This is a genomic window from Bradyrhizobium sp. JHI2711, assembly GCF_056156565.1.
Map to the genome: position 1 here is coordinate 337,691 of NZ_JBPZPT010000002.1, position 55,184 is coordinate 392,874.

At 64.5% G+C, this 55,184-nt stretch carries 55 protein-coding genes and 1 tRNA gene (2 of these 56 running past the window's edge); 30 read left to right on the forward strand and 26 right to left on the reverse strand.

Going from position 1 to position 55,184, the window contains the following annotated elements; genetic code table 11:
• The 7 genes from ACTEK7_RS14120 to ACTEK7_RS14150 all read left to right on the forward strand — a co-directional run.
• A protein-coding gene (locus ACTEK7_RS14120; RefSeq protein ID WP_225148230.1) for a hydrolase crosses the window boundary here: on the forward strand, positions 1–525 show its end. 849 nt of this gene lie to the left of the window's left edge; 525 of the gene's 1,374 nt are visible here — the last part of the coding sequence; its start codon lies beyond the left edge, outside the window; it ends in the stop codon at positions 523–525.
• Positions 526–560: 35 nt separating this feature from the next.
• The gene (locus ACTEK7_RS14125; protein ID WP_225148231.1) at positions 561–1,931 is read left to right on the forward strand and encodes a cytochrome P450; all 1,371 of its coding nucleotides are present in this window, start codon (positions 561–563) and stop codon (positions 1,929–1,931) included.
• A 50-nt stretch (positions 1,932–1,981) separates the two neighbouring features.
• On the forward strand, positions 1,982–3,391 hold the full coding sequence (locus ACTEK7_RS14130; protein ID WP_225148232.1) for an adenylate/guanylate cyclase domain-containing protein: 1,410 nt from the start codon (positions 1,982–1,984) through the stop codon (positions 3,389–3,391).
• 178 nt (positions 3,392–3,569) lie between these two features.
• Positions 3,570–4,091: a tellurite resistance TerB family protein gene (locus ACTEK7_RS14135; protein WP_225148233.1), complete on the forward strand. Its 522-nt coding sequence runs from the start codon at positions 3,570–3,572 to the stop codon at positions 4,089–4,091.
• A gap of 188 nt (positions 4,092–4,279) precedes the next feature.
• The gene (locus ACTEK7_RS14140) at positions 4,280–5,059 is read left to right on the forward strand and encodes an SDR family NAD(P)-dependent oxidoreductase (protein WP_225148234.1); all 780 of its coding nucleotides are present in this window, start codon (positions 4,280–4,282) and stop codon (positions 5,057–5,059) included.
• Positions 5,060–5,188: 129 nt separating this feature from the next.
• Entirely contained in the window at positions 5,189–5,983 is a 795-nt protein-coding gene (locus ACTEK7_RS14145) for a glutamine amidotransferase (RefSeq protein ID WP_109142003.1), read from the forward strand.
• Positions 5,984–6,133: 150 nt separating this feature from the next.
• Positions 6,134–6,946 carry an enoyl-CoA hydratase gene (locus tag ACTEK7_RS14150; RefSeq protein WP_036002884.1) on the forward strand — a complete coding sequence of 271 codons (813 nt, stop codon included), beginning with the start codon at positions 6,134–6,136 and terminating at the stop codon, positions 6,944–6,946.
• A 122-nt stretch (positions 6,947–7,068) separates the two neighbouring features.
• On the opposite strand, the gene ACTEK7_RS14155 is transcribed toward ACTEK7_RS14150, so the two are convergent.
• A tRNA-Ala gene (locus tag ACTEK7_RS14155) sits at positions 7,069–7,144 on the reverse strand.
• 204 nt (positions 7,145–7,348) lie between these two features.
• On the opposite strand from ACTEK7_RS14155, the gene ACTEK7_RS14160 reads away from it, so the two are divergent.
• From ACTEK7_RS14160 to folD, 3 genes are read left to right on the forward strand one after another with little or no spacing between them, the layout of a single operon-like run.
• Entirely contained in the window at positions 7,349–7,639 is a 291-nt protein-coding gene (locus ACTEK7_RS14160; RefSeq protein WP_036002872.1) for a YggT family protein, read from the forward strand.
• Positions 7,640–7,654: 15 nt separating this feature from the next.
• Positions 7,655–8,020, forward strand: coding sequence for a DUF167 domain-containing protein (locus tag ACTEK7_RS14165; RefSeq protein ID WP_051056859.1), 366 nt, complete (start codon positions 7,655–7,657; stop codon positions 8,018–8,020).
• A gap of 10 nt (positions 8,021–8,030) precedes the next feature.
• On the forward strand, positions 8,031–8,915 hold the full coding sequence (gene folD / locus ACTEK7_RS14170; protein ID WP_036002869.1) for a bifunctional methylenetetrahydrofolate dehydrogenase/methenyltetrahydrofolate cyclohydrolase FolD: 885 nt from the start codon (positions 8,031–8,033) through the stop codon (positions 8,913–8,915).
• A gap of 106 nt (positions 8,916–9,021) precedes the next feature.
• Here the strand turns inward: folD and ppa are convergent, their stop codons facing one another.
• Together ppa and ACTEK7_RS14180 are read right to left on the reverse strand one after the other, a co-directional pair.
• A complete protein-coding gene (gene ppa, locus ACTEK7_RS14175) occupies positions 9,022–9,558 on the reverse strand; it encodes an inorganic diphosphatase (protein ID WP_036002867.1) in 537 nt (178 codons plus the stop codon).
• Between the two features lie 179 nt (positions 9,559–9,737).
• The gene (locus ACTEK7_RS14180) at positions 9,738–10,247 is read right to left on the reverse strand and encodes a GNAT family N-acetyltransferase (protein WP_024338772.1); all 510 of its coding nucleotides are present in this window, start codon (positions 10,245–10,247) and stop codon (positions 9,738–9,740) included.
• 273 nt (positions 10,248–10,520) lie between these two features.
• Here ACTEK7_RS14180 and ACTEK7_RS14185 point away from each other — a divergent pair, with 273 nt between their 5' ends.
• From ACTEK7_RS14185 to ACTEK7_RS14200, 4 genes are read left to right on the forward strand one after another with little or no spacing between them, the layout of a single operon-like run.
• On the forward strand, positions 10,521–11,420 hold the full coding sequence (locus ACTEK7_RS14185) for an alpha/beta hydrolase family protein (protein WP_225142340.1): 900 nt from the start codon (positions 10,521–10,523) through the stop codon (positions 11,418–11,420).
• A complete protein-coding gene (locus ACTEK7_RS14190) occupies positions 11,417–11,884 on the forward strand; it encodes a DUF2269 family protein (RefSeq protein WP_057025834.1) in 468 nt (155 codons plus the stop codon). Before ACTEK7_RS14185 ends, ACTEK7_RS14190 begins: the two co-directional genes overlap by 4 nt.
• A gap of 8 nt (positions 11,885–11,892) precedes the next feature.
• Positions 11,893–13,212, forward strand: a complete 1,320-nt coding sequence (locus ACTEK7_RS14195; protein ID WP_036002855.1) for an SDR family oxidoreductase — start codon at positions 11,893–11,895, stop codon at positions 13,210–13,212.
• A 60-nt stretch (positions 13,213–13,272) separates the two neighbouring features.
• Positions 13,273–13,680 carry a thiol-disulfide oxidoreductase DCC family protein gene (locus tag ACTEK7_RS14200; protein ID WP_036024199.1) on the forward strand — a complete coding sequence of 136 codons (408 nt, stop codon included), beginning with the start codon at positions 13,273–13,275 and terminating at the stop codon, positions 13,678–13,680.
• 22 nt (positions 13,681–13,702) lie between these two features.
• Here ACTEK7_RS14200 and ACTEK7_RS14205 read toward each other — a convergent pair whose 3' ends face one another.
• Positions 13,703–14,950 carry a flavin monoamine oxidase family protein gene (locus tag ACTEK7_RS14205; protein ID WP_225148235.1) on the reverse strand — a complete coding sequence of 416 codons (1,248 nt, stop codon included), beginning with the start codon at positions 14,948–14,950 and terminating at the stop codon, positions 13,703–13,705.
• A gap of 214 nt (positions 14,951–15,164) precedes the next feature.
• On the opposite strand from ACTEK7_RS14205, the gene ACTEK7_RS14210 reads away from it, so the two are divergent.
• Complete coding sequence (locus ACTEK7_RS14210; RefSeq protein ID WP_225148236.1) at positions 15,165–17,027, forward strand: exosortase/archaeosortase family protein; 1,863 nt, start codon at positions 15,165–15,167, stop codon at positions 17,025–17,027.
• Positions 17,028–17,030: 3 nt separating this feature from the next.
• Here the strand turns inward: ACTEK7_RS14210 and typA are convergent, their stop codons facing one another.
• The 5 genes from typA to ACTEK7_RS14235 all read right to left on the reverse strand — a co-directional run bounded on the left by typA (position 17,031) and on the right by ACTEK7_RS14235 (position 22,379).
• The gene (gene typA, locus ACTEK7_RS14215) at positions 17,031–18,857 is read right to left on the reverse strand and encodes a translational GTPase TypA (RefSeq protein WP_036002847.1); all 1,827 of its coding nucleotides are present in this window, start codon (positions 18,855–18,857) and stop codon (positions 17,031–17,033) included.
• A 239-nt stretch (positions 18,858–19,096) separates the two neighbouring features.
• Complete coding sequence (locus ACTEK7_RS14220) at positions 19,097–19,384, reverse strand: hypothetical protein (protein ID WP_074447589.1); 288 nt, start codon at positions 19,382–19,384, stop codon at positions 19,097–19,099.
• A complete protein-coding gene (locus tag ACTEK7_RS14225) occupies positions 19,381–20,826 on the reverse strand; it encodes a radical SAM protein (protein ID WP_225148237.1) in 1,446 nt (481 codons plus the stop codon). The genes ACTEK7_RS14220 and ACTEK7_RS14225 overlap by 4 nt, the downstream gene beginning before the upstream one ends.
• Complete coding sequence (locus ACTEK7_RS14230) at positions 20,823–21,539, reverse strand: prolipoprotein diacylglyceryl transferase family protein (protein WP_225127910.1); 717 nt, start codon at positions 21,537–21,539, stop codon at positions 20,823–20,825. The genes ACTEK7_RS14225 and ACTEK7_RS14230 overlap by 4 nt, the downstream gene beginning before the upstream one ends.
• A 75-nt stretch (positions 21,540–21,614) precedes the next feature.
• The gene (locus tag ACTEK7_RS14235) at positions 21,615–22,379 is read right to left on the reverse strand and encodes a Crp/Fnr family transcriptional regulator (RefSeq protein ID WP_036002835.1); all 765 of its coding nucleotides are present in this window, start codon (positions 22,377–22,379) and stop codon (positions 21,615–21,617) included.
• A 178-nt stretch (positions 22,380–22,557) separates the two neighbouring features.
• Here ACTEK7_RS14235 and ACTEK7_RS14240 point away from each other — a divergent pair, with 178 nt between their 5' ends.
• The gene (locus ACTEK7_RS14240; protein WP_225148238.1) at positions 22,558–22,938 is read left to right on the forward strand and encodes a response regulator; all 381 of its coding nucleotides are present in this window, start codon (positions 22,558–22,560) and stop codon (positions 22,936–22,938) included.
• Positions 22,939–22,941: 3 nt separating this feature from the next.
• Here ACTEK7_RS14240 and ACTEK7_RS14245 read toward each other — a convergent pair whose 3' ends face one another.
• From ACTEK7_RS14245 to ACTEK7_RS14255, 3 genes are all read right to left on the reverse strand, one after another.
• Positions 22,942–23,565 (reverse strand): hypothetical protein, encoded by a 624-nt coding sequence (locus ACTEK7_RS14245; RefSeq protein ID WP_225148239.1) that lies wholly within the window; start codon positions 23,563–23,565, stop codon positions 22,942–22,944.
• A 199-nt stretch (positions 23,566–23,764) separates the two neighbouring features.
• Positions 23,765–25,306, reverse strand: a complete 1,542-nt coding sequence (locus ACTEK7_RS14250) for an alkaline phosphatase D family protein (RefSeq protein WP_225148240.1) — start codon at positions 25,304–25,306, stop codon at positions 23,765–23,767.
• A 186-nt stretch (positions 25,307–25,492) separates the two neighbouring features.
• Positions 25,493–26,938 (reverse strand): TAXI family TRAP transporter solute-binding subunit, encoded by a 1,446-nt coding sequence (locus ACTEK7_RS14255; protein ID WP_225148241.1) that lies wholly within the window; start codon positions 26,936–26,938, stop codon positions 25,493–25,495.
• Between the two features lie 152 nt (positions 26,939–27,090).
• On the opposite strand from ACTEK7_RS14255, the gene ACTEK7_RS14260 reads away from it, so the two are divergent.
• Together ACTEK7_RS14260 and ACTEK7_RS14265 are read left to right on the forward strand one after the other, a co-directional pair.
• Positions 27,091–27,381, forward strand: a complete 291-nt coding sequence (locus ACTEK7_RS14260; RefSeq protein WP_036002826.1) for a 4a-hydroxytetrahydrobiopterin dehydratase — start codon at positions 27,091–27,093, stop codon at positions 27,379–27,381.
• Positions 27,382–27,495: 114 nt separating this feature from the next.
• Positions 27,496–27,882 (forward strand): YkvA family protein, encoded by a 387-nt coding sequence (locus ACTEK7_RS14265; protein WP_036038785.1) that lies wholly within the window; start codon positions 27,496–27,498, stop codon positions 27,880–27,882.
• A 173-nt stretch (positions 27,883–28,055) separates the two neighbouring features.
• Here the strand turns inward: ACTEK7_RS14265 and ACTEK7_RS14270 are convergent, their stop codons facing one another.
• A complete protein-coding gene (locus tag ACTEK7_RS14270; protein ID WP_036002812.1) occupies positions 28,056–29,030 on the reverse strand; it encodes an NADPH:quinone oxidoreductase family protein in 975 nt (324 codons plus the stop codon).
• A gap of 253 nt (positions 29,031–29,283) precedes the next feature.
• Here ACTEK7_RS14270 and ACTEK7_RS14275 point away from each other — a divergent pair, with 253 nt between their 5' ends.
• The 7 genes from ACTEK7_RS14275 to ACTEK7_RS14305 all read left to right on the forward strand — a co-directional run bounded on the left by ACTEK7_RS14275 (position 29,284) and on the right by ACTEK7_RS14305 (position 37,091).
• Positions 29,284–30,123: an SDR family oxidoreductase gene (locus ACTEK7_RS14275; protein WP_225148242.1), complete on the forward strand. Its 840-nt coding sequence runs from the start codon at positions 29,284–29,286 to the stop codon at positions 30,121–30,123.
• A 116-nt stretch (positions 30,124–30,239) separates the two neighbouring features.
• A complete protein-coding gene (locus tag ACTEK7_RS14280; protein ID WP_036002810.1) occupies positions 30,240–30,908 on the forward strand; it encodes an invasion associated locus B family protein in 669 nt (222 codons plus the stop codon).
• 187 nt (positions 30,909–31,095) lie between these two features.
• Positions 31,096–32,298, forward strand: a complete 1,203-nt coding sequence (gene rlmN / locus ACTEK7_RS14285) for a dual-specificity RNA methyltransferase RlmN (RefSeq protein ID WP_036024187.1) — start codon at positions 31,096–31,098, stop codon at positions 32,296–32,298.
• A gap of 163 nt (positions 32,299–32,461) precedes the next feature.
• Positions 32,462–32,956: a hypothetical protein gene (locus tag ACTEK7_RS14290; protein WP_036038777.1), complete on the forward strand. Its 495-nt coding sequence runs from the start codon at positions 32,462–32,464 to the stop codon at positions 32,954–32,956.
• A 57-nt stretch (positions 32,957–33,013) separates the two neighbouring features.
• Positions 33,014–33,790 (forward strand): phosphatase PAP2 family protein, encoded by a 777-nt coding sequence (locus tag ACTEK7_RS14295; RefSeq protein WP_225148243.1) that lies wholly within the window; start codon positions 33,014–33,016, stop codon positions 33,788–33,790.
• A 91-nt stretch (positions 33,791–33,881) separates the two neighbouring features.
• Positions 33,882–35,219 (forward strand): argininosuccinate synthase, encoded by a 1,338-nt coding sequence (gene argG, locus ACTEK7_RS14300; RefSeq protein WP_225148244.1) that lies wholly within the window; start codon positions 33,882–33,884, stop codon positions 35,217–35,219.
• 114 nt (positions 35,220–35,333) lie between these two features.
• Complete coding sequence (locus ACTEK7_RS14305; RefSeq protein WP_225148245.1) at positions 35,334–37,091, forward strand: alkaline phosphatase; 1,758 nt, start codon at positions 35,334–35,336, stop codon at positions 37,089–37,091.
• Positions 37,092–37,183: 92 nt separating this feature from the next.
• Here the strand turns inward: ACTEK7_RS14305 and ACTEK7_RS14310 are convergent, their stop codons facing one another.
• Complete coding sequence (locus ACTEK7_RS14310; protein WP_036002793.1) at positions 37,184–37,804, reverse strand: TetR/AcrR family transcriptional regulator; 621 nt, start codon at positions 37,802–37,804, stop codon at positions 37,184–37,186.
• Positions 37,805–38,034: 230 nt separating this feature from the next.
• Between ACTEK7_RS14310 and ACTEK7_RS14315 the strand changes: the two genes are divergently transcribed.
• Complete coding sequence (locus ACTEK7_RS14315; protein WP_225148246.1) at positions 38,035–38,991, forward strand: homocysteine S-methyltransferase family protein; 957 nt, start codon at positions 38,035–38,037, stop codon at positions 38,989–38,991.
• A 50-nt stretch (positions 38,992–39,041) separates the two neighbouring features.
• Here the strand turns inward: ACTEK7_RS14315 and ACTEK7_RS14320 are convergent, their stop codons facing one another.
• From ACTEK7_RS14320 to ACTEK7_RS14375, 12 genes are all read right to left on the reverse strand, one after another.
• Entirely contained in the window at positions 39,042–39,977 is a 936-nt protein-coding gene (locus tag ACTEK7_RS14320; RefSeq protein ID WP_036002818.1) for an OmpA family protein, read from the reverse strand.
• A gap of 23 nt (positions 39,978–40,000) precedes the next feature.
• Complete coding sequence (locus ACTEK7_RS14325; RefSeq protein ID WP_474808776.1) at positions 40,001–40,312, reverse strand: hypothetical protein; 312 nt, start codon at positions 40,310–40,312, stop codon at positions 40,001–40,003.
• Positions 40,313–40,496: 184 nt separating this feature from the next.
• Positions 40,497–40,739 (reverse strand): hypothetical protein, encoded by a 243-nt coding sequence (locus tag ACTEK7_RS14330; protein ID WP_036002774.1) that lies wholly within the window; start codon positions 40,737–40,739, stop codon positions 40,497–40,499.
• Between the two features lie 82 nt (positions 40,740–40,821).
• The gene (locus ACTEK7_RS14335) at positions 40,822–41,208 is read right to left on the reverse strand and encodes a VOC family protein (protein ID WP_036002763.1); all 387 of its coding nucleotides are present in this window, start codon (positions 41,206–41,208) and stop codon (positions 40,822–40,824) included.
• A gap of 24 nt (positions 41,209–41,232) precedes the next feature.
• A complete protein-coding gene (locus ACTEK7_RS14340; RefSeq protein ID WP_225148723.1) occupies positions 41,233–42,057 on the reverse strand; it encodes an FkbM family methyltransferase in 825 nt (274 codons plus the stop codon).
• Between the two features lie 164 nt (positions 42,058–42,221).
• Positions 42,222–44,168 (reverse strand): ABC transporter ATP-binding protein/permease, encoded by a 1,947-nt coding sequence (locus ACTEK7_RS14345; protein ID WP_225144791.1) that lies wholly within the window; start codon positions 44,166–44,168, stop codon positions 42,222–42,224.
• A gap of 54 nt (positions 44,169–44,222) precedes the next feature.
• Positions 44,223–46,367 (reverse strand): hybrid sensor histidine kinase/response regulator, encoded by a 2,145-nt coding sequence (locus ACTEK7_RS14350; protein WP_225148722.1) that lies wholly within the window; start codon positions 46,365–46,367, stop codon positions 44,223–44,225.
• A 186-nt stretch (positions 46,368–46,553) separates the two neighbouring features.
• Positions 46,554–47,336: a succinate dehydrogenase iron-sulfur subunit gene (locus tag ACTEK7_RS14355; protein ID WP_036002750.1), complete on the reverse strand. Its 783-nt coding sequence runs from the start codon at positions 47,334–47,336 to the stop codon at positions 46,554–46,556.
• Positions 47,337–47,378: 42 nt separating this feature from the next.
• Positions 47,379–49,214 carry a succinate dehydrogenase flavoprotein subunit gene (gene sdhA, locus ACTEK7_RS14360; RefSeq protein WP_036002747.1) on the reverse strand — a complete coding sequence of 612 codons (1,836 nt, stop codon included), beginning with the start codon at positions 49,212–49,214 and terminating at the stop codon, positions 47,379–47,381.
• Positions 49,215–49,217: 3 nt separating this feature from the next.
• Positions 49,218–49,634 (reverse strand): succinate dehydrogenase, hydrophobic membrane anchor protein, encoded by a 417-nt coding sequence (gene sdhD / locus ACTEK7_RS14365; RefSeq protein WP_036002745.1) that lies wholly within the window; start codon positions 49,632–49,634, stop codon positions 49,218–49,220.
• The gene (gene sdhC / locus ACTEK7_RS14370; RefSeq protein ID WP_036024159.1) at positions 49,631–50,029 is read right to left on the reverse strand and encodes a succinate dehydrogenase, cytochrome b556 subunit; all 399 of its coding nucleotides are present in this window, start codon (positions 50,027–50,029) and stop codon (positions 49,631–49,633) included. Before sdhC ends, sdhD begins: the two co-directional genes overlap by 4 nt.
• A 505-nt stretch (positions 50,030–50,534) precedes the next feature.
• Positions 50,535–52,064 carry a malonate--CoA ligase gene (locus tag ACTEK7_RS14375; RefSeq protein WP_225148721.1) on the reverse strand — a complete coding sequence of 510 codons (1,530 nt, stop codon included), beginning with the start codon at positions 52,062–52,064 and terminating at the stop codon, positions 50,535–50,537.
• An 86-nt stretch (positions 52,065–52,150) separates the two neighbouring features.
• On the opposite strand from ACTEK7_RS14375, the gene ACTEK7_RS14380 reads away from it, so the two are divergent.
• The 4 genes from ACTEK7_RS14380 to ACTEK7_RS14395 all read left to right on the forward strand — a co-directional run.
• Entirely contained in the window at positions 52,151–52,912 is a 762-nt protein-coding gene (locus ACTEK7_RS14380) for an SDR family oxidoreductase (RefSeq protein ID WP_036002739.1), read from the forward strand.
• 305 nt (positions 52,913–53,217) lie between these two features.
• Positions 53,218–53,772, forward strand: coding sequence for a fasciclin domain-containing protein (locus ACTEK7_RS14385; RefSeq protein ID WP_225143283.1), 555 nt, complete (start codon positions 53,218–53,220; stop codon positions 53,770–53,772).
• A gap of 182 nt (positions 53,773–53,954) precedes the next feature.
• Positions 53,955–54,584, forward strand: coding sequence for a cytochrome b/b6 domain-containing protein (locus ACTEK7_RS14390; protein ID WP_036002769.1), 630 nt, complete (start codon positions 53,955–53,957; stop codon positions 54,582–54,584).
• A 10-nt stretch (positions 54,585–54,594) separates the two neighbouring features.
• A protein-coding gene (locus ACTEK7_RS14395; protein ID WP_036024153.1) for a molybdopterin-binding protein crosses the window boundary here: on the forward strand, positions 54,595–55,184 show its 5' portion. 193 nt of this gene lie beyond the right edge of the window; the window shows 590 of its 783 coding nt (coding positions 1–590); its start codon is at positions 54,595–54,597; its stop codon lies beyond the right edge, outside the window.

Below are 55,184 nucleotides of genomic sequence, written 5' to 3' on the forward strand. Positions count from 1 at the left end.
GGCGTGCCGACCAATCGTCCGGTCGCGGGTGCAATCGTCGATGTCTTCCGTGTCGATCCTGATACCGGGGAGCGCAAAGACGGTGCGCTGTACAGCTCGACAACAGGCTCAGATGGCCGTTGGGGGCCGGCGCAGGTCGATCCCGCCTGGTCGCTCGAATTCGTGCTGACCTCGCCGGATGCGCCGACGACGCACATCTACCGCTCGCCCTTCCCGCGCTCGTCCGAAGTCGTGCATCTGCGGCCCGCGCGCCCGCTCGGGCCGGCCGACAAGGACGCCGGCGCCGTCGTGATCATGTCGCGTCCCCGCGGCTATTTCGGCCTGCCGCGCGACGTGGTGTTGCTCGACGGCAAGGAGCCGGCCGACGTCAAGCCGGGCGTGCCCACGGATGCGGCAGCCACCCTGCGGCTTCCGGCCAGCGAGGTTGGCCGTAACATCGTTGCCCAATTCGGCGAAGAACGGATTGTGGCACGCGCCTGGCCTGCGTCCGAGAACCGGATTGCTATCGCCGAGCTGACTTACTAGCTATTTACCTGCGTCTCATCTTGCGGGAGAGAGCCATGAATATCGCCAGCGTGCGTCGGCCCATCACCCCTCCGGCTCCCCCGCGGGCGCCCGACGATATGTCGTTCTTCGGCCGGCTCGCGGTCATCAGGCAGAATATGATCGCGACCTGGGGTCAACGCGCCTACGAGGAAGAGGTCATTTCTGGCCGCTTCTTCTTCCGCAATAGCTTCATCCTGAACCAGCCGGACGCGATCCGGCACGTGCTGCTCAGCAATTACGAGAACTACACGCGCACGCCGGCCGGCATCCGCATGCTGCGCCCCGTGCTCGGCGACGGCCTTCTGATTGCGGAAGGTCATTCCTGGACGTTTCAGCGCCGCACGCTCGCCCCGGCCTTCACGCCGCGCGCGACCGCAAACCTCGTTCCGCACATGACGGCCGTGCTCGACGAAACCATCGCCAAGCTGGACGCGCAAACCGGTGAGCCGGTCGACCTGCGCGCGATCATGCAGCGCATGACGCTCGAGATCGCCGGTCGCACGATGTTCTCGTTCGGCATGGACCAGCACGGCGCAACCCTGCGCAACTTCATCATGGAATATGCCGCGCGGTTGGGGCGTCCGTACTTCCTCGACATGGTGCTGCCGGTGTCCTGGCCGAGCCCGATGGATTTTGCCCGCGCCCGTTTCCGCAAGCGCTGGACCGAGTTCGTGGCCATGCTGATCGCCGAGCGGCGTAAGGCGGGCAAGAAGGACGGTGCGCCGCCGCGCGATTTGTTCGATCTCATGGACGAGGCACGCGATCCCGAGACGGGCCAGGGCTTCTCCGACGAGCAGCTGGTCGACGAGGTCGCGACCATGATTCTCGCCGGTCATGAGACCACGGCGACGGCGCTGTTCTGGGCGCTCTACCTGCTCGCGCTCGATCGCGATACGCAGGAGGAGGTGGCGTCCGAGACCCGCGGCGAGCATCTCGACAGCATGGCCGACATCGATCGCCAGAAATTCACCCGCGCGGTGATCGACGAAACCATGCGGCTCTATCCGCCGGCCTTCCTGGTCGCGCGTGCCGCGCGCGATAGGGACAATGCGGCGGGCGTCGAGATCGGCAAGGGCGATATCATCATGATCGCGCCCTGGCTCTTGCACCGGCACGAGAAGCTGTGGGATCAGCCGAACGCTTTCATTCCAAAGCGCTTCATGTCACAGGAGGCGCCGGACCGTTTTGCTTACCTGCCATTCGGTGCAGGTCCGCGCGTCTGCATCGGCGCACCGTTTGCCCAAGCCGAATCCGTGCTGGCGCTGGCGCGGCTGATCGGAGCGTACCGAATCGAGCTTGCCGACCCCGCGACCCCCGTAATTCCGCTCGGCGTCGTCACCACCCAGCCGGACCATTCACCCCTGTTCCGCATCACGCGTCGGTGACAGGCTCGCGTCTGGCCGCTGGCGTGATCCAGCCTACATAGAGTTTCGCCATGAGCGACATCCAGGCCCAATTCTCCGTTCTGAAGCAGACCGCCGATCCCGTTGTGGTGGAGGCCATCGCGCAGCTGATCGCCAACGGTCATGATCGCGATCTCAACCGGATCAATGCGCTGGATTTTGCCGACCGGACCGGGCTCGACCAGGAGAAGGTCATTTCCGGCTTCCTGCACGCCTCGCGGCTCGGCCTGTTCGACATGAGCTGGAACGTGCTGTGTCCCGGCTGCGGAGGCGTGCTGGGCGCGCACGCCACACTGAAGTCGTTGAAGCACGACGACTACAATTGCGCGCTCTGCGCCGCCGGATACGAGGCCTCCGTCGACGAGATGGTCGAAGTGGCCTTCACCGTCAGCCCGCGGGTCCGCCGCATCGGTGCTCATGATCCCGACACGTTGCCGATCTGGGAGTATGTGCGGCAGATGTTCTGGAGCTCAGGCGTCGACATCAACGACGAATCCTTTTCCCGCCTGATCAACCAGGTAACGCTCGAAGCCCTCGAATTGCCCGCCGGCGAGAAGGCGATCCTCTCACTCAATCTGCCGAGCCAGTTCATCATCGTGTTCGAGCCGGTCACCCATTCCGCCCATTTCCTGGACGTTCAGGGTGAGCCGACCAGCGAGCGTCAGCAGCTGTCGATCATGTTCAACAAGCTGGAGGCGCCGACGGGGACCACCGTGATGCGCCCCGGACCGTTGCGTCTCATGCTCGAGAACCAATCGGACAGTCGCGTATTGCCCTCGGTCTGGATTGCCGACCACGCGTTGCACGAGATGATCGGCAAGCGCAAGCCGATCCTGACCGCCAAGCGCATGCTGTCCAACCAGACGTTCCGCGACGTCTTCAAGGCCGACAACCTCAATGTCGACCAGCGACTGAAGATCACGTCCCTGACGTTCCTGTTCACCGACCTGAAGGGTTCGACGGCGCTGTATGAGCGGGTCGGCGACCTCAATGCCTTCGATCTCGTGCGGGCGCATTTTCGCGCGCTGCTGGAGATCATCGCCGCCGAGAAGGGTGCGGTCGTGAAGACGATCGGCGATGCCGTGATGGCGACCTTCGTCAGGCCCGAGCACGCCATCACCGCGGGACTGCGCATGCGCGCGGCGATGGACGAATTGAACAAGCAGCGCGGCGCCAACGACCTCATTCTCAAGATCGGGATCCACGAAGGCCCCTGCCTCGCAGTCATGCTCAACGAGCGGCAGGATTATTTCGGCCAGACCGTCAACATCGCCGCCCGCGTGCAGAGCCTGTCGACCGCGCAGGAGATCCACATCACCGGCCCGGTGCTGGACGCTCCCGCAGTCGCCGAGGTGCTCAAGCAGCGCGCCATCAAGCCGATCCAGAAGCAGGCCGCGCTCCGTGGCATCGCCGACAAGATGGTGGTGTACGAGATACCGTGAGGCATCATTCGTCATTCCGGGTTCGATGCTGGCGCATCGCCCCGGAATGACGGTGAACAGATTGCCGAAACGTAATACGCGCGCGGAACTGACGCACGTTGCGCCGGTTGGGTTTCCTGCTCATATAGTGGTGGTAACGGCCGCGCTCCTTGCGGCGTCATCGATCTCGGTAGGACCCATGCTCGACGGCTTGCGCCAATTCATCGCCGACATTGTCGGTCCCCAAGCCCAGGACCGCGCATTCGGCGACAGCGATTATCGGCTGGCCGCGACCGCGCTGCTGGTCCATGTGGTCTCGCTGGACGGCCAGCCGAGCGCGGCCGAGCAGCGCAAGCTGCACAGCCTGATCGAAAACCATTTCGGGCTCGACCGCGGCACCGCCGACCGTCTCATCGCCGACGCCACCCAGGTCGAGGGCGAGGCCGTCGACCTCTATCACTTCACCAGCGTCATCATGCGCTCGCTCGACGAAGCGGGTCGCAAGCGGATCGTGCAGATGATGTGGGAGCTGGTCTATGCTGACGGAGAGGTCAGCGAGTTCGAGGACAATGTGGTCTGGCGCGCGTCCGACCTGCTCGGCATCTCCCAGCGTGACCGGATCGAGCTGAAGCACGCCATTGCGGAGCGTGCCGGTGGCCAGGTCAAGGATCGCGCCGTCGGACCGGTCCCCGGCGGATTGCCTGGCCTGCGAGCCACATGACGAAACTTTAATATAAGCCCGGCGGTCCCCCGCTTCTGCGGATTCGACTGCAAATACCGGTCTTTCCTGCTTCCACTGTCGCTCTCACAAGCAGCCATGCTGCCAGCGCCGCTTGCCTGGCGCGCACGGCTTATGCTCTCGTTCTGGTATTGCCGGGACCACAGACTTCAATTCAAGAGACTTCGATCGTGAATGAGCGGGTAACGTTGATCACCGGTGCCTCGGCGGGCATCGGGATGGAGCTGGCGCGTGTGTTTGCCACCAATGGACATCGCCTCGCATTGACGGCGAGACGGGTGGATCGGCTCGAAGCGCTCGCGAACGAGATCGCCGCCAAGGGTGGCAAGAAGCCGATCGTGATCGCCTGCGATCTCGAGGACCCGCATGCCGGTGAGAGGATCGCCGCGGAACTTGCCGCCGAAGGCGTCGAGCTCGATCATCTCGTCAACAATGCCGGCTTCGGCGTATTCGGCGATGCCATCGAGCGCGATCGCGTCGCGCAGCTCGGTATCGTCGATGTCAACGTCCGCGCCCTGACGGATCTGTCGCTGCGCTTCGCCGATCAGCTCATCCGGAACAAGGGCGGTCTTCTCAATGTCGGCTCGGTCGCAGGCTTCCTGCCCGGCCCCGGCATGGCCGTGTACTACGCGTCCAAGGCCTATGTGATCTCCTTCACCGAAGCATTGCGGGCGGAGCTCGCTCCCCGCGGCGTCCGCGTCACCGTGCTTTGCCCGGGCCCGGTGCCCACGGAATTCCAGGCCCGCGCCGGCGTTGGATCGCAACATGATACGGCCATGCTGAACGTCTCTGCCGCCGAAGTCGCGCGGGAGGCGTATCGCGGCCTGATGGCCAACAAACGGGCAGTGCTGCCCGGCCTCGGCAACAAGATTGTGCCGTTCGCGCTGCGCTTCTTCCCGCGCGGCTTCATCCTGGCGGCCACTAGCCGGTTCCAGCGGCAGCGGCGCTGAACGCCGCCGCCCGCGTCCGTAGTGGCCCGGAGCTTGCTTCCAGACGTGCGCGTGTGTGCGCAGACTCACACGATGTTAACCATCGCTTAGCTATGCTGGCGGTCTGAACCGATAGCACTCGCAGAGGCCATGTCGTTCCGGACGGACAGGTTTGGTGGCGCAGAGGTGGTCGCCTTCCCACAGAGGGCGGCGAGCGTCGCCGCCGCTGAAACCCGGCTGCCGGTTCTGATCGTCCTGCATCAGGAATGCTCGACACCCGGCCGCGTCGGCAATGCGTTGCGCGCGCTCGGCCACCGCCTCGACATCCGCCGTCCTCGCTTCGGCGATCCCCTGCCCGAGACGCTCGATCAGCATGCCGGGGCCGTGATCTTCGGCGGGCCGATGAGCGCCAATGATTCCGACGACTACATTCGCCGTGAGATCGACTGGATCGAAATTCCGCTCCGCGAGCAGCGCCCGTTGCTCGGCATCTGCTTAGGGGCGCAGATGCTGGCGATGCAGCTCGGGGCCCGTGTCGCGCCGCATGCGCAGGCGCTGACGCAGATCGGGTACTACCCGATCAGGCCGACCGCCGCGGGCCGCGCGCTCTGCCCGCACTGGCCGGCGCAGGTCTATCACTGGCATCGCGAGGGCTTTGAGCTGCCTGGAGGCGCCGACTTACTCGCCGAAGGCGATGATTTCCCGGTGCAGGCGTTCCGCACGGGCAATGCTTTCGGCGTGCAGTTCCACCCCGATGTGACCTATGCGATGATGTGCCGCTGGACCACGCGCGGCTATGACGGATTCAGCGCGCCCGGTGCACGGCAGCGGCATCATCATTTCGCGGATCGCGCCGTCTACGATGTCGCCGAACGCGCCTGGCTCGATCATTTCCTCGACGGCTGGTTGGAGCGCCGGCCGATGCTGGCGCAAGCCGCCGAGTGATCGCGGCTTCGCGCAAGTCCTTGGCGCAAGTCCTTGGCGCAAGTCCTTGGCGCAGGTCCTTGGCGCAAGTCCTTCTCCCATCCCGGGGTATGCTAGGCTCGCTTCTAACGAGCGCGTGCGAACGCGTGCCGGCAAACAAGGGAGAGCGTCATGGCCTACGAACACATTCTCTATGAGGTGAGCGACAAGATCGCGACCATCACGCTCAACCGCCCCGATCGCATGAATGCATGGACGCCGGTCATGGAGCGCGACGTGCGCAACGCGATGGAGGCATCGAGCGCCGACGACAATGTCCGCGTCATCGTCCTCACCGGCGCGGGCCGCGCCTTCTGCGCCGGCGCCGACATGGATGCGCTGAAGGGCCTCGATCCCAACGACGTCAGGCGCGCCTCGAACCTGCCGCCGTTCGACATGAATCGCCGGCCAGACTGGCAGACGCGGTACGGCTATTATCCTTCCATCAAGAAGCCTGTGATCGCCATGCTGAACGGCGCGACGGCAGGCATTGGACTGGTGCATGCACTCTATTGCGACCTTCGCTTTGCCGCCGACAACACCGTGTTCACCACCGCCTTCGCGCGGCGCGGCCTGATCGCCGAGCACGGCATCAGCTGGATGCTGCCGCGCATCGTCGGCCACGCCAATGCGCTGGATCTGCTGCTCTCGGCGCGGCGCGTGTCGAGCGAGGAGGCACTGCGGATCGGGCTGGTCAACCGGCTCTGTCCGCCGGAGAAGCTGCGTGAAGAGACGTATACTTACGCGCGCGATCTCGCCGATTTCGTCTCGCCGAGCGCGATGGCCGTGATCAAGCGCCAGCTCTACGAGGTGCCGTTCCAGACGCTGGCCGAGGCGACGATCGAGGCCAACAGGGAGATGATGGTGGCGCTGAACGGGAGTGATTTCAGGGAGGGCGTGGCGAGCTTCATGGAGAAGCGGCCGCCAAGGTTTACGGGGAGGTAGGGGGAGTTCACGGAGAGGGTCCGCCGTCGCCCTTCGGGCTATGGCGGGACAGCCTTCGCTCACTTCGCTACGAGAGAGCACGGCTGGCTTGCCTAGCCGTAGCTCGCGAAGCGAGCGAAGGCTGGTGGAGCCAGGCGGGATCGAACCGCCGACCTCGTCATTGCGAACGACGCGCTCTCCCAGCTGAGCTATGGCCCCTTTGCTGGCCGCTCTGGTGAACGCGGCCGACAACCGGGCGCCATTTAAGTCCCCGCCAAGGTCAAGTCAAGGACGGGCGTAACCCGGTTTTAGCTCTCAGGGTGCCGACTTCCCTTGTTTGGGCCTGACGGAACCGATATCTAGCAAACGGGGCGTCAATCCCGACCGAGCCAGAGTTTCCAAAAGCCAGAGGCCTCATAAGCCATGCGTGCCGTTCTCGACATCGTCATCATCGTGCTCGACCTCTACGTCTGGCTGCTGATCGCCTCCGCGATCCTGTCCTGGCTGATCGCCTTCAACGTGGTGAACACGCGTAACCAGTTCGTGTCGGCGGTGGCGGAGTTCCTCTACCGGATCACCGAGCCTCTGCTGGCGCCGATTCGCAATTTCCTGCCCAGCCTCGGCGGTCTCGACATCTCGCCGATCATCCTGATCCTGATCATCATGTTCATCGAGCGGGTGATCCTGTACTACATCTACCCGAACGTGGTCTAAGCGGGCGGGAGCGCCTTGGTTGCCAACAAGGAGCCTTGTTGTCAGGAGCCTTGCCCTAAGGACCCTTGGCGCTACTCGGCCGCAGGAATCAGCATCGCGCTGCGGGTGACGCCGCGCGGCGGCCGCGACGACATCGACGGGATCGAGCAGCTTTCGGATGGCCGCAGCGTGCTCAAGGTGCGGGTGCGCGCCATTGCCGATGGCGGCGAGGCCAACAAGGCCGTGCTGGCGCTGCTGGCGAAATCGCTCGGCGTGCCCAAGAGCAATGTAAAATTGCTATCCGGAGCCACGTCGCGGCTGAAGCAGATCGCGGTCGACGGCGATCCGGCGCGTCTCGGCGAAACCCTGCGCCAGCTCACATCGGCCAAACCGACAGATTGAGAGAACGGACATGACCGCTGATATCATCGATGGAAAAGTCATTGCGGCGGAGCTCCGTGGCCGCGTCGCCGAGGAGGTCGCCCGCGTCAAGCGCGAGCACAATCTGGTGCCGGGCCTTGCAGTGGTCCTGGTCGGCAACGACCCCGCCAGCGAAGTCTATGTCCGTTCAAAACACACCCAGACCCAGGCCGCGGGCATGGCCTCGTTCGAGCACAAGCTGCCGGCCGACGTCTCCCAGGCAGACCTGCTTGCGCTGGTGGCAAAGCTCAACCGCGATCCCGCCGTGCACGGCATTCTCGTGCAATTGCCGTTGCCGAAGGGGCTGAACACCGAAGCGGTCATCAACGCCATCGACCCCGCCAAGGATGTCGACGGGCTGCATCCGAACAATGCCGGCCGGCTCGCCGGCGGCTTCGAGGCGCTGTCGCCCTGCACCCCGCTCGGCTGCATCATCCTGACCAAAAGCGTGCACGCCTCGCTCGAAGGCATGAACGCCATCGTCATCGGCCGCTCCAACCTGGTCGGCCGCCCGCTCGTGCAATTGCTGCTGAACGAGAACGCCACGGTGACGATCGCGCATTCGCGCTCGCGCGACCTGCCTGGCCTCGTGAAGAAAGCGGATCTTGTCTATGCGGCGGTGGGCCGGCCAGAGATGGTGCGCGGCGACTGGCTGAAGCCGGGTGCGACCGTGATCGATGTGGGCATCAATCGCATCCCGAAGGAGGACGGCAAGACGCGCCTCGTCGGCGATGTCGCCTATCAGGAAGCGCTTGCCGTTGCCGGCGCGATCACGCCGGTGCCGGGCGGTGTCGGCCAGATGACGGTGGCGTGCCTGTTGGTGAACACGCTCCGCGCGGCCTGCGCGATCGCCGGCCTGCCGAAGCCGGCGGTGTAGTTGAGCGTCATTCCGAGGCGGCTCGCAGAGCCAAACCCGGAATCTCGCGCCCCGACCTCTGGATTCCGGGTTCGCGCTGACGCGTGCCCCGGAATGACCGTGCGGATCAGCCCTTCTTCTTCTTCTCGCGCTCGATGCCTTCTTGGATCAGCTGGTGCGCTTCCTCCGGGCCGCCCCAGCGCAGGATCTTCACCCACTTGCCTTTTTCGAGATCCTTGTAGTGCTCGAAGAAGTGCTGGATCTGCTGCAGCGTGATGTCAGGCAAATCGGAATACGACTTCACCTTGTCGTAGCGCTGCGTCAGCTTGGACGACGGCACCGCCAGGATCTTCTCGTCGCCGCCGGCTTCGTCCTCCATGAACAGCACCCCGACCGGACGCACGCTCATGACGGCGCCGGGGATGATGGCGCGGGTGTTGATGATCAGCACGTCGCAGGGGTCACCGTCATCCGACAGCGTATGCGGGATGAAGCCGTAATTGCCGGGGTAACGCATCGGCGTGTAGAGGAAGCGGTCGACCACCAGCGTGCCGGCCTCCTTGTCCATCTCGTACTTGATCGGTTCGCCGCCCACGGGGACCTCGATGATGACATTGACGTCGTGGGGGACGTTCTTTCCGATCGAGACCGCATCGATACGCATTCAAGGCTCCGTTGTTGCCGAGGATAAATCGCGCCCGGCAGCGATTTTGGCGCTGTCATACGCGGGCTTGGCCCGCTGATCCATCGCGTTTTTGTGAAATAATGAATCCGGCGATCACCGGCGCAAGCGGCCTGCGGTATCGACGGATGGGAACGCTGCCCGGCTAGGGTTTCAGCAGCTCAATTGGTCCAAGCGAAGGCAACCTTGTCGAGCGCCTTCGGTCCGAAACGCTCCGACGAGCGCGCCACCATGCGACCACCCAGGGCGCGGTAGAACTCGGTAGCGGGATCGTTGTCCGAGAGCGCCCACACCACCATGCTCTTCAGCCCGCTCTGCATCAGGTCGCGGCGGGCGGCGGCAAACAGGCGGCGGCCGAAGCCGAGGCCCTGAAACTCGGGCCGCAGATAAAGCTCGTAGATCTCGCCGTCGAAATGCAGGCTGCGGGCCCGGTTGCGGCCGTAATTGGCATAGCCGGCGATCTTGTCACCGAACACCAGCACGCTGACACGGCTGCCCTTGCGGATCGCGCTGTCCCACCACTGCGGACCGCGGCGGTTGATCAGCTTCTCCAGCTCGGCGCCGGGAATGATGCCCTGATAGGCCGAACGCCAGGCTTCGTCATGGGTCGACGCCACCGCAGTTGCATCTGCGGCTTTGGCCGGCCGGACCTCGATCAGGGTTGTGCTCATGGACGCGATCAAACCAAGTCGCCGCGCCGGCGGCAAGACCTATCGTTAATTATCGGTTAACCTGTGGACTTTCTGCATCAGTATTTCAACCGAGTTGTGCCGAAAAAAGACAGGACGGCAACTCCGAGGGCACCTGCGTGCGTGCCGTCGGTGCAAAACTCCTGTTGCTTGCGGCAACGAAGGAACGGCAATGGGCACCGCAGAAAGTCCGCTCATTGTGATTCGTTCCTACTAGTGTGCCTGTCGCTGTTCTTGTTCGCCCTCGGCAAATTCATGCGGCTCCTCAATACCATCGCGCTCCTGCCTCTGCTGGCCTTGCTGACCGCGCCGCCTCTGTCCGCAGAGGTCAGGTTCGGTCCATCGGGAGAGGAGGGCGAACCGTTTCGTCGGCAGGAATGGCGCGTGCCAACGCCGGATACCGATCTTGCTGCGCATGCCCTGCTGTTTCGCCCCTCGGGCCCAGGTCCGTTCCGGCTCGCGGTGATCGCACACGCCTCGACGCAGAACACGCTACGTCGGGTGCAAATGCCGCAGCCGGAATACCGCCCGCTCGCCGGCTATCTCGTCGCGCGCGGCTTTGCCGTGCTGGTGCCGGAGCGGCCAGGCCATGGTGCCACCGGCGGCCGCTACCTCGAGGATCAGGGCGGCTGCGGCGAGCCCGACTACACGCGCTCGGGCCGCGCAACGGCCGACGCAATCAAACTGGCGCTGGTCCAGCTGCAAAAGCAGGATTTCATCCGCAAGGATGGCGCGATCGTGATCGGCCATTCCGCCGGCGGGTGGGGTGCGCTGGCGCTCGCCGGTGCCGATCCGAAGGTGATCTCCGCCATCACCGTGTTTGCACCGGGACGCGGCGGCCATGCCAATGATGAGCCGAACCGAATCTGCGCGCCGCACACCCTGCTCGCCGCCGCAGCGGAATTCGGCAAGACCGCGCGCATTCCCGTCACCTGGCTCGTTGCGCCCAATGACAGCTATTTCGCGCCGGCATTCTCGCAGAAACTCGTCGATGCGTTTCGCGGCACGGGCGGCAAGGCTGAGTTTCGCCCGCTGCCGGCCGTCGACAGCGAAGGCCATTGGATGATCGAAACCGAAGCCGGCGTCAAAGCCGCCAGCGGCGAGCTCGCGCGGGCGCTGAACCCGCCCAAGCCTATGGCGACCAAGAAGCCATGACGCTGTATTTCCTGTTCAAATTTGTACACGTCCTCGGCGCCATCGTCATTCTCGGCACCGGGACCGGCATCGCCTTCTTCATGCTGATGGCGCATCGCACGCAGGACCCGGAGTTCATCGCCCGCACCGCTTCAGTCGTGGTCATCGCGGATGCGATCTTCACGCTGTCGGCCGTGATCCTCCAGCCGGTCAGCGGCGGCGTGCTGATGATGCTGTCGGCGACCTCGATCACGGAGCGCTGGCTGCTGGCCTCACTCGCGCTCTACGCGATTGCCGGCTTGTTCTGGGTGCCGGTCGTGTTCATGCAGATCGAAATGCGCGACCTCGCGCGCAAGGCTGCTGCGCAGCGCAGTGCGCTCCCACAGCGCTATTTCGTGCTATTCCGCCGCTGGTTCGCGTTCGGCTTCCCCGGCTTCGGCGCGACGATGGCCATCCTGTGGCTGATGATCGCGAAACCGTTTTGAGAGAAGCGATGAGTGAGCGAACCGTTTTGGTGCTCGGCGCCTCCGGCCTGATCGGCCGCTTCGTCACCGACGATCTGCGCACGCGGGGCTTTCGCGTCGTCGGCGTGGCGCGGAGCCTGTCGCCGGCGCAGAGGATGAGCGCGCTGGACATCGAGCTGCCGATCCTCATCCTCGACACGGCCGCGCTGACGCGTCTCCTCAGCGAGCACGCGGTAGACGTCGTCGTGAACTGTCTCGGCGTGCTCCAGGATGGCCCCGGCAGCAACACGAGCGCGGTGCATCGCGATTTCGTCGCGCGACTGCTTCGGGCGATCGGCGGCAGCGGCCGCGCAATCCGGCTGGTGCACATCTCGATCCCCGGCTCCGCGGAGGCGGACCGCACCGCCTTCGCTACGACCAAACGCGAGGCCGAGCGCCTGATCGGGGCTAGCGGCATTCCTCATGCCATCCTGCGGCCCGGCTTCGTGGTCGCACCGTCAGCCTATGGCGGTAGCGCCATGCTCCGCGCGCTTGCAGCCTTTCCGATCGATTTGCCGGCCAAGGACATGGCAACGCCATTTCAGCCCGTGGCGATCGAGGATATTACGGCGACCATCGCCTGGCTCGCCGCGCGCGACATCGACGATGCCTCGTTGAGGGCGGTGAGCTGGGACCTGATGCAGGCCGAACCGATCACCATGGCCGGCGTCATCAAGCCGTTTCGCCATGCGTTCGGCACGGACGGCTGGCCGCGCATCGCGATGCCCCGCTTCCTGCTCGATCTCGGCGTGAAACTCGGCGATGTCGCCTGCTATCTCGGCTGGACGCCGCCGATGCGCTCGACCGCCATTGCCGAGCTGCGTCGCGGCGTGACTGGCGATCCGTCAGCGTGGAGCGCCGCGACGGGTATCGCGCCGAAGCATCTGGCTGAGGCGATCGGACGCCATCCTGCCAGCATCCAGGACAAATGGTTCGCGCGCCTGTTCCTGGTCAAGGCGCTGATTTTCGCAAGCCTGGTCGCGTTCTGGGTCGTCTCCGGTTTCATCGCCTTGTTCGTGTCCTACGGTGCCGCCGCCGGCATTTTGACCGCGCACAACTTTCCGCCCGCGCTGGTTGATCCCATCACCATCGGCACCAGCCTGATGGACATGAGCATCGGTGTCTTGATCGCCTTCCGCCGAACGGCTGCGATCGGCTTGGTCGCGGGTATTTTCGCTTCGCTCGGCTATATGCTGGGCGCGGCGATCCTGACGCCCGACCTCTGGATCGAGCCGCTTGGCGCGCTGGTGAAGACCGGGCCGGCGATCGTCTTGATGGTCGTCGCGCTCCTGATGCTGGATAACCGATAGCGTTTTCGAGCGAAGTGGATTCCGGTTCGCGTGAAGAAAACGCGTCAAAAAGAGAGTCTGATGCCCAAATGGCCTGAGGACGACGTCATTCTGTTCGACGGCGTCTGCATCTTCTGCTCACGCTGGGTCCGCTTCGTCGCCAAGCGCGACACGGCGAGGCAGTTTCGGTTCACGCCGATCCAGTCGGATTATGGCGCCCGGCTCGCGCGCACGTTCGGCATCGACCCCGATGATCCCGACACCAACGCGGTTGTCCACGGCGGCGAGGTGTTCATGAAGTCGGATGCTGTGCTGACGGTGCTGTCGCAACTCCCAGGCTGGCGCTGGGTGCGCGCATTATTCGTGTTGCCGAAGCCGCTGCGGGATGCGGTCTACAGCCTCGTCGCGCGCAACCGCTATCGCATCTTCGGAAAGTATGACGCCTGCTTCGTGCCAGATGCGGATTTGCGAGCGCGAGTGATCGAGTAGCCCGCAATGACGGAGCTTGCAGCTAAGGCTTGCCCAGAGCCGCCAGCACTTCCTTCGCCGCCCGCTCGCCGCTGTCCCGTGCACCATGCGCGGTCGTGAAGAAGGTCGGCGACGTCGCCTCGCCCGCGAAGAACAGACGTGCATCCACCGGCGCAGCCAGCACGGCACGGTCGCCGGCATGGCCGGGCAGCGCATGCGAATACGACCCCCGCGCAAAGGGATCGCGGGCCCAACGCGATTCATACAGCGGCTTCAGCTTGCGGCGGATATCGTTGCCGAGAAAACCCGCGATCTCGCTGATGGCTTGGGCGGCGATGGCACCGTCGCCGGCATCTTCCAGCGCGCGGGCAAAGCTGCCGCCGAAAAAGCCCTCGATGCAGGGCTGGCCGAACGGGCGGATGTGATAGGTGCCCATCTCCGTGCGCATGGTGGCGCCGCGTAGATTGCCTTCTGTCGGAAAGGTCTCGGCGTCATCGAGGGCCAGCGTCACCTTATCGTCGACGCCGAGCGGCAGGCCCGCCGCTGCGTTCACCTTTGCGGGGAGCGGCGGCGAGAAGCGGATGGCTTCTTCCGCGATGAGATTGGTCGGCACGGTGACGATCGCCTTGTCCGCGGTCAGCGCGCCCCGCGACGTCTCGATGTGGACGCGTTTGTCCGAATGATCGATCAGCGCGACATTGCAATTCAGCGCCACCGGGCAGGGCGCACCATAGGCCGCAATCAGCGCGCCATAGCCGCGGCGGACGCGCCAATTGAAGTTGGTGTCCTCATAGGCTTCCCAGTCCAGCGTCGACATATCTTTCAGCTCGCAGCCGTTGATATAGGTCGAGATCGCGTCGATCATCGGATTCCAGCGATTACCGGGCTCCAAATGCGAGCTCGCGGCCTCGTCCTTACCTGTTTGCGCCGCTTCCCACAGACGCTCATAGAACGCGTCCATTGCGCGCATGAAATCGTCGCGCTCGCTTTCCGGAAAGGCATTGCCGTAGGCCCGCTCGCGCCAGGGCGGCAGGTCCTTGTTGAGCTCGAAACCGAGCTGTCGCGCGATCGGCACGAAAGAGTTCTTGTCGGCCGAATGCAGCCAGCCGCAGCCGACGTCGAACGTCACCTCGGGTGAGGCCTGCACCGTCCAGGCCCGGCCGCCGAGCCGGTCACGCGCCTCCAGCACGATCACCGAGAGGCGGGAGCCATGCAGCGCATGCGCTGCGCCGAGGCCGGCGGCACCGGCGCCGATGATCGCGACGTCGACGGAGGAGGGGAGGGAGGTCATGGGCGGGCTCTAGCACGTTCGCGAAGAGTGCTGAAGCCGGGCCGGCGCATACCTTCCGCAGCGCACGCGGATTCCGGATGCCACCTTGTCTCCGGTTGCGCGACTTTTGTGACGAAGATCGCTAAGTCATCGGATCCGAACCGCCTTGTTTTTCGTGCCAAGGTTGTATTCAAATTTCGCATTCTCTTCAATCCATTCTTCGAGGAATTTCCCCATGCCGAACATCGACCCGGGTGTAGAGCACAAGCGAACCGCAATTCTGGTAGTTCACGGTATCGGCAGCCAGCGCGCGCTGGAAACTGTACGCGGCGTCATCCGCGGCGTTTGGCACAACGAAGGCAATCCCGACGACAAAGCCAACAAGCTCTGGACGCATCCGGAGAAGAGCGGCGTCGACATCGATCTGACGGTGATGACGACCAGCGAGGTGCCGGGATCGGCGGACAAGCGCGTGGCCGATTTTCACGAGCTCTACTGGGCTCATCTCATGAGCGAAACCAAGGCGGTCGCCGTGCTGCTCTGGCTCTACGAGTTGTGCCGCAAGGGGCCGGTCATGAGAACCGGACTCAATGCGCTCTGGTGGACCGCGTCCATCTTTCTGTGCCTGATGAACCTCTCGTTTGCCGTGCTGGCAATCAGGGGCGTGTTGCTGTTCTCGCAAACCAGCGCGCAAAATATCCTGATTGCGCCCTTGCTTCTAATTCTATGCAGTCTTGTGTTCGGCCTTTGCGTCGCACTCAAATGGCAGGCTCTTCGTCTCGTCCCGTGGCTGGCTGCCTTCTGCGTCGCGGGTTTCGCCGCTGGCCTCGGCTATCTTTGGCTTGAGGGTACTTTCCCCGGCGGAAACGGATTCCTCGACGGCGCCGAGATCTTGACGCTGATTGGTCTTCCGACCTTGTATGCGTTGCTGACGACGTACCTTGTGATGGGACAGCAAGGATTGCGCGCGTTCTGGCGTACACTCGCGGTCTCGCTACTCATGTCCCTTGCCTTCATCTGGGCCGATCAGTACTGGTACGACAGATCACTGGCCGAAACGGTGCTCAAGGCTTGGCCCTGGGGATTGAATTCGCCCTGGAGCGCTCCGATCGCATTTGGTGTGATCGGCATCTATCTCGCCGCCAACGGTGCGTTCCTCCAGCCCTATCTCGGCGATGCCGCGCGTTATTTCCGCGGCTCACCGGCCAATGTCGCCGTTCGTCGGGCCATCCGGAAAGAGGCCGTAGACACGCTGGCGCGTCTGCATGAAAGCGGCCGATACGACCGCATTGTCGTTGTCGCTCACAGCCTAGGCACTGTCGTCGCCTACGATATGCTGCGGGCCTATTTCAGCAGGATTTGCGACGAGTTGCCGCCTGTCACGTTGCTCGGCCAGGAGTTTTTGGACGTCGATGGTGCGCCGTGGCAGCCCGAGAAAGTGGCCACCCATGAGGAGAAAGTGGAGCTTCGCCGCAAGGCACGGCAGTTGATCGCAAACATCGCCGACGTGACCGTCAGGCGGCCTGTCGAACAGCGGGAGTTCAAGAGCTGGCTGGTGACCGACTTCGTCACGCTCGGAAGCGCACTATCCCACGCTTATTTCTTGATGTGCGAAGAGGCAAAGGATCCCGATACCGCCGAGAAGGATGGACACGAGAGATTGCGCGCAGATTTCAGGCGTCGTGTCGAAGAGCGCGAGTTTCCGACCTGTCCGCCGAAGCGGCTCCAGCAGGATGGCTTGTTGGCCTTCGACAATCCGAGGAAGAAGATTCGGCAGATCCACCACGGTGCGCTGTTCGGGTTAACGCGCTGGACCAATATCTATTTCCCGATCGAACAGATCTTCTGGGGCGACGTGATCGGTGGACCGTTAGCCCCGATCTTCGGCCGGCACATCGTTGACCTCCCGGTCTCGACGAGATTGGCCGGCGGTGCGGACTTCTTCACCCACACCGCCTATTGGAATGTCGACCGGAAACCCGATACCTGGAAGGCACCGCATCTTGCGGCTCTGCGGGACGCGATCAATCTCTCCGACGAGACAACGACGATCGGCTTCATCAGTCGCGGCGAGAATGCGCCGGGCGAACCCGGGTAACTCCTACGCCACCGCTTCCTTGGCCTTTTCCGCGCGCTTGCGCTCGTTCGGGTCGAGGTGCTTCTTGCGCAGGCGGATCGACTTCGGGGTGACCTCGACGAGCTCGTCGTCCTCGATATAGGCGAGCGCCTTTTCCAGCGTCATGCGGATCGGCGGGGTCAGGCGCACCGCCTCGTCCTTCGAGGTGGTGCGGATGTTGGTGAGCTGCTTGCCCTTGAGCACGTTGATCTCGAGATCGTTGTCGCGGGTGTGCTCGCCGACGATCATGCCGCGATAGACCTTCCAGCCCGGCTCGATCATCATCGGGCCGCGGTCTTCCAGCTTGAACATGGCGTAAGCCACTGCTTCGCCCTGATCGTTGGAGATCAAGACGCCGTTGCGGCGGCCCTGGATCTCGCCCTTGTACGGGGCATAGCCGTGAAACAGGCGGTTCATGATCGCGGTGCCGCGGGTGTCCGTGAGCAATTCGCCCTGGTAGCCGATCAGGCCGCGGGTCGGCGCGTAGAACACCAGGCGCTGGCGGTTGCCGCCGGACGGCTTCATCTCGATCAGCTCGGACTTGCGCTCGCTCATCTTCTGCACGACGACGCCGGAATGCTCCTCGTCGACGTCGATCACGACCTCCTCGATCGGCTCCATGGTTGCGCCGGTCGCTTCGTCCTTCTGGTAGACGACGCGCGGACGCGACACCGAGAGCTCGAAGCCCTCGCGGCGCATGGTCTCGATCAGGATCGCGAGCTGGAGTTCGCCGCGGCCCGACACTTCCATCGCGTCCTTGTCGGCGGATTCGACGACGCGCAGCGCGACGTTGCCCTCGGCTTCGCGCAGGAGACGGTCGCGGATCATGCGGCTCGTCACCTTGTCGCCTTCGGTGCCGGCGAGCGGGGAGTTGTTGACGATGAACGACATCGACACGGTCGGCGGATCGATCGGCTGCGCCGGCAGCGGCACCTCGACGGTCGGGTCGCAGAAGGTGTCGGCGACGGTGCCCTTGGTGAGGCCCGCGATCGCGACGATGTCGCCGGCTTCGGCTTCATCGAGCGGGGTGCGCTCGAGGCCGCGGAATGCCAGGATCTTGGTGATGCGCCCGGACTCGACCAGCTTGCCGTCGGCGTTCAGCACCTTGACCTGCTGGTTCGGCTTCAGCGTGCCGGAAGAGATGCGGCCGGTGATGATGCGGCCGAGATAGGGGTTGGCTTCGAGGATGGTGCCGATCATGCGGAACGGACCTTCCTCGACCTTCGGCGGGGCGACGTGGCGCAGGATCAGGTCGAACAGCGGCTCCATGCCCTTGTCCTGCGGACCTTCGGGGCTATCCGCCATCCAGCCCTGCTTGGCCGACCCGTAGAGGATCGGGAAATCGAGCTGCTCCTCGCTGGCATCGAGCGCCGCGAACAGGTCGAACACCTCGTTGATGACTTCGGTCGGGCGCGCGTCGGGGCGGTCGACCTTGTTGATGACGACGATCGGCTTGAGGCCGACCTTGAGCGCCTTGGAGACCACGAATTTGGTCTGCGGCAGCGGGCCTTCGGCGGCGTCGACCAGCACCAGGGCGCCGTCCACCATGTTGAGGATGCGCTCGACCTCACCGCCGAAATCGGCGTGGCCGGGGGTGTCGACGATGTTGACGCGGGTGTCCTTCCACTGCACCGAGGCCGCCTTGGCCAGGATGGTGATGCCGCGCTCGCGCTCCAGATCGTTGGAATCCATGGCGCGATCGGTCACCTTCTGGTTCTCGCGGAACGTGCCGGACTGCTGCAGGAGTTTGTCGACCAGGGTCGTCTTGCCGTGGTCGACGTGGGCGATGATGGCGACGTTACGAAGATTCATGAGTGAGCTTCTTTGCGGTCGAACAATGGGTTAAGCGCGATCTCGCCGGTCGGACCGGGACCTCTTCTCGAAACAACGCTGGAAGACTGGAAACGGGGCGCTTTCCGCCCAAAAAGGAAGCCCGGCCATATCAGACCGGGCGCCCTGCGCGTTGCGGCGCAATATATGCAAAAACGGCCAAAAAACAATGTGTTCTTTGACCGTTGGTTGACTGAATTTTGTCCGGGAATCCCCGGGGCTTAGGGCTGGGTCGGGGGGTGAGCGGGGACCCTGCGCCCCTTGATGGCCGCCCAGATCATGGCGACCCCGCCGATGCCCACGACCAGTCCCAGAAGGACGAACGGCGCGATGTCGCCAGTGATCTTGCCGTCCTCGAACATCGACACTCCGCCGAACAGGAGTGCGCAGAGACCTGGCAGCAGCATGAAGATCCCGGCGATCGCCATCAGCGCGGTGAGGCAACCGCTGCGAGCTGGGCCGGGCGTTGGTGCGGGTGGCGGTAGAACCGGCGGTGGCGTGTCGCTCATCGTGGTGCCTCCTCGGTTTGCCTCGCCTCGTGATAGGTTTGCCCCTCGAGCCCGGCGCGAATCCGGGAGATGGCGCCATTCCGATAGAACAGATTGTAGGTGTCGAACGGGATGATCGCCCCCTGCTCGGTCACGAAATGGATGCAGCTGCGCTTGACGTTGCCGACGCAGAAATTGAAGCGGTCGAGAAACTGCACGATGGTGACGCGGAAGACGTTTTCGTAGGTGAGGCCGTCCGGCACCTGAAAGCTCGGCAGGCAGCACAACAATTCGCAGACGCGCTCGGACGTGTTGAGGGGCCCTGACGAGAGCGAGAACAGGTCGATGAACTTTTCCCGCAGCATCGGATACTTTTCCGGGCTGATCGTGTTTGGCATCACCGCAACCAGCTGCTCTTGCGGAATCAACGAGGTCAGCGGCAGCACCTTCTCGCCGTTGCGCAGGCCATAGCCGATCGAGATGCTCTCGGGGTTGCAGGGCAGCGGGATCATGTCCTTGTCGCCGAACACGCCGGTTTCGATCACGCGCTTGCGGATCTCCGACAGCATGATGCGGTCGGTATTCTTGTCGAAGCTCTCGTTGCGGCCGGCATCCTGGACCGGCTGCAATGTCACCCCGCGCACGCACGTCCAGGTCAGCGCGTGGCGCACGATGTCGCCGATCTCGGAATCGTTGACGCCGCGCTTGATGGTCGCGACCAGCGTGGTCGAGATGCCGTAATGCTCGAGATTTTCCAGCGCCTGCTGGCGGATTTTCCGTAAGTCCGCGCCGCGCAGGTTGATCAGCGCATCGCGATGCAGCGAATCGAACTGGAGATAGATCTCCAGCCCGCGCCTATTTTCGGCGAGCCGCGCCACGAAATCCTTTTCGCGGGCGATGCGCAGGCCGTTGGTGTTGATCATGACGTGGCGGATCGGCCGGGCGCGCACCGCGTCCAGGATCGCGAAGAAGTCGGGATGCAGCGTTGGCTCGCCACCGGAAATCTGCACGAGATCGGGCTCGCCCTCGCTCGCGACCAGCGCGTCGAGCATCTTCTCCACCGTCGCGAGCGGCGTGAATTTGGTTCGTGCCGGCGAGGACTCCGCAAAGCAGACCGGGCAGGTGAGGTTGCAATGCTCGGTGATCTCGATCAGCGCCAGGCAGGAATGCTGCTCGTGGTCGGGACAGAGACCGCAATCATAGGGGCAGCCGAATTGGGTTCGTTCCTGGAATTGCAGCGGCCGGTCGCCCGGCTTGATGAAATCCTTGCACAGCCGCCAATAGGCGGCATCGGTCGACACCAACGTCGATTGCACGCCGTGCTCCCTGCAACGCTTTTCGTACCAGACCTCGTTGCCGAGAATCTGGATCTTGGTCGGAACCAGCTTCAGGCAGGTCTCGCAAAGAGATTGGGTCTGGCCCCAGAAGATGTAGGGGCGCGACTTACGCAACGGCGCGTTCATGCAAGTGACTCGTTTTGTAAGCGTCTCGCTTGGGGTGCCGTCGCGAGCATGAATGCGGCGTAGAGCAGGACGGACAGCGACAGTAGGTGAAACAGGGTCAGGGGCCCGACCAGCGTGCCATAGGGCTTGAGGAATTCCCATAGGAAGCGCTGCATTCCGTAATAGGCGAGCACCAGGTAGAAACCATTGGTGATCGTGAACGCGTTCCGGTTCAAGACCGCCACCACATAGGCGAGCGCGAACAGGGCCATGGCCGCGCTCTCGTAGAGCTGCACGGGATGGCGGCGAACGCCGTCGCCGAAATCATGGCCGAAGGGCAGCGCCGTCGGCGTGCCATAGGTGAAATCGTCGAGCCCTGCGAAGTAACAGCCGATCCGGCCGATCGCGATGCCGAGCGCCAGCGGCAGCGCGAAGCGCGCGCCGGTTCGCACCGTGACGCCTGCGGACCATTTGTAGAGCTCGATCGCCACGATGCCGCCCGCCAGCCCGCCCTCGACCGAGCGCGCAATGCCGCTTTGCCCGGACAGCCACAGATTGGCGGAGCCGAACAGATAGGCGCCAAGGCCTGCGCCAAACACCAGCGTGGCGATATAGGGCAGCGCGAAGGATTGCGAGGGAAACTGCAAGCCCCGTCGCGACAGCCAAAAGACGGCGGTAGCCGCCGCCAGCCAGGCCAGGATGTCGAAGAGAGTGTGAAGGAAAGCCCCGCTCATGCGGGGCCAGTATAGCACGACCGCGGTTAGAGCGGCGCGCCGCGCATTATAGCGCCACAAGAGAGAAGGAAGAAGCTACCCCGCCTCCCGCTCCTCGGTCGGATAGACCCCGCGCAGCACCTCCTCGAAATGCATCTTCACCGCATCGTTGCACAGGCAGGCGCGCAGCCTCAGGCCGTCGCGGTTGCGGACGAGGATCGAGCCGCGCCGCGTGTCGAGCACGCCTTCGGCCTTGAACGACTGAAGCACGCGGCTGGCATAGGAGCGGCCAACGCCGAGCAAAGTCGCGAGCTGTTCGTGGGTCAGCGGCACACTGGTCTCGTCGCCGGTCCGCTCCATCGCCGCCAGGATCCATTTGGCGGTGCGCTGCTCGATCGAATGGATCGCGTTGCAGGCGGTCGACTGGAAGATCTGGGCCAGCATGCAATCGGCATAGCGGGCAAAGACGTTGCGCAATGATGCCGAGCGCAGCTTGGCCGCTTCCAGCTTGGCAACGTGAATGCGCGCAAACGGTCCGCCGAATTTGACGCAGATCCGGGTATAGGCCGGCAGAAACCCCTCGCTGACGATGCCGCCCACCGCGCCTTCGCGGCCGACCAGAATGGTTTCGACGTCGCGGCCATCCTCGTTGGGGACGAGGAAAGTCGCGAGCGACGGGCCGCAGGGGAAGTGGACCACCTGCACGTCATCGCCGGGATTGTAGAGCAAGTGCCCGGCTGCAGAGTCCTCGACGGTCACGTGCGGCGCCACGAGGCCGTAGTCGACCTGACTCAAACGCCGCAGCAGATTGTTGGCCGGCCGGCTCTCGACCTCGGTGATCTTGCCGATACGCGCATCCATTCTGAACTCCCACCCTTCCTCCCACCTTAGCGAGTTCCATCCGTTTCCTGTGTGCACAAGTGGACAGACCAGAGAACGATGATGTGGTGAGTTTCGTTCCGGGAACCCCCCGATGCGCTGCGCGCAGGCATCGTGTCGCGGCAGTCCTGATCCAAAAACCCCAAACCAAGATGCGATCATGGTACCTGCACACTCCAATGGCACAGGCTGGCCGGCCGATGTTCTGATCGTCGAGGACGATCCGATCATCGCGATCGATTTCGAGGATCGCCTGCTCGGATTTGGTGTGGCCGCCGTGCGGACCGTGGGTTCGGTGACGCAGGCGTTGAACGCCATTGCGAAACGGAGACCCGATTTCGCGCTGCTCGATGTCGAGCTGATCCGCGAGACAAGCTTTGCGATCGCCGAGCGGCTGATCGCGCTAAAGGTTCCGTTCGTGTTCGTCACCGGCTACGGCGCAGAGGCGCGCATTCCGCCCGAATTGGCGGGCCGGCCCCGGCTGCAGAAGCCGTGCTCGAGCGAGGCGCTGGAGGCGGCGCTGCAGGCACGGGACACCTGATCGCTACTTGCCGGAGCGAATGCAGAGCTCGGCGAGGTCGGTCTCGACGCCCTTGAAGAAGGTGTGCGGAAACGGCGCCGGCGATGAGGCCTTCCTGATCGCCGCACTCTGCGCAATCGCCTCTTGATCGGACAATTGCAGGAAACGTTTCAGCGCCTTCGAGCGACTCTTCCTGGCGAACGTCTCCAACCGCTCTTCCGTTGCATCGGTCGGATTGAGACGGAGCAGAGCTTCGTTGCCTGTCTGCAATGGATAGACCCCTCCAAGTTTCACGCGGGCGATCACGTTGTAGCGGTCGAAATGCTCGAAGATCAAATCCAGGATCTTCGCCTGACGTATCGGCTCTTCCATCGCGAGATAGCGCTTCACATCCGGATTGCTCTTCAGGCTTTCCAATTCGGCTGCGCCGGCAAATGGATTGTCGGAGATCTGCCGGTCGATGAACGCCGATGCGCCTTCCAACATGCGTGTGCCCCATCTGATGACGATATCGCGGCCGCGCGGTTCGAGCTGGTCGGCAGCCAACCCCTTATCCGTCAGACATGCCGGGTCGGCGCTTGCGCGCAGTGACTTGCCGAGCTCGGCGGTCAGCGCCTTGCCGTAAGGCGAAGCGAGGGCCTCGCGCACCAGCGTCGCTCTGTCCTGGGTTTGCGCGCATGTGGGGGATGCTGCGCTCAGCAGCAGCGCGATAACGATCGTTGGGCGGCTGAACGGCACGGTATCAACTCGAACATGGCTCGGACGGCATCACGCCCTCGAAAATGCGCTGGCGCTCGCAATTGTCGTCCGGGCCGGCCGGAGGGTTTATCCGGCTTCGAATTGGCCGTCACGCAAGCTTCGGATCGAGCGTGGTCGACCACAGCGCGACGTCGGCGCGATCGCGCAGGGTCACCGTCATCCGGCCGGACGCGCCGTCGATCTTGACGTGACCAAAGAACTGCATGCCCGCGGACGGCGGCAGATTCTGGCTGTCCTTGCCCGGCGCCTTGACGAAGCGCACCTCGGGACCAAAGGTATTGTCGAGCGCGTTCGGGCCGAACGTGCCCGCGTGCAGCGGGCCCGAGACGAACTCCCAGAACGGCTCGAACTCCTGAAATTGCGCCTTGTTCGGATCGTAATAATGCGCGGCGGCGTAGTGCACGTCCGCTGTCAGCCAGATCGTGTTGCTGATCGGCGCCATCTTGATGAAGCGCAGGATGTCGGCGATCTCGAACTCGCGGCCACGCACCGGGCCGTCGCCCTGCGCAACGGCTTCCGAGCCGCCCTTCGGCGTGTCGGAAACGATCAGGCTGATCGGCATGTCCGATGCGATCACCTTCCATGTCGTGCGCGAATTCAGCAGGCCGCGCTTGAGCCAGGCGATCTGCTCCGGGCCGAGGAAATAGCTGGCGGGGCCATAGGCGGTTTCGAGATTGGCGCCGTTCGGTGCGCGATAGCTGCGCTCGTCGAGCACGAATACGTCGAGATGCGGGCCGTAGGAGATCTGGCGATAGACGCGGCCGGGTTCAGTGATGCTCTCCCGCATCGGGTACATCTCGTGGAAGGCCCGGCCCGCGCGGGCTGCGAGCAGTGAGATGTCGCGCACCTTGTAGGCGGCCGGCAAGTCTTTCGACAGCGACCAGTTGTTGGTGACCTCGTGGTCGTCCCACTGCACGAAGACCGGCACCTCGGCATTGAAGGCGCGGAGATTGTCGTCGGTGAGATTGTATTTGTACGCGGCGCGAAACTCGTCCAGCGTCTCGGCGACCTTGGCCTTCTCCGGGATGGTCAGATTCTTCCAGATCTTGCCGTCGGCGAGCTTCACCTCGGATTGGATGGGACCGTCGGCATAGATCGTGTCGCCCGAGTGCAGGAAGAAATCCGGCCGGTGCTTGCGCATGGTCGAGAAGGTGACCATGCCGCCGTCGTCGGAATTGATGCCCCAGCCCTGCCCTGCGACGTCGCCGCCCCAGACGAAGCTGACGTCGCGGCGGTCGGCCGGCGCGGTGCGGAAGCGGCCGGTCACCGCCTCGCCCTCGATCGCGGTGTGGGAGAGATCGCGGAAGCGGACGCGGTAGAAGATGTCCTGGCCGGCCGGAAGATTCTCGACCAGCATCTTTGCGGTGAAGTCGCTTTCGGGCAGCGCCGCGATCGGCGGCAATGCGCGGGCGTCCCTAAAGGACTCGCTCGTGGCGACCTCGACCAGCATCTGCGATGGACGGTCGGCGCGCGCCCACACCACGCCGCCATCGACGGTGATGTCGCCCGCTTGCACGCCGTGGGTGACCGCCGGCCGATCAGCCGCGCGCGAAAGATACGGCATCGCCATTGTGCCGAGCGCACCGGCGCTGCTGGCGAGGAAGCGGCGGCGGGAGAATGTGATGGTCATGAGGCTCCGACCCCGGGGCTTGCGGGCGAGTCCGTCATTCCGGGGCGCGCGTAGCGCCGACCCGGAATCCATGTCTCCCCGCGAATGCTGCGCAATGGATTCCGGGTTCGATGCTTCGCATCGCCCCGGAATGACGTTGGGAGCTATATTGAGACAATGTGACGCAGCAATAACGCGCGCGGGCGCTCACGCGTTGCCGGCGGCCCGGAACTGCGCGCTAGCACGTTGCAGGTTCGGCGGCAGGCTGAACAGCACAGCCTTGCGGTCGGCGACGGCGGCGTGGAATTGGTCGAGTGCGATGTTGAAGGCGGTGAGCGCGGCTTCCTCGATCGCGCCGTGATCGAAGCAGCGCAGCGTGTCGCGCAGGATCTCGTCGGCCTCGGTCTGCATCTGGTCCAGCTCTTCGGTCGTCTCGCACTTGCGTGCCGCGGCGATCATGTCGAGCAGGCGTTCGCGCTGGTGATTGTTGTTGTCGCGCTCGTCCTTCTTCAGATAACCGGCGAACCAGGCGCCGACCGAGCCCATGGCCGAGAGCGCCATCAGGCTCCACCAGATATAGTCACTGTATTTGTCGAGGAAGGTCTTCTCCTCGCCATCGACGAAGGCGGCCGCACCCGGATGCACCGGGATCACTGCATCCTTGTCGGTGTCGGGCGTCTCGATCTTCGCCGCCAGCGGGAATTCCGTCACCAGTTGCTGGCGCACGGCGAAGAGCTGGCGCGTGAACGCTGCGATGTCGGCCTCGGACACGCCTTTGCGCGCTACGATGTGGTGCGCGAAGCTGATGGTCTTGACCTCGTCCTCGGGCCGGTCGGGCGAGCCGCCGTAGGTGCCGGCGGGGATCTCGCCCGCTTCATAGACTGGATGATTTTGCGCGATCGCATCGGCGGAATCGATGGCGAGGAAGGTTGGCGTGCCGCCCTCCCTGACCGATGCCGAGATCGCGTCCGCCGTGATCTTGCTGTTGACCGGGCCTGCCGCGAGGTAGACGTCGGCCTTCTGCGCCTTGATCGCCTCGGCAACTTCATTGACGGGAAATTGCACGATCTCGACCTTGGCCGGGTCGACGCCGTATTGGTGCAGGATCACCTTGAGCAGATTGACGTTGGCCTGGGTGCGGCCGACGACCCCGACGCGATGGCCGGCGAGCTGCGCGATCTTGGTGATCTTCGCGCCCTTCTTCTTTCCTTTGGCGGGCACGGACCACAGCACCACGACGTTCTTGCGCAGGGTCGCGACCGCCTGTGCGTTCTTCGGCACGTCGAGATCGCCACGCACGATGGCGAGATCGACCTTGCCTTCGGCGAGCGCATTGGCGCTGGCGGTTGCGCCGTCGGTCTGGATCGGGCGCAGCCGCACATAGCTCTTGTGCTGCGCGAAGCCTTGCGTCAGCGCCTGCACGACCTTGACGTCGTCGCTGTTGGCGGGGCCGACCGCGATTCTGAGCGTCACGGGACGCATCGCGAAGTAATAGCCGCCTGCGACCACGCCAACGATCGCAAGCAGGAACGCCAGAGACACGAGCGCCGTCTTCCGCGCCGCGGATCGCGGCGAAGGCGGAGGGGGCGTTTCGGCCAGGTCCAATCCCCCGGTCATCGGTCTCCCAAACAGGCGCTTCAGGCTCAGTTTCATCTTGGCCGGCGATTTACGCCCGCAATTGTAGCAAATTTCTTGTCCGGCGGGGTTACATCTCCGTCATGGTTAGCGGATGCAGGAAATCCCGTATGAACCGGGGCGCCGGGGCGGTGTTAGAGTAAAGTTCCCCCTAGAGGACGGAGACGACCATGGCAGAACGGCTCTCGGCGGAGGCGCGCAGGCAAGCGCTGGGCGGACTATCCGGCTGGACTGACGTCCAAGGCCGCGACGCCATCGGGAAGACCTTTGTCTTCAAGGATTTCAACGAGGCGTTCGGCTTCATGACCCGCGCCGCGCTGGTCGCCGAGAAGATGGATCACCACCCCGAATGGCGCAACGTCTACAAGACGGTGGAGGTGGTGCTGTCGACCCACGATGCCGGCGGCGTCACCGCGCGCGACATGGCGCTAGCCAAGGCGATGAACGCCATCGCAGGCTGACACCAAGCAGACGTCTTGAAGCAGACGTCTTGCAGGGACCGGCTGCATCCCCATCTTGTGATCAGCCGGGATCGGGCGGTCCTCCGCCTCCCGCAGAACGGGGAGCATTTGAGCATGGCTGCCGAGCACAGCGTTGGCTTCGAGCCGGCCGATCGGCTCGCGGAAGATCGCGAGAGCGTGCGCCGCCGCTTCTGGCGCAAGCTGAAGCGGGTCGCTGCGCATCTGCCGTTCGCGGAGGATCTACTTGCCGCCTATTACTGCGCGTTCGACCGGCAGACGCCGCGTCACGTCCAGGCTTCGCTGCTCGGTGCAATCGCCTATTTCGTCCTGCCGTTCGATTTCGTCGCGGACGTGATGCCCATGCTCGGCTTCGCCGATGACGCCGCCGTGCTCGCCACTGCCATCCGCATGGTTGCCGGCCACATCACGAACGAGCATCGCGAGGCCGCCCGCGCCGCGCTGAAGCGTGGGGTGGAGGAGGCGGACGTCGAGGCAGCGTAACAGTTTCGCCACGCCTTCCGCTGTCATTCCCCGCGAAGGCGGGGAATCCAGTACGCCGCGGCCTCCCGGTTCAATCGCTGACGTCACGGAGTAATGGATCGCCCGCCTTCGCGGGCGATGACAGTGAGTGTGTGGTGTGCAGGTCGCGACAAACGCGTTTCCGTCTCGCATCCTCACGGATGCAAGATCACCTTGCCCATGGCCTGACGTCCCGCCAACACCTTCAACGCATCGGCCGTCTGCGCCAGCGGGAAGGTGCGGTCGACATGCGATGAGATCTTGCCTTCCGCGGTCCACTTCACCAGCTTCTCCAGATTGGCGCGGTTCTTGGCCGGGTTGAGCCGGGTCCAGGCGCCCCAGAACACGCCGCGGATGTCGCAGCCCTTCAGGAGCGCGAGGTTCAGCGGCATCTTGGGAATGTCGCCGGCGGCAAAGCCGATGACGAGGAAGCGGCCTTCCCATGCGATCGAGCGCAGCGCCTGTTCGGCGTAAGCACCACCAACGGGATCGAAGATGATGTCGACGCCCTTGCCGCCGGTGAGCTTGCGCAGGCCTTCCTTCAGATCTTCCTTGGCATAGTTCAGCGTCAGCTCGGCGCCGTGCGCCTTGGCGAATTCGAGCTTCTCGTCCGACGAGGCGCAGGCGATGACCTTCAAGCCCATCAGCTTGCCGAGCTCGCAGGCCGCAAGGCCGGTGCCGCCGGCCGCGCCCAGCACAGCGAGCGTCTCGCCCGGCTTGGGGCTGGCGCGATCTTCCAGCGCATGCAGCGCGGTGCCGTAGATGATGATGATGCCGGCCGCGCGGTCGTAGTCGAGATTGTCGGGGATCTTCACGATCGATGCCGCCGGCAGCGCGATCTTCTCGCGTGCGCCGTTGTGGCCGCAGGAGGCGACCACGCGATCGCCGACCTTGAGATCAGTGACACCAGCGCCGATGCTCTCGATCACGCCCGCAACTTCCGCGGCCGGCGAGAACGGGAACGGCGGCTTGATCTGGTACTTGCCCTGGATCATCAGGATGTCGAAGAAATTCAGCGCCGCCGCCTTGATCGCGATCACGGCTTCGCCGGGCCCCGCCACCGGATCGGGCACCTCAGTCAGGACGAGGTCGTCGGGCTGGCAATATTGCGAGCAGAGGATGGCTTTCATGGCGGCACCTTGAGGGCGTTTCGGGTGGAATTATAGTTTGGCCGTTTCTGCCGGATTTAGGCAGTGGCGACAATCCGGATTCTTTGTCTGGGGTCAGCGACGGCCTATCCTCCGTCGTTGCGAGCGCAGCGAAGCAATCCAGAGTCCGTCCTGCGGAATAGTCTGAATTGCTTCGCGAAGCCCGTCATCGGGCCGCGCTTCGCGCGGACCCGGTGGCTCGCAATGACGAAATCCGCGGAGAAAGGATCAAACGATGTTTGAAACAAGCCTGCTGAAGAACAAGCGCACCCTCATTACCGGGGGTGGTTCGGGTCTCGGCGCTGCGATGGGGCGTCGCTTCCTCGCGCTCGGCGCCGAGCTCGTGATCTGCGGCCGCAAGCTCGAGCGGCTCGAGGCGACGGCGCGCGAGATGCGCGACGAGACCGGCGGCACGGTCATCACCATCGCCTGCGATATCCGCGACGGTGCGGCGGTCGACGGCATGATGGATGCGATCTGGCGCGAGGCGCCGCTCGACATCCTCGTCAACAATGCCGCTGCCACCTTCATCGCACAGAGCGAGCATCTCTCCTTCCGCGCCGCGGACGCGATCTTGGCGCCGACACTGCATGGCGCGATGTATTGCACGCTCGCCGCCGGCAGGCGCTGGATCGAGGCTAACCATCGCGGCGTCGTGCTGTCGATCCTCTCGACCTCCACCATTACCGGCCGCGCCTTCACCGTTCCCTCGGCGATGGCGAAATCCGCACTGCTGGCGATGACCAGGAGTCTTGCGGTGGAATGGGGCCCGAAGGGCATCCGGACCGTGGCGATCGCGCCGGGCCCGTTTCCGACCGCAGGGGCCACCGGGCAGCTCCGTCCCGAAGGCCGCGACGAAGGCTGGACCTCGCGCAATCCGCTCGGCCGCACCGGCGAGCACGGCGAGCTCGCCGATCTCGCCAGCTTCCTGGTCTCGGATCACGCCGCCTACATCAATGGCGAGATGGTGGTGATCGACGGTGGCGCGCATCTGCGCAGTTCCGGCGCCGAGGATTTGCTCGGCTGGACCGAGGCGCAATGGGCCGCGCAACGCGCCGCCCGATCCAGGGCCTAGCCGCCGAAGATACCGCTAACTGCCTTCCCAAATTGAACTTTCCCGGCTATCCCTGCCCGGGGACAAAGCGCGCTCGGGCCATCTTCCAGTCACAATATTGAGGGAACCAACGCGGCATGTGGCGGGTGCTGATTTTAGCTTTGATGACTGGCGTGGCGGCCGGGGGAATCGCCGTGTCTGCGCGGGCGCAGACGGCGCAACCGACGCCCAAGTCCAGTCCAGCTCCAAAAGAGGCGGCACCGAAGCCGGCGGCGCCGCCGGCCAACACCAACGCAAAGGCGGCCCCGAAGCCCGAGAGCAAGCCGGCGGCCCCGGCTGCGGCCGTTGCGGGGGGCGCGGAGCCGACCCTGATCGGGCAGTTCGGCACCTGGGGTGCCTATTCGGCGACGCCGAACGGCAAGAAGGTCTGCTTCGCGCTGGCCAAGCCGTCATCGTCGAAGACCAATCCGCCGAACCGGCCGCGCGATCCCGCCTATGCCTTCGTCTCGACCCGGCCGGCCGAGAAGGTCAACAACGAAGTCTCGGTCATGATCGGCTATGCGCTGAAGCCGGGCTCGGAATCGACCGCCGAGGTCGGCGGCGCCTCCTTCGCCATGTACACGCAGGGGGACGGGCTCTGGATCAAGAACGCGGCCGAGGAGGAGCGGATGGTCGAAGCCATGCGCAAATCCGCCGATCTCGTCGTCAAAGGCGTCTCGGCCAAGGGGACCGAGACGACCGACACCTTCTCGCTGAAGGGCCTCGCCCAGGCGCTCGACAAGATCGCGCAGGATTGCCGGCGTTAAGACTGCGGGCGATAAGGTCGCAATCGGCGGTTCCGGTTGTTATATAGGGGCCGTTCCAGATTTCTTCGTCATTCCGGGGCGCGCACAGCACGAACCCGGAATCTCCGAGGTTCCGGGTCTGGTCCTCAGGGTCGCTTCGCGATCTCTTCGGACCATCCCGGAACGACCAAGCCATTAGGTCCATTCAATGCAACCGACGACCGAGCCGCACAACGGCCTCCTGGTGGAGAAGACCCCGCTCGAAACCTATGTGCCGCCGGCCAAGCCGTCGCTGATCGGCCTGTCGCGCACCGAGCTTGCCGATCGGCTCGGCGAGATCGGTGTCGCGCCGGCCCAGCGCAAGATGCGGGTGCAGCAGCTGTGGCACTGGATCTATTTCCGCGGCGCCCAGAGCTTCGACGAGATGAGCTCGATCTCCAAGGGCATCCGCGCCGAGCTCGCCCAGCATTTCACCGTCGACCGGCCGGAAGTCGTGGCCGAGCAGATCTCCAACGACGGCACCCGCAAATGGCTGTTGCGCCTGCCGAGCGGCGATAATGTTCAGAAGGCGCATGAAGTCGAATGCGTCTACATCCCCGAGACCGACCGCGGCACGCTCTGCGTTTCCTCGCAGGTCGGCTGCACGCTCAATTGCGCCTTCTGCCACACCGGCACCCAGCGCCTGGTGCGCAACCTCACCGCCGGCGAGATCGTCGGCCAGGTGATGGTCGCGCGCGACCGTCTCAACGACTGGGCCGATCGCGAGGACGGCACGCGCCGCGTCACCAACATCGTGATGATGGGCATGGGCGAGCCGCTCTACAATTTCGACGCGGTGCGCGATGCGCTTCTGATCGTCGGCGACAACGAAGGCATCGGCATCTCCCGCCGCCGCATCACGCTGTCGACCTCGGGCGTGGTGCCGAACATCGTGCGGGCCGGCGAGGAGATCGGCGTCATGCTCGCGATCTCGCTGCACGCGGTGCGCGACGAGCTGCGCAACGAGCTGGTGCCGCTCAACCGCAAATATCCGATCAAGGAGCTGCTGCAGGCCTGCCGCGACTATCCCGGCGCATCGAACGCGCGCCGCATCACCTTCGAATATGTGATGCTCAAGGGCGTCAACGATTCGCTCGACGATGCAAAACTGCTGGTAAAGATGCTCAAGGGCATTCCGGCCAAGATCAACCTGATCCCGTTCAATCCCTGGCCCGGCACCGCCTATGAATGCTCCGACTGGGACCAGATCGAAAAGTTCTCCGAATATATCTTCAACGCCGGCTATTCCTCGCCGGTGCGCACCCCGCGCGGCCGCGACATCCTCGCCGCCTGCGGCCAGCTCAAGTCGGAGACGGAAAAGCTCTCGGCGCGCGAGCGCCAGGCGCTGCGCGCCATGGCGATGACGGATTAGGTCGGGATGCCCACGCTCCCGCCTCCTCGTCATTGCGAGCGCAGCGAAGCAATCCAGAATATCTCCGCGGCCTCAGTCTGGATTGCTTCGTCGCATCAGCGCAAAATTGCTGCGCAATTTTGTCGCGAGCTCCTTGCAATGACGGCGAGGTGATTTTGACGTCATGTCCCTGATCGGCCGCCTCGTCGTCATCTTCATCGGCTTCCTCGCCGCCTGCTTTGTCGGCGGCATGATCGTCGTCGTCGCGCTGCTGTTTCCGGAGTTCGCCGATCTCGGCGCCGGTCCGGTCGACCAGGGCACGATCGACATCCTGCTCGGCTTCGGCTTCATCTTCGTGTCCGGCTTTGCGCTGGTGCCGGCGGCGGTGATCGTCGCGATCACCGAAGCGCTCTATATCCGCAGTGCGATCGCCTATGCGGTCGGCGGCGGCCTTGTCGGGCTCGCCTGCTATCTCGGCCTCGTCCCGTTCCATTCCGACACGTTGCAGTTTGAGGGCATCGTCCGGCGTCACCTGGAGATCATGACGGGCGCGGGCATCGTTGCCGGCTTCGTCTACTGGCTGATCGCCGGCCGCAACGCCGGCGCCTGGCGCGAACCGCCGTCCCCGCGGAAACCACCGCCGCCATTGCCGGCGAATTCAAGGCCGGGCCCGCGGTGAGTTTCCTACCCTCCCCTGGGGTTTCCATCTCCATCCCACTCCGCTAAACCGCGCGCCATGAACAGGACTGGACTCTTCATCGCCCTGGCGCTGTGGCTCGTGATCGGCGTCGTCTTCGGCCTCTATCCCGAGCTCGATCTCAAGCTCGCTTCGCTGTTCTTCGACGCGGAGACCAAGACGTTTCCGCTCAAGCTGAACGGCTGGGCCGGCTTTGCGCGCGATGCGGCGATGTGGATCGCCTGGGCCTTCGCCCTTCCCTCGATCGTCGCGCTCGTGGTCAAGATGATCCGGCCCGACCGGCCGCTGATGGTGCCGGGGCGTACGGTCATCTTCCTGCTGGTGACGATGACCATGTCGGCCGGTATTTTGACCAACCTGACGTTCAAGAATTATTGGGGCCGTCCGCGTCCGGTGGTGGTGACCGAGTTTGCCGGCGATCAGCAATTCGTGCCGTGGTGGGATCCGCGCGGCAGCTGCGGGCGCAATTGCTCGTTCTTCTCCGGCGAAGGCGCGACGGCGTTCTGGACGCTGGCGCCGGCCGCGCTGGCGCCGCCGGCGTGGCGGCCGCTCGCCTATGCCGCCGCCGTGGTGTTCGGCGCCTTGACCAGCGCCCTGCGCATGGCCTTCGGCGGGCACTTTTTCACCGACGTTTCGATCGCGGGCCTCGTCACCTTCGTCGTGATCTGGTTCGCCTACGCGCTGATCTATCGCTGGCCGCGCACGCGGTTCTCGGACGAAGCGGTGGATGCTGCCCTGACCCGGCTGAACATGCCCGCCTATCGGCTGCGCCAGCGCCTGTTCGGCCGCAAGACCGGCCCCGAGCCCTCGGTTTGAGCTATTAAAGGGGTGCCGAGCCCCGCGAAATTTGATATTCGCGCGGTCAAACCCACCCGTCACATCAGCTTGAGACCCGATTGGAAGCCCCATGACCACGATCCTGAAAAGCCTGCCCAAGGGTGAGAAAGTCGGCATCGCTTTTTCGGGCGGCCTCGACACCTCTGCGGCGCTGCTCTGGATGAAGCAGAAAGGGGCGCGCTGCTACGCCTACACCGCCAATCTCGGCCAGCCGGATGAAGCCGACTACAACGAGATCCCGCGCAAGGCGATGGAGTTCGGTGCCGAGAACGCGCGCCTCGTCGATTGCCGCACGCAGCTGGTCCACGAGGGCATCGCCGCGATCCAGTCCGGCGCCTTCCATATCTCGACCGGCGGAATCACCTATTTCAACACCACGCCGCTCGGCCGCGCGGTCACCGGCACGATGCTGGTCGCGGCCATGAAGGAGGACGGCGTCAACATCTGGGGCGACGGTTCGACCTTCAAGGGCAACGACATCGAGCGCTTCTATCGCTACGGCCTGCTCACCAATCCCGGCCTGAAGATCTATAAGCCCTGGCTCGACCAGCAGTTCATCGACGAGCTCGGCGGCCGCGCCGAGATGTCTGCGTTCATGACCGCGCAAGGCTTCGCCTACAAGATGAGCGCGGAGAAGGCGTATTCGACCGACAGCAATCTGCTCGGCGCCACGCACGAGGCGAAGGATCTCGAGAGCCTCGACAGCGGCATCAAGATCGTCAACCCGATCATGGGCGTGCCGTTCTGGCGCGACGACTGCAATGTCAAGGCCGAGAAGGTCGTGGTGCGTTTCGAGGAAGGGCAGCCGACCGCGCTGAACGGCCAGACCTTCTCCGATCCGGTCTCGCTGTTCCTCGAGGCCAACGCGATCGGCGGCCGCCATGGCCTCGGCATGAGCGACCAGATCGAGAACCGCATCATCGAGGCCAAGAGCCGCGGCATCTATGAGGCGCCTGGCATGGCGCTGCTGCACATCGCCTATGAGCGCCTCGTCACCGGCATCCACAACGAGGACACGATCGAGCAGTACCGCATCAGCGGCATGCGCCTGGGGCGCCTGCTCTATCAGGGCCGCTGGTTCGATTCGCAGGCGTTGATGCTGCGCGAGACCGCACAGCGCTGGGTCGCCCGCGCCGTCACCGGCGAAGTCACGCTCGAGCTGCGCCGCGGCAACGATTATTCGATCCTCAACACCGAGAGCCCCAACCTTACCTATGCGCCGGAGCGGCTGAGCATGGAGAAGGTGGAGGACGCCGCCTTCACGCCGGCCGACCGCATCGGCCAGCTCACCATGCGCAACCTCGACATCGCCGACACCCGCACCAAGCTCGGTCTCTATTCGAAGACCGGCCTGTTGTCGGGCAGCGAAGGCTCGCAGATCTTCCGGCTCGAGAGCGATAAGGGCTGAGGCTTTCCGGAGCCCGGATTGCGCTTCGCTCCATCCGCGCTCCGAGCTTAATGACGCTGTCATTCTCGACCGCTACGCTTCCACTGTTGGAAACGGGATTGCGGAGCATCGCACATGGTCAGGGGATCGGCACTCGCCTCTCTCATTGTTCTCTGTTGGGCATCATCATCGTCGGCGCAGACGATCTATCCGATCGACCGCGCCGAGATCCTGGCGGGAGCCAAGTTCGACTTCAAGGTCGAGCTCCCGGGGCTGGTCGATCCCGCCAAGTTGAAGGTGACGGTGAACGGCGCGGATTACGCGGCCGCGTTCGGCCGCTCCGGAACCTTCGTCGAGCGCGAGGACGGCAAGGAGCAGTCGGCCCTGGTCCTGCGCGACGTCACGCTGACCAAGCCGGGTAGCGTCGCCGTGGAGGTGAGCGACGGCACGCGCCAGCGCAGCGTCACCTGGACGGTCTACGACACCGGCCCGCGCAAGGCGAAGAACGTCATCCTGTTCATCGGCGATGGCATGTCGCCGGCGCATCGGGTCGCCGCGCGAATCCTGTCCAAGGGCATTTCGGAAGGCAAGAGCCGCGGCAAGCTCGCCATCGACGACATGCCCCATATGGCCCTGGTGGCAACCGCCGGCTCGGACTCGATCATCACGGATTCCGCGAACTCGGCGAGCGCCTATGCGACCGGGCACAAGAGCGCCGTCAATGCCCTCGGCGTCTACGCTGACCGCAGCGCAAGCCCGCTCGACGATCCCAAGGTCGAAACCATCACCAGCCTTGCCAAAAGGCGGCTCGGTATGGCGATCGGTGTCGTCACCAATACCGAGATCGAAGACGCGACGCCGGCGGCGATGGTCGCGCACACCCGCCGGCGCGCCGCCTATGACGACATCGTCGAGCAGTTCTTCGCGGCAAAGCCGGATGTGATGCTGGGCGGCGGCAGCGCAAATTTTCTGCCGAAGTCGGCTGCCGGCTCCAAGCGCAAGGACGAGACCGACTACATCGCGAAGTTTCGCGATGCCGGCTATCAGGTGGCGACCACCGCGGGCGAGCTCAGCGCCTCTGCCGCCAAGCAGGAGACGAGCAAGCTGCTCGGCCTGTTCGCCACCGGCAACATGGACGGCGCGCTCGACCGCAAATTCCTCAAGGGCGGCGGCGTCAAGAAATTCCCCGAGCAGCCTGATCTGACCGAACAGGTGCAGGCAGCGTTGAAAATCCTCTCGAAGAACGAAGCCGGCTTCTTCCTGATGGTCGAATCCGGAATGATCGACAAATACGCGCATTTGCTCGACATGGAGCGCGCGGTCTACGACACGATCATGCTCGACAACGCGGTGCGTCAGACGCGCGAATGGGCGCGCGCACGCGGCGACGACACCCTCATCCTGGTGCTGGCCGATCACAATCACCCCAACAGCCTGGTCGGCACAGTGAATGACGACATGGCCACCGTGCCCAACGTTCCCTTACGCGAGCGCGTCGGGGTTTACGACAAGGCCGGATTTCCGAACTATCCGGCCCCAGACGCGGAAGGCTACCCGTCACGCATCGACGTGAGCCGCCGGCTTGCCATCTTCTCGGCGAGCCTGCCCGATCATTACGAGACGTTCCGTCCGAAGCTCGACAATCCCAACGAGCCGACCGTCAAGGCCGGCGACGACGGCACCTTCAAGGCCAACGACAAATACAAGGAGGTCCCGGGCGCGGTGCTGCGCCCCGGCAATCTGTCGTCGCTGGTCGGCGCCAGCGTGCATTCGGGCGAGGACGTCATTGTCACGGCGGCGGGCCCGGGGAGCGAGCGCGTGCACGGCTCGATGGACAATACCGAAGTGTTCCGTGTCATGGCCGATGCGCTGGGATTGGCTGCGCGAGAATGATGGGGGCGACTGCCAACCTGGGCCCAATCACATTCCTGCCGCAGGCGAGCGCGGCAGGCCGGGCCGCCCTGGTCCGCTCACGTTCCATCAATTCACGACGAGTGAGGCGGCGTGAAGACCAGCTTCACGCAGCTGCGGAAGAGCAGGATCTGTCGCTCCAGCCGCTTCGGGTCGTTGAGCGTCTTCGACATGATGATTGCGCCGTCGACCACGCACGAGATCATCTCCGCGAGATCGTCGAGATCGATCGGCTCGCGGGGCGGATAGATGGCGGCGATGCCGTCGAGAATCTCGCGGAAGTGCGCATTCCAGCTCCGGACGGATTGCGCGGTTAGATCGCGAACATCGCGGTCGAACAGGCGCTCCTGATAGCAGATGCTTGCGATCAGGCAGCCGGGATGGCCGTTCGGCAGATCGGCCATGACTTCGGCGAGTAGTTTCAGCGAGATCAGGAACGACTGCAGCGGGTCGTCGGAGAGCTCGCGTCCGCGCCTGAAGATCTCGTCGAACAGGCGGTCATTCGTATCCACGTAGCGACGCAGCATCTCCCGTGCGAGCGCGTTCTTGTCCCTGAAGTGATAGAAGAACCCGCTCTTGGTCAGTCCGGCCTCGGCAATGACCTCCTCGATCGAGGTGGCGCCGAAGCCCTTTGCGAGCACCGCCGCTTCCGCGATCTCGAGAATGCGCTCGCGCGTCGCTTCGCCCTTTCCCATTGATGTCTCCAGAACTGTACCGACGGTGCGGAAATTGACCCTCGGGGCCAAGGCCCACTCCGCGTGACTCGTGCAAATCATTGATTTGTCTCCGCTTGCGGGTGGAAGTTCAGCCGCACCACGGGGCTTCTAGAGCGACGCGACATTATGCGGCACCAAATGCCGCGACCGAACGCGGGCGTAGCGCGACCGAGTGAAGAGAGCGGCACGTCCAAATGATGGAGCGATCAATGGCCAGATACAGACATGGTCTGCCGCAGCGCGGCGGCGGCATTTTCCTGACCGATGGCGGCATGGAAACAACTCTCATCTTTCAGCACGGGCTGGAGCTGCCCCACTTTGCGGCATTCGTGCTGCTCGACAGCGCGGATGGCCGCGCGCATTTGAGGCAGTACTACGAAGCCTACCTGCGTATCGCGCGGCAGCATGGGCTCGGCTTTGTCCTCGACAGTCCGACCTGGCGCGCCAACCCTGATTGGGGCGCCAAGCTCGGCTATGATGCGGCCAGGCTCGCGGCCATCAACATGCGCGCCATCCGCTTCCTCGACGAATTGCGCGGCGCTTGGGAGTTGCCCGGCATGCCTTGCGTCATCAACGGCGCGATCGGTCCGCGAGGCGACGGCTACAAGGCCGGCAACATGGACGCGGCGGAGGCGGAAGCCTACCACTCAGGCCAGATCGCGGCCTTCGCCGAGGCGGGCGCCGACATGGTGACTGCATTCACGCTGAACAGCATCAACGAAGCGGTGGGCGTGGTCCGTGCAGCCAAGAGGCAGGACATTCCGGTCGCCATCTCTTTCACGGTCGAAACCAATGGCCGCCTCGTCCGGGGAGAGTCGCTGCGCGAGGCGATCGAGGCGGTCGACGACGCAACTGAACGTGCCTGCGAATACTTCCTGATCAATTGCGCGCACCCAACTCACTTCGAGAGTGCACTCGCCGCAGGCGAGGCGTGGGTTCAGCGCATCCACGGCATCAGAGCCAATGCATCGGTCAAGAGCCACGCCGAGCTCGACGAATCGGAGGCGCTGGACAGTGGTGATCCCCAAGATCTCGGCCGCCGCTACCATTTGCTCAGGCGCGCATTCCCCGGCATGCGCATTCTCGGCGGCTGTTGCGGCACTGATCACCGGCATGTTGCCGCCGTTTGCGAGGCATGCCTGCCGTCGGAAGCAATGACGGCGTGACAAGAAAAATGGCCGGGATCGCTCCCGGCCATTGTCTTCTTGCGAAGGTCTTACTGGCGCGGCGGAGGCGCCGCGTTGGCCTGGTCGCCGTTGAGCAACGGCGTGATGCGACGGACGGTGACGCGCCGGTTGATCAGGCTCGCGCCTTGCGTCTGCTCCTTCAGATACTGCTCGCCATAGCCCTGCGACGTCAGGTTCTCCGCGGGCACACTGAATTGCTGCGTCAGCAATTCGGCTGCGGCCTGCGCGCGGCGATCCGACAGCGACAGATTGTCGACCTCGTTGCCGACCGCATCGGTGTGGCCCTCGATCAGGAACACCTCCTGCGGGTTGGCCTGGAGCGCCTGGTTGATGCCGTCGGCGATCACTTGCAGCCGCGCCGCCTGATCCGGCGGAATGGTCCACGATCCGGTCTCGAAGTTGATCGTGTTGACGTCGATGCTCGGCATCTGCATGCGAACATTCGGGCTGTAGCGGATCTCGTCGAGCGAGTAGCGCCGGTCGATCCGCTGCACCGGCGGAGCCCGCATCGTTTCGTAGATCACCTGCGGCGGCGCCTCCTGGGCGTCGACGATGTAGCGATCGTAGGGAATGTTGACCACCGGCGGCGGCACGTCGACGTAGAAGCCGCCGACCGCCCGCGGATCGCGGTAGGTGTTGTCGATGATCACGATCTCGCGTCCGCGCGGGTCCCGGCGGATACGACGCAGGAGCGAGCCGTCCGGCCCGACCACGGTGATCACCTCGCTGCCGTCGGGACGGATCACGACGGTGCGGGTTTCGCCGCCGACGGTGTCGGTGCGGATGTCGCGGGCGCCATAGCGGAAGCGATAGAGATCGTTGCCGCGGACGTAAGCCTGCCCGCCCGGATCGCGGATGATGATGCGGTCCGGCTCGGTGTAGACGGTGCGGCCGCCTTCGACGACCTCGCGCCGCTGGTTATGGATATCGGCGATGGTGGCGCCGATCACGGCGCCGGCCACCACGCCCGCGCCGATCGCGAGCGGCGTCAGGTCACGCTGCTGCGGACGCGGCGGCGGCGGCAGGGGCGCGGCGGTGCTGCGGCCGGCGGAGGCGCTGCAGGCGGCTGGGGCGGTGCAGCCGCCGGCGGCGGAGCCGCGGGGCGTGCGGGTGCTGCAGGCGGCGCCGCGCCTGGCGGTCCCTTCGGCGGCTGCTTCGGTCTTCCGTCAGGGCCCGCGTCCTGCGGCTGGGCCTGAGCGACGACGAACGGCGCAGCGTCTTGCGCATGCGATGCGGTGTTGGCCAATTGCATCGCGGTCAGAGCCGTCGTCGCAAGCAGCACGAAACGAAGGTTGGTCATGTGGTGAACTTCCCCGGAAGGTTCTTTGTCGAAGTGTCGGGATGAACGGCTAAGCGTTAGGCCGCATTGTGGCGGGCGATGCAACTGCGACCCGATTTATTTCTGCACGCAAATCATCTCACTGTGGCAACGTTCATTGCGCATTCAGACGCTGGTGGCAATCGCCTGACATTGCTTCGCTGCTTCACGCGTGATCGCGCGGCGGAATCGCATCCGTCGCAGGATTGGGCGTGAGCGGCCCGTTCGGTCCGCGCGATGGGATCTCCTCAGGCATGCGGCCCGGCAATTCGTCGGGCCGCGGCGGCGAGCCGGGCTCGCGCACCGGCGGCGTGATTTCAGGCTGCGGATTGCCGGGCGGGATTCCGGGCGGCGGCTCAGTCGGCGTACCGGGCGTCGACGGCGGAATCTCGGGCGGTTCAATCGGCATCGGCATCATCGGGATCGTTGTCAGAGAACAACAACGAAGGTGCAGCACCGATGTTCCGCGTCACATCGCTTCGGAGACCGGATTATTCCGGCGTGTGGCAGACCGCTTCGATGTTGTGGCCGTCGGGGTCGAGCACGAAGGCGCCGTAATAGTTCGCGTGATAATGCGGGCGGATGCCGGGCGGGCCGTTGTCGCGGCCGCCGGCCGCCATCGCCGTCTTGTAGAACGCATCGACGGTGGCGCGGTCATTGGCGCGGATGGCGACATGCACCGGCTTGTTCATCGCGCCTTCGCCCCCGATCCAGAAATCGGGCTTGCCGTCGGCACCGAAGCCTGCAGCCGCAGCGTGTCCGGTCTGCTCGGCCGTGACCTCCATGATCAGGCTGTAGCCGAGCGGCGCCAGTGCCTTCGCATAGAACGCCTTGGCGCGCTCATAGTCGGAGACGGAGAATCCCAGATGATCGATCATCGCAACCTCCCTTGTTCGTACCCGTCAGCGGGACAAAAACGTATTGCTTCGTGTCTTGCGTGCGATCGTAAAGCCGCGCCCGACCATGTCGGCAATACAATCCTGCTGCCATTCGTTTTGTGACAGATGCTCGATCACCACCGCACGTGGCCAGAGCGATTGCGGCGCGTCGCGGAAGAAGCCGATCAGCACGCGGTCCTCAAAGCCCTCGACGTCGATCTTCAGCGAATCGACTTGGCCGACGCCGGCCTCCTCCAGAATGCGCACCAGGCGCAGCGACGGCACCTTGATGGCCTCGGCACTGGCCGTGCCGGTGACGACGTGGGTGGCGCCGAGATTGCCGCCGCCGCTCTCGATCATCAGCTCGCCGTCGCTGTCGCCGGCGGCGGCCTGCACCAGGCGCACCTGCGGCGTCTTCGATGCGGCGTGGTTGAACGAGAGCCGTCCGAAGGTCAGCGGATGCGGCTCGATCGCCACCACTTTTCCTGTTGGACCGACCTGCCGCGCCATGACCAGTGCAAAGGTGCCGACATTGGCGCCGACATCGACGAACGTGCCGCCCGCGGGAGTGTGCTGGCGCAGGAAGTCGAGCTCGTCCAGATTGTAGTCGGGATTGAACAGCGCGCCGCGCTCGGTCGCGCTGCCCTGGTGATGGAAGCGGAACGAGGCGCCCTGATATTGGACGTCGACCGGGCCGCTGCGCAGCAGGTTGACCAGCCGCGACATCCACGGCCGGAACGCGCCGCGCTTCAGCCCCGATCGTTGAGCGAGGCGGATGATCGCGGCCTGTGCCGCATTGGGCGCGAACGCGCCGAACGGTGCGGACGAAGGGGCATTGTCGGACGTCAAGCAGCAGATCCTCGTTGCAGGCGGCGCATGCATAACCGGTTTTGACGAGGACTCCAACTTCAGGTCCGTAGCCCGGATGGAGCGCAGCGAAATCCGGGATTCTTGCTGACGGATAGATCTTCCCGGATTGTGCTGCGCTCCATCCGGGCTACACGCCGCGAACCTCACGCCGCCTTCTTGCGCTGCCGCAAGAACCGCCCCAGCAGCCGGCGCCGGCCCTTGCGCGGAATCAGGTCGATGTCGCTGACGAGCTTGGCGCCGCCCTTGCGCCGCTCCAGCACGATCTTGCGGCTGTGGAAAGCCTCCAGCTCGGCGCGATGCGCGACGCTGACGATGGTCGCCTTCGGCAGCGCCTCGGTGATCATCTGCATCATCTTGTCCTGGCTCTTCTCGTCGAGCGCCGAGGTCGCCTCATCGAGCACGACGATGTCGGGGTTGTGCAGGAGCAGCCGCGCAAAGGCGAGGCGCTGCTTCTCGCCGCCCGACAAGGTCTGGTCCCACGGTGCCTCCTCCTCGATCTTCTCCTTGAGATGATCGAGGCCGACCTTGTGCAGGGCTGCGCCGATCTCGTCCAAAGTCCAGTGGTCGGCCGCGCCGGGATAGGCGACCGCCCGCCGCAAGGAGCCGGAGGGCACATAGGGCCGCTGCGGCAGCATGAACAGCCGGCGATCGGCATGGAAATTCACGCTGCCGCCGCCCCACGGCCACAGCCCGGCGATGGCGCGCACCAGCGTGCTCTTGCCGGTGCCGGATTCGCCGGCGACCAGCAGCCGCTCGCCGGGCTCGATCACCACCTCGGTCTCGCCGACCACGGCCGTGCCGTCGTCGAGCGTGACCGAGAGATCCTTCAGCTCCAGCATGGCCTCGTTGCTGGTTTCGCCGCGCTTGATGCGGCCGAGGCCGTCGCCCTGCTCGGCGCGCTCGAGGCCGTCGAGCGACATCATCAGCGAGGCGATGCGGCGTGCACAGGCGTTCCAGTCGGCGAGCCGCGGATAATTGTCGACCAGCCAGCCGAACGCGCTCTGCACGATGGTGAAGGCGGACGCGGCCTGCATCACCTGGCCCAGCGTCATGCTGCCGTCGAGGAATTTTGGCGCGCATAGCAGAAGCGGCACGACCGGCGCAACGAGGCTCGATCCTTGCGACACCAGCGTGGTGCGCATGTGCTGGCCGGCAAGGCGCGCCCATTGCCGCAGCACGCTCGTGAAGTTGCGATCGATGCCGTCGCGCTCCTCCTCCTCGCCGCCGAGCAGGGCGATGCTCTCGCCGTTCTCGCGCACGCGCGTCAGGGTGTAGCGGAACTCGGCTTCGGCCTGGTTCTTGCCCTCGGAGACCTGCACGAAGCGCCGGCCGATCACCACGATCGATCCGGATGCGATCGCGGCGTACAGCATCGCGGCGATCACGAGGAAGCCGGGAATGGTCACCGACGAACCGCCGAGCGTGACGGTAAGTGCCCCGCCGATGGTCCAGAGCACGACGATGAAGGTCGCGGCCGACAGCAGCGCCGACGTCACGCCGGCGAGGAAGTCGACGGGGGAGTCGGTCGCAATCCGCAAATCCTCCGCGATCCGGTATTCGGGATTCTTGTGGTCGCCGCCGACAAGGTTGAGCTGATAGTAGCGCCCGTTCTTGAGCCACCGTGTCAGCACGCTCGCCGTCAGCCAGGCGCGCCAGCGTCGCTGGATGCCCATGCGCGCGAACACCTGCACGACTGCGAGCACGATGCTGCCGATCGCGAGCGGGAAGAACATTGCGGTGAGATGGAAGACGCTCGCCGCATCGCGCTTCTCGATGGCGTCGAAGATCGCGCGATTCCAGACATTGATGCCGTATTGGAAGCCGACGGTCAGCACGATCAGCAGGCCGAGACCAACCGAGAACGGCCAGGCGAGGCGGTCGCCGTTGCGGCCCCAGAAGCCGCGGGCGCTGATCCAGAACCGTGTCAGCAGATAATCCTTGCGGACCTGCTCGGCTGCCTCGGGTGACAATTCGGGGTCGGGTTCGACCAGTTCGGGCGGCGGCGGTGTCACTTCGTCGCCGTTCTCGCCCTGGATGTCGATGATGGGCGGCTTCTTGCCCTTTTCACGCGTCGCGGCCGGCTTGTACATGAGCGGACAACGCCAAGGGAACTCGGCCGGTTCCCACGAGAGTTCCGCGTGCCCCTATTCGGCGGCGCCGTTCCTGACGCGCCGGATCCGCGCCGCCCGATGCAGAACGCGCGACAATTCCTCGATCGTATAAGGCTTTTGCACGAGGTCGCAGCCGCCTGTACCCTCCTGCGACAGGGCCTGGCTGTAGCCGGTGGTCAGCACGACCGGCACGCCGAGGCTGCGCTCGCGGATCGCCTGCGCCAGATCGAGCCCGGTCATGCCGGGCATCACCACGTCCGAGAACACGACATCGAAGCGGTCGGCATCCACGACGAGCTCGGCGAGCGCGTCGGCCGCGTTGTCGACCAGCGTGATGCTGTAGCCGAGCTCGGTGAGCCCGTCGGCGGCGAAGTTGGCCAGCTCGATATTGTCCTCGACCACCAGCACCGACATGCCGCTGCCGGCCACCGCCGGCGCCGTGTTGGGCGCTTGGCGTTGCGGCAGCAGGCCCGGCGGCACGCGCGGCAGATAGAGCGAGAAGGTGCTGCCGTGCCCCACCTCGCTCGCCACGGTCACCTCGCCGCCGGACTGCCGGGCGAATCCGAACACCTGGGACAGGCCGAGGCCGGTGCCGCGGCCGACCTGCTTGGTGGTGAAGAACGGCTCGAAGATGCGGCCGAGCCGTGCGGCGGGAATGCCGACGCCGGTGTCGCTGACGGTGACGCGGACGAAGCCGTGGTCTGGGCTGGCCGAAAGTTGCACCAGCGCGTCCGGAACGGTCGTCGTGGCCTCGACCCTGAAAACGATTCGCCCTTGGCCCTGCATGGCATCGCGCGCATTGGTCGCCATGTTGATCAGGGCCGTCTCGAACTGGCTGGCATCGGCATTGACGAGGCACGGTTCCGCCGGCAGTTGCATGACGATCTCGATCGCGGGGCCCAGTAGCGTGGCGAGCATGTCGTGCAGCGACTGCACCCGTGCGCCGACGTCGAACACCTCCGGCTTGAGGGTCTGGCGCCGCGCAAAGGCGAGCAATTGCGAAGTCAGCTTGGCCGCACGCGCCACCGAATCGGCAATGGCCGTGATGTAGCGTTGTCGCCGCTCCTCCGTCAGCTGCGGACGGTTCAAGAGATCGACCGAAGCACGGATCACCGTCAGGAGGTTGTTGAAGTCGTGCGCGACGCCGCCGGTGAGCTGGCCGAGCGCTTCCAGGCGCTGGCTGTGCTTGAGCGCCTCCTCGGCCTCGCGCCGCTTTGCAGCTTCGGCCTGAAGGTGCTGGGTACGCCGCAGAGCGAGCACCAGCAGCAGGAACAGCAGCGCGGTGGCGGGAATGCCGAACACCAGATGCTGGCCGATGGTGGCGAGCCAGCGTGCGCGGATCGCAGAGGTCTCCAATCCGGCGCTGACATAGATCGGATATTCGGCGACGCGCCGGTAGGCGATGCGCCGCTCGATACCGTCCGAGGGCCAGGCGACCGTGATGAGGCCGTGCACGGGCTGGGTCGCGATCTTCTGGCCCACCGGTCCAGTCGGATCGAGCCGAAGCTCGTGGTCGAGCCGGGGAAAATGCGCGAGCATTGCGCCGTCGGTGCGCCCCATCGCGAAGAAGTTGCCGGGATCGGTGCCGATCCTGGCATAGAAGCTTTCGAAATATTCCGGCAACACGGAGGCCTGGATCACGCCGATGAAGCGACCGTCGTCGGACTCGCGGCGGCGGCTGACGCCGAAGAATCGGGCGCCCTGATAGGGCGGTCGTGGCGTCAGCGCCGTGCCGATGAACGTGCCGATGCTCTGGTCCACATGGGAATAGAAGTAATCGCGGTCGGCAAAGCTCAGGTCCGGCGGCGGCGAGACGAGGCTGTTGACCAGCGCCTTTCCGTTCGCGTCGAAGATCCAGGCCGATTTGAGCTGCGGCAGCGAATCGGTCAGCCGCTTCAGCCGGCGATGCAGCGTCGGCTCGCGCTCGCGGATGATGCCGTCGGGCAGACCGCGCACGACCTCGTTGAGCTCGGCGAGGCTGCGGTCGATGGTCTCGAAGACCTTGAGCGCGTGTTCATGAGCGACATCGACCGTGCGCTCGATCTCGCGGTCTGCGGTATCGTTGGTCGATGTGTAGGAGATCGCGGCGGCGACGACGAACAGCGCAATCGGCAGCGCCAGGGATGCCGCCATCATCCACTGCAACAGCCTCAGCGAGTTGCGTTGCGCCCTCTGCACAGTCGCTCCGTCCCTGACGGGAGCTTAACTGAATCCCGCGCAAGGAAGGAAGCAGCTTGTGCTGGAACCGTTGGTTGCGAGCCAGAAATTTGCGCGTCGAGCGGGTCAGAGAAAAATTCTGCTCGAATTAACGGCAAATGCAGAACACCCCGGCCGGTTTGGCCGGGGCGGAAGGGGGACTTCGCCTCAGATCTGGCGTTCGACCATCTTGAGCTTGAGCTCGGCGATAGCTTCGGCCGGGTTGAGGCCCTTCGGGCAGGCCTTGGCGCAGTTCATGATGGTGTGGCAGCGATAGAGCCGGAACGGGTCCTCGAGATTGTCGAGCCGCTCGCCGGTGGCCTCGTCGCGCGAATCCGAGACCCAGCGGTTGGCCTGGAGCAGCGCGGCGGGGCCGAGATAGCGCTCGCTGTTCCACCAATAGCTCGGGCAGGAGGTCGAGCAGCAGGCGCAGAGGATGCACTCGTAGAGGCCGTCGAGCTTCTCGCGGTCCTCGTGGCTCTGGCGCCATTCCTTCTGCGGCGTCGGCGAGGTCGTCTTCAGCCAGGGCTCGACCGAGGCGTATTGCGCGTAGAAATTGGTGAGGTCGGGGACGAGGTCCTTCACCACCGGCTGATGCGGCAGCGGGTTGATCTTCACCGCGCCGTCCTTCACGTCGTGCATCGACTTGGTGCAGGCCAGCGTGTTCTGGCCGTCGATGTTCATCGCGCAGGAGCCGCAGACGCCTTCACGGCAGGAGCGGCGGAAGGTCAGCGACGGGTCGATGTGGTTCTTGATCCAGATCAGGCCGTCCAGCACCATCGGGCCGCAATCATTGGTGTCGATGTAATAGGTATCGACGCTTGGATTCTTGCCGTCGTCCGGATTCCAGCGATAGACCTTGAACTCGCGGAGCTCGGTCGCGCCCGGGGGCTTCGGCCAGGTCTTGCCGCCAGTGATCTTGGAGTTCTTCGGAAGTGCGAATTCAACCATTCGATTAAGGCCTTCGCTGTTCGATCAATACACGCGCGACGTTTAGTAAACGCGAGCTTTGGGCGGGATGTACTGCACGTCGTTGGTCATGGTGTAGTTGTGAACCGGGCGATACTCGATCCTGACCTTGCCGGCATCGTCCAGCCAGGCCAGCGTGTGCTTCATCCAGTTCTTGTCGTCGCGCTCGGAGAAGTCCTCGCGGGCATGGGCGCCGCGGCTCTCGGTGCGGTTGGCGGCCGAGTTCATCGTCACCACCGCCTGCGAGATCAGATTGTCGAACTCCAGCGTCTCGACGAGGTCCGAATTCCAGACCAGCGAGCGGTCGGAGACGGCGATGTCGGTGATGCCGCTGTGGACCTTCGCGATCAGGTTCTGGCCTTCGCTCAGCACTTCGCCGGTGCGGAACACGGCGCAATTGTTCTGCATCACGTGCTGCATGCCTTCGCGCAGCTTCGCGGTCGGCGTGCCGCCTGAGGCGTAGCGGTAATGGTCGAGGCGACCGAGCGCCATCTCGGCCGAGTTCGTCGGCAGCTCGGGCTGCTTGGCGTTGGGTGTGAGCTTTTCGGCCAGGCGCAACGCGGCGGCGCGGCCGAACACGACGAGGTCGATCAGCGAGTTGGAGCCGAGGCGGTTGGCGCCGTGCACGGAGACGCAGGCCGCTTCGCCGATCGCCATCAGGCCGGGGATCACCGCGTTGTCGTCGCCGTCCTTCTTGGTCAGCACCTCGCCGTGATAGTTCGTGGGGATGCCGCCCATGTTGTAATGCACGGTCGGCACGATCGGGATCGGCTCGCGCGTCACGTCGACATTGGCGAAGATCTTGGCCGATTCCGAGATGCCCGGCAGGCGTTCGGCGAGCACGGCGGGATCGAGATGGTCGAGATGCAGGAAGATGTGGTCCTTCTTCTTGCCGACGCCGCGTCCCTCGCGGATCTCGATGGTCATCGCGCGCGAGACCACGTCGCGCGAAGCGAGGTCCTTTGCCGACGGCGCATAGCGCTCCATGAACCGCTCGCCTTCGGCGTTGACGAGATAGCCGCCTTCGCCGCGCGCACCCTCGGTGACGAGACAGCCCGAGCCGTAGATGCCGGTCGGATGGAACTGCACGAACTCCATGTCCTGCATCGGCAGGCCGGCGCGCAGCACCATGCCGCCGCCATCGCCGGTGCAGGTGTGCGCCGAGGTGCAGGAGGCATAGGCGCGGCCATAGCCGCCGGTCGCCAGGATCGTGGTCTGGGCGCGGAAACGGTGCAGCGTGCCGTCGTCGAGCTTGAGCGCGATGACGCCGCGGCAGGTGCCCTGGTCGTCCATGATCAGGTCGATGGCGAAGAACTCGATGAAGAACTCGGCCGCGTGGCGCAGCGACTGGCCGTACATCGTGTGCAGCATGGCGTGGCCGGTGCGGTCGGCGGCGGCGCAGGTGCGCTGCGCCTGGGCCTTGCCGAACTCGGTGGTCATGCCGCCGAACGGACGCTGGTAGATCTTGCCGTCCTCGGTGCGCGAGAACGGCACGCCCCAATGCTCGAGCTCGTAGACCGCGTCGGGCGCGTTGCGCACCATGTATTCGATCGCGTCCTGGTCCCCGAGCCAGTCCGACCCCTTCACGGTGTCGTACATGTGCCAGCGCCAGTCGTCCTTGTGCATGTTGCCGAGCGAAGCGGAGATGCCGCCCTGCGCCGCGACCGTGTGCGAACGGGTCGGAAACACCTTGGTGATGCAGGCGGTGCGGAGGCCGGCTTCGCTGCAGCCGACGACGGCGCGCAGGCCGGCACCGCCGGCGCCGACCACGACGACGTCGTAGGTATGGTCTTCGATCGGATAGGCTTTTCCGTTGGTGGCGGGAGCGCCGTTGCCCTTGCCATTGGTCTCAGCGGCCATGGGTTACACTCCGGAAGAAAGCTTCAGGATCGCGTAGGTCGAGGCGAGCGCCACGGCGACCGAGAAGAAATTGTTGAGCATGATCGCGGTGAGCTTGAGCTTCTCGTTATGGACGTAGTCCTCGATCACCACCTGCATGCCGATCTTCATGTGCCAGGCGCTGGCGAAGATGAAGAGGAGCAGGATCACCGCAACGGGAATGGAGCTCAGGGTCTGCGCCGCGTAGACCTGGTTGCGGCCGAGCAGCATCATGATGATGACCAGCGCCGGGATCATCAGCAGCGTCATGGCGACGCCGGTGATGCGCTGGCGCCAGAAATCGGACGTGCCGGAATGCGCGGCGCCGAGATTACGGACGCGCCCGAGCGGGGTGCGCATCGACGGACGCTTCGGGGAGCCGTGGGACTCGTCAAAGCTCATCGGCCGCCTCCGTTCGCATAAGCGATGATCCAGATCAGCACCGTCAGTGCGATGCCGCCGACCAGGGCGCCCCAGGTCAGCGCTTCGCGCTCATTGGCCTTGAAGCCGTAGCCGAGATCCCAGACGAAATGCCGGATGCCGCTGAGCATGTGGTGCATCAGGGCCCAGGTGTAGCCGAACACGATGAGCCGGCCGATGATGCTGCTGGAGAAGGCCTGGACGTGGGCATAGGCGGCCGGGCCGGAGGCCGCGGCAACCAGCCACCAGACCAGCAGCAGGGTTCCCACATAGAGGGCGATACCGGTGGCGCGGTGGACGATGGATAGAGCCATCGTCAGCGTCCAACGATACGTTTGGATGTGCGGCGAAAGCGGTCGTTCGATCCGTGCGGTCATGGGCGGCTTTTGATGTTTGTTGCGGCCCAGCATGGGGCGCGCGGGGATCGCGAAAGGTGGGCTCTATTTACGGAGTCGATCTGGCCTGCGCAATCACCAAATCGACATAAACCGAACTGTGGTTCAGCTCTATGGCCTTGATGAACCAAGGCCAATCAGGGGCTTGGTATACCAGCCTATCGGTCCGCCAACGAGTATAGGAATCTAAATTCATTCTTTGGCGCGAGCGTACGGCGCATTGAAATCGCTATTGGAACGCCTCTAAGCCGCCTCGAGCCCGTGCGGCCGCAACGTGCGAGGGACGATGCCGAGGGAACGTCCCGGCTGCGACCCCAGCGCGACTCCCGGCACCCGCACCGGTTCCCGCACTGCGGGCGGATATGCGCACCCTGCATTCCACCCCAGCCGGACCGTGCGACGTGTCAGGTGCTATCTGTTGGTCTCGGCAGCCGGCTTGCTTCGTCGCAAGAGCTCCTCGCAATGACGCCGACAGAGCGGAGCTCTCTCACTTCTTCGCGTAAATATCCTTGTACGTTTCGCGCAGCACGTTCTTCTGCACCTTGCCCATCGTATTGCGCGGTAGCTCGTCGACCACGAAGACCCGCTTCGGCATCTTGAATTTCGCGAGGCGCCCGTCGAGGCCCTTCAGCACGGCCGCTTCATCGATGCTCGCGCCGGGCTGGCGCACCAGCACCGCGGTGACGCCCTCGCCGAAATCGGTGTGCGGCACGCCGATCACGGCCGACTCCACCACGCCAGGCATGGCGTCGATCTCGCTCTCGATCTCCTTCGGGTAGACGTTGAAGCCGCCGGAGATCACGAGATCCTTGCCGCGTCCGAGGATGTGCACGTAACCCTTGGCGTCGATCTTGCCGAGATCGCCGGTGACGAAGAAGCCGTCGGGCCGGAATTCGGCCTTGGTCTTCTCCGGCATGCGCCAATAGCCCTTGAAGACGTTCGGCCCCTTCACCTCGATCATGCCGATTTCGTCGCGCGCCAGCTCTTTCCCTGTCTCGGGATCGGTCACGCGCACGGAGACGCCCGGCAGCGGAAAGCCGACCGCGCCGGGCACGCGCTCGCCGTCATACGGGTTCGACGTGTTCATGTTGGTCTCGGTCATGCCGTAGCGCTCGAGCACGGCATGGCCCGTGCGCGCCGACCATTCGCGATGGGTGTCGGCGAGCAGCGGCGCCGAACCCGAGATGAACAGACGCATGTGCTTCGTCGTCTCGTGCGACAGCGCAGGGTTCTGCAGCAGGCGGGTGTAGAAGGTCGGCACGCCCATCAACACCGTGGCGCGCGCCATCAGCTTGATGATCAGGTCCGGATCGAGCTTCGGCAGGAAGATCATCGACGCCCGGGCGAACAGCGTCACGTTGGTCGCCACGAACAGGCCGTGGGTGTGGTAGATCGGCAGCGCGTGGATCAGGACGTCCTTGTCGGTGAAGCGCCAATAGTCGACGAGCGAGAGCGAGTTAGACGCGAGATTGTCATGCGTCAGCATCGCGCCCTTGGAGCGGCCGGTGGTGCCCGAGGTGTAGAGGATCGCGGCAAGATCGTCGCTTTCACGCGGCACCGTCGTGAATTCGCGGCTCGCTTTGTCGGCGGCCTCCGTCAGCGAGCCCTTGCCGTCAGCCCCGAGCGTCTCGACCTTCGCGCTCACTTTGCCTGCGATCGGCGCCAGCCCTTCCGCCTTGGCGGGATCGCAGACCACCAGCGACGGCTCGGCATCGCCGATGAAATAGTCGAGCTCGTTCAGCGTATAGGCCGTGTTCAGCGGCAGATAGACCGCGCCGGCGCGCACCGTGCCGAGATACAGCACGATATTGGCGACCGACTTCTCCACCTGTACCGCGACGCGGTCGCCCGGCTTCACGCCGCGCGCGACCAGCACGTTCGCCATCTGGCCCGCGCGCGCGATCAGATCGCCATAGCTGATATGGGCGCCGTCATGCGTCTCGATCGCGAGCCGCTTCGGATCGGCGAGGCCCTCGAACAGGCGGGAAAACAAATTGGCGTTGGCAGCTTGGTTCATGCAACATTCCTCGCCGGCACAGGCCGGTCAAAACCGCGGGCTGGATTAGCAAAAACCGCCCCGATCAAGCAACGGAGACAGTTTGCATGTCAAAAAGCGGGAAACGCGTGGCCTGGGTTACGGGCGGTGGCAGCGGGATCGGGGAGGCCGGCGCGGAGGCGTTAGCTGCCGACGGCTGGACGGTGGTGGTGTCCGGACGGCGGCAATCAGCCCTGGACGCCGTGGTGGCGAAGATCAGCAGTGCAGGTGGCGCGGCCGAGGCCATTGCGCTCGACGTCGCCAACGCGGCCGCAGCCCAGAAGGCAGCCGACCAGATCGTCGCGAAGCACGGCCGCATCGACCTGCTCGTCAACAATGCCGGCATCAATGTCCCCAAGCGCAGCTGGAAGGACATGGAGCTGGAGGGCTGGGACAGACTGGTCCAGGTCAATCTCAACGGCGTGCTCTATTGCATGCGCGCCGTGCTGCCGACGATGCGCAAGCAGCAGGACGGTTCCATCATCAACGTCTCGTCCTGGGCCGGCCGTCACGTCTCGAAGATGCCGGGCCCGGCCTACACCACCACCAAGCACGCGGTGCTGGCGCTGACCCATTCCTTCAACATGGACGAATGCATCAACGGCCTGCGCGCCTGCTGCCTGATGCCGGGCGAGGTGGCGACGCCGATCCTGAAGCTGCGCCCCGTGGTGCCGAGCGAAGCGGAGCAGGCGAAGATGCTGCAGCCCGAAGATCTCGGCCGCACCATCGCCTTCATCGCGAGCATGCCGGCGCGGGTCTGCATCAACGAAGTGCTGATCAGCCCGACGCATAATCGCGGGTTCATTCAGACCCCGAACAACAGGGATTGATTGGCCCATAGCCGTGGGCTCGTCATTGCGAGCGAAGCGAAGCAATCCAGGAATGCGCCCAAGGAGACAATCTGGATTGCTTCGTCGCAAGGACTCCTCGCACCGACAGCGGATGGACCACACGAACATCCGCACCGATAGTTTCACCCATCACAAAGAATTTTTCCCCGAAACCGCACCTGAAACCCTCCCGTAGTTCGGTCCAACGACGGCACTGCTGCATCACCCTTAACTGTCGCAGGCGCCGTTGTTGCTCAACTCAACGCCGGCCAACGCCGGTCTCAATTCAATCGGGAGACTCTCTCATGTCGAAGCGCATTGCCTATCTCGCTGCCGCCGCCTTCAGCGCCCTGGCCCTCACCGCGACCATCGTCGCGCCCGCCAGTGCCGAGGAAAAGACCGTCATGGTCGGCGGCGCCGCGATGTACCCGTCCAAGAACATCGTCCAGAACGCGGTCAACTCCAAGGATCACACCACGCTGGTGGCGGCGGTGAAGGCGGCCGGCCTGGTCCCGACGCTCGAAGGCAAGGGCCCGTTCACGGTGTTCGCGCCGACCAACGCCGCCTTCGGCAAGCTGCCGGCCGGCACCGTCGACAACCTGGTCAAGCCCGAGAACAAGGCAACGCTGACCAAGATCCTCACCTACCATGTCGTGCCCGGTAAGCTCGCGGCTTCCGACCTCACCGACGGCAAGAAGCTGAAGACCGCCGAAGGCGAGGAGCTGACGGTGAAGAAAATGGACGGCAAGGTCTGGATCGTCGACGCCAAGGGCGGCACCTCGATGGTGACGATCACCAACGTCAACCAGTCGAACGGCGTGATCCATGTGGTCGATACCGTGCTGATGCCGGCGACGTAACACCGCGCGATCCTGTTTCATCCCCGAACAGGACGTCCTCAGACCGCGAGCCGGGGATACCCGGCTCGCTCTTTTGTGACCACAATAGCCTCACGACATCGATTCGATGGCGAACGGGATGTAACGAAAGCCGAAACACCGGCGTATAATCGCTGTCACACGACCTCAGGATGGAACCCGCCATGGCGAGCCTCACAGTCACCGACGAGCAGGTCACGGCCACCAAGTCCAAAGTGATCCAGCCGGCCTGGGTGCGGGTCATGCATTGGATCAACGCGCTCGCCATGATCCTGATGATCCTGTCGGGCTGGCAGATCTACAACGCCTCGCCGCTGTTCGACTTCCGCTTTCCGCGCGAGTACACGCTGGGCGGCTGGCTCGGCGGCGGCCTGCTCTGGCATTTTGCCGCGATGTGGCTGCTGATGATCAACGGCCTCGCCTATCTCGTCACCGGCATCGCTACCGGCCGCTTCCGCAAGAAGCTGCTGCCGATCACGGCATCAGGCGTGCTCCACGACGTCAGGGCGGCGCTGACCTTCAAGCTCGGCCATGACGATCTCACCGTCTACAATTACGTGCAGCGGCTGCTCTATGCCGGCATCATCGTGGTCGGCGTGCTGATCGTGCTGTCGGGCCTTGCGATTTGGAAGCCCGTTCAGCTTTATTATCTCGTGATGCTGTTCGGCGATTATCCGGCCGCGCGCTATGTCCACTTCTTCTGCATGGCCGCGATCTGCGCGTTTCTGGTCGTCCACGTCTTGCTTGCGCTGCTCGTGCCGAAGAGTCTGCGCGCGATGATCATCGGTCGCTGAGGAGGAGAATATGGCGAAGCGCCCGTTCCTGATTCCCGGCGTCGACAAGCGGCTCCTGATCAAGGATTCCCTCAAGACGATGCCAGACGTCACCCGCCGCCGCTTCATTGCGGGCGGCGCCAGCCTGGGCGCACTGACGCTGCTCACCGGCTGCGACGTGATCGACTCGTCCTCGGCCGAGACCATGCTGGCGAAGGTCTCGAAGTTCAACGACGCGGTGCAGGCCTGGATGTTCAATCCCGACGCGCTGGCGCCGACCTTCCCCGAAAGCGCGATCACCAAGCCCTTCCCGTTCAACGCCTATTACGATCTCGACGACGCGCCCGATATCTCGGCCGCGGATTGGAAGCTCGAGGTGCGCGGCCTCGTCGACAACAAAAAGTCCTGGACGCTGGACGAGCTCTACAAGCTGCCCCAGGTCACGCAGATCACGCGCCATATCTGCGTCGAGGGCTGGAGCGCGATCGGCAGCTGGACCGGCACGCCCTTGCGCGATTTCCTCAAGCTGATCGGCGCCGACACGCGCGCGAATTATGTCTGGTTCCAGTGCGCCGACAAGGATGGCTACAACTCGCCGCTTGACATGCGCAGTGCGCTGCA

What these genes read in the sequence shown, in the direction of transcription:
- ACTEK7_RS14125 (WP_225148231.1), top strand. Translation starts at nt 561, where the DNA reads ATGAATATCGCCAGCGTGCGTCGGCCCATCACCCCTCCGGCTCCCCCG.
- ACTEK7_RS14130 (WP_225148232.1), top strand. Translation starts at nt 1,982, where the DNA reads ATGAGCGACATCCAGGCCCAATTCTCCGTTCTGAAGCAGACCGCCGAT.
- ACTEK7_RS14135 (WP_225148233.1), top strand. Translation starts at nt 3,570, where the DNA reads ATGCTCGACGGCTTGCGCCAATTCATCGCCGACATTGTCGGTCCCCAA.
- ACTEK7_RS14145 (WP_109142003.1), top strand. Translation starts at nt 5,189, where the DNA reads ATGTCGTTCCGGACGGACAGGTTTGGTGGCGCAGAGGTGGTCGCCTTC.
- ACTEK7_RS14150 (WP_036002884.1), top strand. Translation starts at nt 6,134, where the DNA reads ATGGCCTACGAACACATTCTCTATGAGGTGAGCGACAAGATCGCGACC.
- ACTEK7_RS14160 (WP_036002872.1), top strand. Translation starts at nt 7,349, where the DNA reads ATGCGTGCCGTTCTCGACATCGTCATCATCGTGCTCGACCTCTACGTC.
- folD (WP_036002869.1), top strand. Translation starts at nt 8,031, where the DNA reads ATGACCGCTGATATCATCGATGGAAAAGTCATTGCGGCGGAGCTCCGT.
- ppa (WP_036002867.1), bottom strand. Translation starts at nt 9,558, where the DNA reads ATGCGTATCGATGCGGTCTCGATCGGAAAGAACGTCCCCCACGACGTC.
- ACTEK7_RS14180 (WP_024338772.1), bottom strand. Translation starts at nt 10,247, where the DNA reads ATGAGCACAACCCTGATCGAGGTCCGGCCGGCCAAAGCCGCAGATGCA.
- ACTEK7_RS14185 (WP_225142340.1), top strand. Translation starts at nt 10,521, where the DNA reads ATGCGGCTCCTCAATACCATCGCGCTCCTGCCTCTGCTGGCCTTGCTG.
- ACTEK7_RS14190 (WP_057025834.1), top strand. Translation starts at nt 11,417, where the DNA reads ATGACGCTGTATTTCCTGTTCAAATTTGTACACGTCCTCGGCGCCATC.
- ACTEK7_RS14195 (WP_036002855.1), top strand. Translation starts at nt 11,893, where the DNA reads ATGAGTGAGCGAACCGTTTTGGTGCTCGGCGCCTCCGGCCTGATCGGC.
- ACTEK7_RS14200 (WP_036024199.1), top strand. Translation starts at nt 13,273, where the DNA reads ATGCCCAAATGGCCTGAGGACGACGTCATTCTGTTCGACGGCGTCTGC.
- ACTEK7_RS14205 (WP_225148235.1), bottom strand. Translation starts at nt 14,950, where the DNA reads ATGACCTCCCTCCCCTCCTCCGTCGACGTCGCGATCATCGGCGCCGGT.
- ACTEK7_RS14210 (WP_225148236.1), top strand. Translation starts at nt 15,165, where the DNA reads ATGCCGAACATCGACCCGGGTGTAGAGCACAAGCGAACCGCAATTCTG.
- typA (WP_036002847.1), bottom strand. Translation starts at nt 18,857, where the DNA reads ATGAATCTTCGTAACGTCGCCATCATCGCCCACGTCGACCACGGCAAG.
- ACTEK7_RS14220 (WP_074447589.1), bottom strand. Translation starts at nt 19,384, where the DNA reads ATGAGCGACACGCCACCGCCGGTTCTACCGCCACCCGCACCAACGCCC.
- ACTEK7_RS14225 (WP_225148237.1), bottom strand. Translation starts at nt 20,826, where the DNA reads ATGAACGCGCCGTTGCGTAAGTCGCGCCCCTACATCTTCTGGGGCCAG.
- ACTEK7_RS14230 (WP_225127910.1), bottom strand. Translation starts at nt 21,539, where the DNA reads ATGAGCGGGGCTTTCCTTCACACTCTCTTCGACATCCTGGCCTGGCTG.
- ACTEK7_RS14235 (WP_036002835.1), bottom strand. Translation starts at nt 22,379, where the DNA reads ATGGATGCGCGTATCGGCAAGATCACCGAGGTCGAGAGCCGGCCGGCC.
- ACTEK7_RS14240 (WP_225148238.1), top strand. Translation starts at nt 22,558, where the DNA reads ATGGTACCTGCACACTCCAATGGCACAGGCTGGCCGGCCGATGTTCTG.
- ACTEK7_RS14250 (WP_225148240.1), bottom strand. Translation starts at nt 25,306, where the DNA reads ATGACCATCACATTCTCCCGCCGCCGCTTCCTCGCCAGCAGCGCCGGT.
- ACTEK7_RS14255 (WP_225148241.1), bottom strand. Translation starts at nt 26,938, where the DNA reads ATGAAACTGAGCCTGAAGCGCCTGTTTGGGAGACCGATGACCGGGGGA.
- ACTEK7_RS14260 (WP_036002826.1), top strand. Translation starts at nt 27,091, where the DNA reads ATGGCAGAACGGCTCTCGGCGGAGGCGCGCAGGCAAGCGCTGGGCGGA.
- ACTEK7_RS14265 (WP_036038785.1), top strand. Translation starts at nt 27,496, where the DNA reads ATGGCTGCCGAGCACAGCGTTGGCTTCGAGCCGGCCGATCGGCTCGCG.
- ACTEK7_RS14270 (WP_036002812.1), bottom strand. Translation starts at nt 29,030, where the DNA reads ATGAAAGCCATCCTCTGCTCGCAATATTGCCAGCCCGACGACCTCGTC.
- ACTEK7_RS14275 (WP_225148242.1), top strand. Translation starts at nt 29,284, where the DNA reads ATGTTTGAAACAAGCCTGCTGAAGAACAAGCGCACCCTCATTACCGGG.
- ACTEK7_RS14280 (WP_036002810.1), top strand. Translation starts at nt 30,240, where the DNA reads ATGTGGCGGGTGCTGATTTTAGCTTTGATGACTGGCGTGGCGGCCGGG.
- rlmN (WP_036024187.1), top strand. Translation starts at nt 31,096, where the DNA reads ATGCAACCGACGACCGAGCCGCACAACGGCCTCCTGGTGGAGAAGACC.
- ACTEK7_RS14290 (WP_036038777.1), top strand. Translation starts at nt 32,462, where the DNA reads ATGTCCCTGATCGGCCGCCTCGTCGTCATCTTCATCGGCTTCCTCGCC.
- ACTEK7_RS14295 (WP_225148243.1), top strand. Translation starts at nt 33,014, where the DNA reads ATGAACAGGACTGGACTCTTCATCGCCCTGGCGCTGTGGCTCGTGATC.
- argG (WP_225148244.1), top strand. Translation starts at nt 33,882, where the DNA reads ATGACCACGATCCTGAAAAGCCTGCCCAAGGGTGAGAAAGTCGGCATC.
- ACTEK7_RS14305 (WP_225148245.1), top strand. Translation starts at nt 35,334, where the DNA reads ATGGTCAGGGGATCGGCACTCGCCTCTCTCATTGTTCTCTGTTGGGCA.
- ACTEK7_RS14310 (WP_036002793.1), bottom strand. Translation starts at nt 37,804, where the DNA reads ATGGGAAAGGGCGAAGCGACGCGCGAGCGCATTCTCGAGATCGCGGAA.
- ACTEK7_RS14315 (WP_225148246.1), top strand. Translation starts at nt 38,035, where the DNA reads ATGGCCAGATACAGACATGGTCTGCCGCAGCGCGGCGGCGGCATTTTC.
- ACTEK7_RS14325 (WP_474808776.1), bottom strand. Translation starts at nt 40,312, where the DNA reads ATGACCAACCTTCGTTTCGTGCTGCTTGCGACGACGGCTCTGACCGCG.
- ACTEK7_RS14330 (WP_036002774.1), bottom strand. Translation starts at nt 40,739, where the DNA reads ATGCCGATTGAACCGCCCGAGATTCCGCCGTCGACGCCCGGTACGCCG.
- ACTEK7_RS14335 (WP_036002763.1), bottom strand. Translation starts at nt 41,208, where the DNA reads ATGATCGATCATCTGGGATTCTCCGTCTCCGACTATGAGCGCGCCAAG.
- ACTEK7_RS14345 (WP_225144791.1), bottom strand. Translation starts at nt 44,168, where the DNA reads ATGTACAAGCCGGCCGCGACGCGTGAAAAGGGCAAGAAGCCGCCCATC.
- ACTEK7_RS14355 (WP_036002750.1), bottom strand. Translation starts at nt 47,336, where the DNA reads ATGGTTGAATTCGCACTTCCGAAGAACTCCAAGATCACTGGCGGCAAG.
- sdhA (WP_036002747.1), bottom strand. Translation starts at nt 49,214, where the DNA reads ATGGCCGCTGAGACCAATGGCAAGGGCAACGGCGCTCCCGCCACCAAC.
- sdhD (WP_036002745.1), bottom strand. Translation starts at nt 49,634, where the DNA reads ATGAGCTTTGACGAGTCCCACGGCTCCCCGAAGCGTCCGTCGATGCGC.
- sdhC (WP_036024159.1), bottom strand. Translation starts at nt 50,029, where the DNA reads ATGACCGCACGGATCGAACGACCGCTTTCGCCGCACATCCAAACGTAT.
- ACTEK7_RS14375 (WP_225148721.1), bottom strand. Translation starts at nt 52,064, where the DNA reads ATGAACCAAGCTGCCAACGCCAATTTGTTTTCCCGCCTGTTCGAGGGC.
- ACTEK7_RS14380 (WP_036002739.1), top strand. Translation starts at nt 52,151, where the DNA reads ATGTCAAAAAGCGGGAAACGCGTGGCCTGGGTTACGGGCGGTGGCAGC.
- ACTEK7_RS14385 (WP_225143283.1), top strand. Translation starts at nt 53,218, where the DNA reads ATGTCGAAGCGCATTGCCTATCTCGCTGCCGCCGCCTTCAGCGCCCTG.
- ACTEK7_RS14390 (WP_036002769.1), top strand. Translation starts at nt 53,955, where the DNA reads ATGGCGAGCCTCACAGTCACCGACGAGCAGGTCACGGCCACCAAGTCC.